At 68.1% G+C, this 56,906-nt stretch carries 57 protein-coding genes and 1 pseudogene (1 of these 58 cut by a window edge); 32 read left to right on the forward strand and 26 right to left on the reverse strand.

Translation table 11 applies throughout. The features are described from left to right. Window positions 1-84: 84 nt before the first annotated feature. Window positions 85-1,038: an aminoglycoside phosphotransferase family protein gene (locus JK358_RS33085; protein WP_201955248.1), complete on the forward strand. Its 954-nt coding sequence runs from the start codon at window positions 85-87 to the stop codon at window positions 1,036-1,038. Between the two features lie 15 nt (window positions 1,039-1,053). Here JK358_RS33085 and JK358_RS33090 read toward each other — a convergent pair whose 3' ends face one another. Then, window positions 1,054-1,488 (reverse strand): DUF1707 domain-containing protein, encoded by a 435-nt coding sequence (locus tag JK358_RS33090; RefSeq protein WP_307817855.1) that lies wholly within the window; start codon window positions 1,486-1,488, stop codon window positions 1,054-1,056. Between the two features lie 57 nt (window positions 1,489-1,545). Next, complete coding sequence (locus tag JK358_RS33095; protein WP_201955250.1) at window positions 1,546-2,403, reverse strand: LysR family transcriptional regulator; 858 nt, start codon at window positions 2,401-2,403, stop codon at window positions 1,546-1,548. 113 nt (window positions 2,404-2,516) lie between these two features. On the opposite strand from JK358_RS33095, the gene JK358_RS33100 reads away from it, so the two are divergent. From JK358_RS33100 to JK358_RS33135, 8 genes are all read left to right on the forward strand, one after another. Then, window positions 2,517-3,809: an NAD(P)/FAD-dependent oxidoreductase gene (locus JK358_RS33100; RefSeq protein ID WP_201955252.1), complete on the forward strand. Its 1,293-nt coding sequence runs from the start codon at window positions 2,517-2,519 to the stop codon at window positions 3,807-3,809. A gap of 66 nt (window positions 3,810-3,875) precedes the next feature. After that, window positions 3,876-4,505: a PadR family transcriptional regulator gene (locus tag JK358_RS33105; RefSeq protein WP_201955254.1), complete on the forward strand. Its 630-nt coding sequence runs from the start codon at window positions 3,876-3,878 to the stop codon at window positions 4,503-4,505. 70 nt (window positions 4,506-4,575) lie between these two features. After that, complete coding sequence (locus JK358_RS33110) at window positions 4,576-5,598, forward strand: ABC transporter ATP-binding protein (protein WP_201955256.1); 1,023 nt, start codon at window positions 4,576-4,578, stop codon at window positions 5,596-5,598. Beyond that, a complete protein-coding gene (locus JK358_RS33115) occupies window positions 5,595-6,356 on the forward strand; it encodes an ABC transporter permease (RefSeq protein WP_201955257.1) in 762 nt (253 codons plus the stop codon). The genes JK358_RS33110 and JK358_RS33115 overlap by 4 nt, the downstream gene beginning before the upstream one ends. 122 nt (window positions 6,357-6,478) lie before the next feature. Further along, window positions 6,479-7,165, forward strand: a complete 687-nt coding sequence (locus JK358_RS33120; RefSeq protein WP_201955260.1) for an SDR family NAD(P)-dependent oxidoreductase — start codon at window positions 6,479-6,481, stop codon at window positions 7,163-7,165. After that, the gene (locus JK358_RS33125; RefSeq protein WP_201955268.1) at window positions 7,162-8,298 is read left to right on the forward strand and encodes an S-adenosylmethionine:tRNA ribosyltransferase-isomerase; all 1,137 of its coding nucleotides are present in this window, start codon (window positions 7,162-7,164) and stop codon (window positions 8,296-8,298) included. The genes JK358_RS33120 and JK358_RS33125 overlap by 4 nt, the downstream gene beginning before the upstream one ends. Window positions 8,299-8,572: 274 nt before the next feature. Then, window positions 8,573-9,436 (forward strand): GNAT family N-acetyltransferase, encoded by an 864-nt coding sequence (locus JK358_RS33130; RefSeq protein ID WP_201955530.1) that lies wholly within the window; start codon window positions 8,573-8,575, stop codon window positions 9,434-9,436. 6 nt (window positions 9,437-9,442) lie between these two features. Next, window positions 9,443-10,405 (forward strand): lysophospholipid acyltransferase family protein, encoded by a 963-nt coding sequence (locus JK358_RS33135; RefSeq protein WP_232852333.1) that lies wholly within the window; start codon window positions 9,443-9,445, stop codon window positions 10,403-10,405. Between the two features lie 20 nt (window positions 10,406-10,425). Here the strand turns inward: JK358_RS33135 and JK358_RS33140 are convergent, their stop codons facing one another. Then, window positions 10,426-11,295 carry an SDR family NAD(P)-dependent oxidoreductase gene (locus tag JK358_RS33140; RefSeq protein ID WP_201955276.1) on the reverse strand — a complete coding sequence of 290 codons (870 nt, stop codon included), beginning with the start codon at window positions 11,293-11,295 and terminating at the stop codon, window positions 10,426-10,428. A 44-nt stretch (window positions 11,296-11,339) separates the two neighbouring features. Here JK358_RS33140 and JK358_RS33145 point away from each other — a divergent pair, with 44 nt between their 5' ends. Next, on the forward strand, window positions 11,340-11,789 hold the full coding sequence (locus tag JK358_RS33145) for a MarR family transcriptional regulator (RefSeq protein WP_201955278.1): 450 nt from the start codon (window positions 11,340-11,342) through the stop codon (window positions 11,787-11,789). Window positions 11,790-12,016: 227 nt separating this feature from the next. Continuing rightward, a complete protein-coding gene (locus JK358_RS33150) occupies window positions 12,017-15,457 on the forward strand; it encodes an ATP-binding protein (protein WP_201955280.1) in 3,441 nt (1,146 codons plus the stop codon). Window positions 15,458-15,492: 35 nt separating this feature from the next. Here JK358_RS33150 and JK358_RS33155 read toward each other — a convergent pair whose 3' ends face one another. From JK358_RS33155 to JK358_RS33190, 8 genes are all read right to left on the reverse strand, one after another. Then, window positions 15,493-16,440: a catalase gene (locus JK358_RS33155; protein WP_201955282.1), complete on the reverse strand. Its 948-nt coding sequence runs from the start codon at window positions 16,438-16,440 to the stop codon at window positions 15,493-15,495. Beyond that, window positions 16,437-16,697 carry a putative antibiotic biosynthesis monooxygenase gene (locus tag JK358_RS33160; protein WP_201955284.1) on the reverse strand — a complete coding sequence of 87 codons (261 nt, stop codon included), beginning with the start codon at window positions 16,695-16,697 and terminating at the stop codon, window positions 16,437-16,439. Before JK358_RS33160 ends, JK358_RS33155 begins: the two co-directional genes overlap by 4 nt. Beyond that, a complete protein-coding gene (locus JK358_RS33165; protein ID WP_201955286.1) occupies window positions 16,694-18,172 on the reverse strand; it encodes an aldehyde dehydrogenase family protein in 1,479 nt (492 codons plus the stop codon). The genes JK358_RS33160 and JK358_RS33165 overlap by 4 nt, the downstream gene beginning before the upstream one ends. A gap of 34 nt (window positions 18,173-18,206) precedes the next feature. Next, on the reverse strand, window positions 18,207-19,712 hold the full coding sequence (locus JK358_RS33170; RefSeq protein WP_201955288.1) for a GMC family oxidoreductase: 1,506 nt from the start codon (window positions 19,710-19,712) through the stop codon (window positions 18,207-18,209). 33 nt (window positions 19,713-19,745) lie between these two features. After that, window positions 19,746-20,591: an alpha/beta fold hydrolase gene (locus JK358_RS33175; RefSeq protein WP_201955290.1), complete on the reverse strand. Its 846-nt coding sequence runs from the start codon at window positions 20,589-20,591 to the stop codon at window positions 19,746-19,748. 195 nt (window positions 20,592-20,786) lie between these two features. Next, window positions 20,787-22,130, reverse strand: a complete 1,344-nt coding sequence (locus JK358_RS33180; protein ID WP_201955300.1) for a glycosyltransferase 87 family protein — start codon at window positions 22,128-22,130, stop codon at window positions 20,787-20,789. Between the two features lie 42 nt (window positions 22,131-22,172). Beyond that, entirely contained in the window at window positions 22,173-24,083 is a 1,911-nt protein-coding gene (locus JK358_RS33185; protein ID WP_307817856.1) for an arabinofuranosyltransferase AftB family protein, read from the reverse strand. A 326-nt stretch (window positions 24,084-24,409) separates the two neighbouring features. Further along, the gene (locus JK358_RS33190) at window positions 24,410-25,114 is read right to left on the reverse strand and encodes a TetR/AcrR family transcriptional regulator (protein ID WP_201955302.1); all 705 of its coding nucleotides are present in this window, start codon (window positions 25,112-25,114) and stop codon (window positions 24,410-24,412) included. A 128-nt stretch (window positions 25,115-25,242) separates the two neighbouring features. On the opposite strand from JK358_RS33190, the gene JK358_RS33195 reads away from it, so the two are divergent. Further along, a complete protein-coding gene (locus JK358_RS33195; RefSeq protein ID WP_201955539.1) occupies window positions 25,243-25,836 on the forward strand; it encodes a maleylpyruvate isomerase family mycothiol-dependent enzyme in 594 nt (197 codons plus the stop codon). A gap of 102 nt (window positions 25,837-25,938) precedes the next feature. After that, window positions 25,939-26,937 carry an AraC family transcriptional regulator ligand-binding domain-containing protein gene (locus JK358_RS33200; RefSeq protein ID WP_201955309.1) on the forward strand — a complete coding sequence of 333 codons (999 nt, stop codon included), beginning with the start codon at window positions 25,939-25,941 and terminating at the stop codon, window positions 26,935-26,937. Between the two features lie 12 nt (window positions 26,938-26,949). On the opposite strand, the gene JK358_RS33205 is transcribed toward JK358_RS33200, so the two are convergent. Both JK358_RS33205 and JK358_RS33210 read right to left on the reverse strand, forming a co-directional pair. Then, window positions 26,950-27,141 (reverse strand): hypothetical protein, encoded by a 192-nt coding sequence (locus tag JK358_RS33205; protein WP_201955311.1) that lies wholly within the window; start codon window positions 27,139-27,141, stop codon window positions 26,950-26,952. A gap of 124 nt (window positions 27,142-27,265) precedes the next feature. Further along, window positions 27,266-28,162, reverse strand: a complete 897-nt coding sequence (locus JK358_RS33210) for a M23 family metallopeptidase (protein ID WP_307817857.1) — start codon at window positions 28,160-28,162, stop codon at window positions 27,266-27,268. Window positions 28,163-28,507: 345 nt separating this feature from the next. On the opposite strand from JK358_RS33210, the gene JK358_RS33215 reads away from it, so the two are divergent. Continuing rightward, window positions 28,508-28,897, forward strand: a complete 390-nt coding sequence (locus JK358_RS33215) for a hypothetical protein (RefSeq protein WP_201955316.1) — start codon at window positions 28,508-28,510, stop codon at window positions 28,895-28,897. 9 nt (window positions 28,898-28,906) lie between these two features. Here the strand turns inward: JK358_RS33215 and JK358_RS33220 are convergent, their stop codons facing one another. Both JK358_RS33220 and JK358_RS33225 read right to left on the reverse strand, forming a co-directional pair. After that, window positions 28,907-29,428, reverse strand: coding sequence for a DoxX family membrane protein (locus JK358_RS33220; protein WP_201955327.1), 522 nt, complete (start codon window positions 29,426-29,428; stop codon window positions 28,907-28,909). A gap of 29 nt (window positions 29,429-29,457) precedes the next feature. Beyond that, window positions 29,458-30,240, reverse strand: coding sequence for a dioxygenase family protein (locus tag JK358_RS33225; protein WP_232852334.1), 783 nt, complete (start codon window positions 30,238-30,240; stop codon window positions 29,458-29,460). An 83-nt stretch (window positions 30,241-30,323) separates the two neighbouring features. On the opposite strand from JK358_RS33225, the gene JK358_RS33230 reads away from it, so the two are divergent. The 4 genes from JK358_RS33230 to JK358_RS33245 all read left to right on the forward strand — a co-directional run bounded on the left by JK358_RS33230 (window position 30,324) and on the right by JK358_RS33245 (window position 34,917). Beyond that, window positions 30,324-30,788: a MarR family winged helix-turn-helix transcriptional regulator gene (locus JK358_RS33230; RefSeq protein ID WP_307817858.1), complete on the forward strand. Its 465-nt coding sequence runs from the start codon at window positions 30,324-30,326 to the stop codon at window positions 30,786-30,788. A gap of 156 nt (window positions 30,789-30,944) precedes the next feature. Next, window positions 30,945-32,708: a glycosyl transferase gene (locus tag JK358_RS33235; protein WP_307817859.1), complete on the forward strand. Its 1,764-nt coding sequence runs from the start codon at window positions 30,945-30,947 to the stop codon at window positions 32,706-32,708. Between the two features lie 108 nt (window positions 32,709-32,816). Next, complete coding sequence (locus tag JK358_RS33240) at window positions 32,817-34,553, forward strand: glycosyl transferase (protein WP_372440778.1); 1,737 nt, start codon at window positions 32,817-32,819, stop codon at window positions 34,551-34,553. Between the two features lie 109 nt (window positions 34,554-34,662). Beyond that, a complete protein-coding gene (locus JK358_RS33245) occupies window positions 34,663-34,917 on the forward strand; it encodes a hypothetical protein (RefSeq protein WP_201955333.1) in 255 nt (84 codons plus the stop codon). Between the two features lie 136 nt (window positions 34,918-35,053). On the opposite strand, the gene JK358_RS33250 is transcribed toward JK358_RS33245, so the two are convergent. The 4 genes and pseudogenes from JK358_RS33250 to JK358_RS33265 all read right to left on the reverse strand — a co-directional run bounded on the left by JK358_RS33250 (window position 35,054) and on the right by JK358_RS33265 (window position 37,285). Further along, complete coding sequence (locus JK358_RS33250) at window positions 35,054-35,254, reverse strand: hypothetical protein (protein ID WP_201955336.1); 201 nt, start codon at window positions 35,252-35,254, stop codon at window positions 35,054-35,056. Between the two features lie 174 nt (window positions 35,255-35,428). Then, a pseudogene (locus tag JK358_RS33255) lies at window positions 35,429-35,779 on the reverse strand (flavodoxin); the annotation flags it as partial. Window positions 35,780-36,332: 553 nt separating this feature from the next. After that, on the reverse strand, window positions 36,333-36,776 hold the full coding sequence (locus JK358_RS33260) for an NUDIX hydrolase (RefSeq protein WP_201955339.1): 444 nt from the start codon (window positions 36,774-36,776) through the stop codon (window positions 36,333-36,335). 86 nt (window positions 36,777-36,862) lie between these two features. Further along, window positions 36,863-37,285, reverse strand: a complete 423-nt coding sequence (locus JK358_RS33265; protein ID WP_201955342.1) for a YbaB/EbfC family nucleoid-associated protein — start codon at window positions 37,283-37,285, stop codon at window positions 36,863-36,865. A gap of 602 nt (window positions 37,286-37,887) precedes the next feature. Here JK358_RS33265 and JK358_RS33270 point away from each other — a divergent pair. From JK358_RS33270 to JK358_RS33295, 6 genes are all read left to right on the forward strand, one after another. Further along, complete coding sequence (locus tag JK358_RS33270; RefSeq protein ID WP_201955345.1) at window positions 37,888-39,777, forward strand: MotE family protein; 1,890 nt, start codon at window positions 37,888-37,890, stop codon at window positions 39,775-39,777. Further along, complete coding sequence (locus tag JK358_RS33275; protein ID WP_201955347.1) at window positions 39,774-40,298, forward strand: hypothetical protein; 525 nt, start codon at window positions 39,774-39,776, stop codon at window positions 40,296-40,298. Before JK358_RS33270 ends, JK358_RS33275 begins: the two co-directional genes overlap by 4 nt. Window positions 40,299-41,279: 981 nt before the next feature. Continuing rightward, window positions 41,280-42,500, forward strand: a complete 1,221-nt coding sequence (locus JK358_RS33280; protein ID WP_201955351.1) for a cysteine desulfurase family protein — start codon at window positions 41,280-41,282, stop codon at window positions 42,498-42,500. Beyond that, complete coding sequence (gene mnmA / locus JK358_RS33285; RefSeq protein ID WP_201955354.1) at window positions 42,500-43,621, forward strand: tRNA 2-thiouridine(34) synthase MnmA; 1,122 nt, start codon at window positions 42,500-42,502, stop codon at window positions 43,619-43,621. The genes JK358_RS33280 and mnmA overlap by 1 nt, the downstream gene beginning before the upstream one ends. Beyond that, window positions 43,618-44,661, forward strand: coding sequence for a methionine synthase (locus JK358_RS33290; protein WP_307817861.1), 1,044 nt, complete (start codon window positions 43,618-43,620; stop codon window positions 44,659-44,661). Before mnmA ends, JK358_RS33290 begins: the two co-directional genes overlap by 4 nt. 53 nt (window positions 44,662-44,714) lie before the next feature. Next, a complete protein-coding gene (locus tag JK358_RS33295) occupies window positions 44,715-44,960 on the forward strand; it encodes a hypothetical protein (RefSeq protein ID WP_201955356.1) in 246 nt (81 codons plus the stop codon). 19 nt (window positions 44,961-44,979) lie between these two features. On the opposite strand, the gene JK358_RS33300 is transcribed toward JK358_RS33295, so the two are convergent. Further along, window positions 44,980-45,372, reverse strand: a complete 393-nt coding sequence (locus JK358_RS33300; protein WP_232852335.1) for a hypothetical protein — start codon at window positions 45,370-45,372, stop codon at window positions 44,980-44,982. A gap of 31 nt (window positions 45,373-45,403) precedes the next feature. Next, the gene (locus JK358_RS33305) at window positions 45,404-46,630 is read right to left on the reverse strand and encodes an AAA family ATPase (RefSeq protein WP_307817862.1); all 1,227 of its coding nucleotides are present in this window, start codon (window positions 46,628-46,630) and stop codon (window positions 45,404-45,406) included. Between the two features lie 202 nt (window positions 46,631-46,832). Here JK358_RS33305 and JK358_RS33310 point away from each other — a divergent pair, with 202 nt between their 5' ends. Together JK358_RS33310 and JK358_RS33315 are read left to right on the forward strand one after the other, a co-directional pair. After that, the gene (locus tag JK358_RS33310; RefSeq protein ID WP_201955564.1) at window positions 46,833-47,627 is read left to right on the forward strand and encodes an ArsR/SmtB family transcription factor; all 795 of its coding nucleotides are present in this window, start codon (window positions 46,833-46,835) and stop codon (window positions 47,625-47,627) included. 113 nt (window positions 47,628-47,740) lie between these two features. Continuing rightward, entirely contained in the window at window positions 47,741-49,618 is a 1,878-nt protein-coding gene (locus tag JK358_RS33315; protein WP_201955371.1) for a serine/threonine-protein kinase, read from the forward strand. Window positions 49,619-49,628: 10 nt separating this feature from the next. On the opposite strand, the gene JK358_RS33320 is transcribed toward JK358_RS33315, so the two are convergent. Beyond that, the gene (locus tag JK358_RS33320) at window positions 49,629-50,048 is read right to left on the reverse strand and encodes a PPOX class F420-dependent oxidoreductase (RefSeq protein WP_201955372.1); all 420 of its coding nucleotides are present in this window, start codon (window positions 50,046-50,048) and stop codon (window positions 49,629-49,631) included. A 113-nt stretch (window positions 50,049-50,161) separates the two neighbouring features. Between JK358_RS33320 and JK358_RS40515 the strand changes: the two genes are divergently transcribed. Further along, window positions 50,162-50,710, forward strand: coding sequence for a YdeI/OmpD-associated family protein (locus JK358_RS40515; RefSeq protein WP_201955375.1), 549 nt, complete (start codon window positions 50,162-50,164; stop codon window positions 50,708-50,710). 33 nt (window positions 50,711-50,743) lie between these two features. On the opposite strand, the gene JK358_RS39615 is transcribed toward JK358_RS40515, so the two are convergent. After that, on the reverse strand, window positions 50,744-51,010 hold the full coding sequence (locus JK358_RS39615; protein WP_232852361.1) for a cytochrome P450: 267 nt from the start codon (window positions 51,008-51,010) through the stop codon (window positions 50,744-50,746). Window positions 51,011-51,022: 12 nt separating this feature from the next. On the opposite strand from JK358_RS39615, the gene JK358_RS39620 reads away from it, so the two are divergent. The 3 genes from JK358_RS39620 (at window position 51,023) to JK358_RS33340 (ending at window position 54,040) form a co-directional block, all read left to right on the forward strand. Continuing rightward, the gene (locus tag JK358_RS39620; RefSeq protein ID WP_232852374.1) at window positions 51,023-51,172 is read left to right on the forward strand and encodes a hypothetical protein; all 150 of its coding nucleotides are present in this window, start codon (window positions 51,023-51,025) and stop codon (window positions 51,170-51,172) included. Window positions 51,173-51,361: 189 nt separating this feature from the next. Continuing rightward, entirely contained in the window at window positions 51,362-53,440 is a 2,079-nt protein-coding gene (ligA, locus tag JK358_RS33335) for an NAD-dependent DNA ligase LigA (RefSeq protein WP_201955381.1), read from the forward strand. Window positions 53,441-53,500: 60 nt separating this feature from the next. Beyond that, window positions 53,501-54,040 carry a GNAT family N-acetyltransferase gene (locus tag JK358_RS33340; RefSeq protein ID WP_201955396.1) on the forward strand — a complete coding sequence of 180 codons (540 nt, stop codon included), beginning with the start codon at window positions 53,501-53,503 and terminating at the stop codon, window positions 54,038-54,040. 13 nt (window positions 54,041-54,053) lie between these two features. Here the strand turns inward: JK358_RS33340 and JK358_RS33345 are convergent, their stop codons facing one another. From JK358_RS33345 to JK358_RS33355, 3 genes are all read right to left on the reverse strand, one after another. Continuing rightward, window positions 54,054-54,665: a hypothetical protein gene (locus tag JK358_RS33345; protein ID WP_201955399.1), complete on the reverse strand. Its 612-nt coding sequence runs from the start codon at window positions 54,663-54,665 to the stop codon at window positions 54,054-54,056. Between the two features lie 26 nt (window positions 54,666-54,691). Continuing rightward, entirely contained in the window at window positions 54,692-55,171 is a 480-nt protein-coding gene (locus tag JK358_RS33350; protein WP_201955402.1) for a hypothetical protein, read from the reverse strand. Between the two features lie 153 nt (window positions 55,172-55,324). Then, window positions 55,325-55,978, reverse strand: coding sequence for an ACT domain-containing protein (locus JK358_RS33355; RefSeq protein WP_201955406.1), 654 nt, complete (start codon window positions 55,976-55,978; stop codon window positions 55,325-55,327). 301 nt (window positions 55,979-56,279) lie between these two features. On the opposite strand from JK358_RS33355, the gene gatC reads away from it, so the two are divergent. Next, window positions 56,280-56,579 (forward strand): Asp-tRNA(Asn)/Glu-tRNA(Gln) amidotransferase subunit GatC, encoded by a 300-nt coding sequence (gene gatC, locus JK358_RS33360; protein WP_201955409.1) that lies wholly within the window; start codon window positions 56,280-56,282, stop codon window positions 56,577-56,579. Next, window positions 56,576-56,906 carry the 5' end (the start) of an Asp-tRNA(Asn)/Glu-tRNA(Gln) amidotransferase subunit GatA gene (gene gatA, locus JK358_RS33365; protein WP_201955412.1) on the forward strand. The gene runs 1,139 nt beyond the window's last position, so the window shows 331 of its 1,470 coding nt (coding positions 1-331); it begins with the start codon at window positions 56,576-56,578; the stop codon falls past the right edge of the window. The genes gatC and gatA overlap by 4 nt, the downstream gene beginning before the upstream one ends.

The raw sequence follows: 56,906 nt of genomic DNA on the forward strand, positions 1-56,906 counted from the left end.
GGGCCGACACGCGGTGGATTTCGGTCGGGCGTGTTTCGAATACCGGGTTGCCGGTCCGGTTTGCTGTGAGGCACGCTGGGACGCGTGACCATCTCACTGCCGCAGGATGTCGCCGACACCATCGTTGCGATCTTCGAGGAGCGGGGCAAGCGCTGGCTGGACGATCTGCCCGCCCTCGTGCAGGAGCGTTGCGACGCTTGGGGTTTGACCATCGCCGGCGCGGGATTCAGCGGCGGGACGCACTCCTATGCCGCGCCGGTACATCGAACCGACGGGTCGGTTGCGGTATTGAAGATTCCGGTGGTGGACCCGGAGAACATCGGCGAAGCCGCCGGACTGCACTGCTATCAGGGCGACGGCGCGGTCCAGCTCTACGAATTCGATTCCGCCAGTAACTCGATGCTGCTCGAATGGGCGCGCCCCGGCACCGAACTCGTGACGCAGCCGGGCTTTCCGAGCCTCGAGGGCGAGTCCCGCAATATCGAGAAGGTCGAGTTCGCGTGCGCGCTGTACAAGCGACTACGCCGCGAGCCCGTCGACATCCCCGCGGAATTCCCGGCCCTGCCCCTGGCCTCCGGCATGGTCGAGGAGTGGACCCAGATGTTCCTGGAGCCGGATCCCGAAGTCGCCGAGGTGATTCCGTCCCGGCTGCTGGACAAGGCAGCGCTGTGGACGGCCCGCCTCGCGGTGCCGGACGGCCCGCTGCTGGTGGTCAACCGCGACACCCATCTGGGCAATATCGTTGCCGCGGAACGGGAACCATGGCTGCTCATCGACCCCAAGGCCTACCTGGGCGAAGCGGCGTTCGACGCGGGCTTCCTGGGCATGATCCAGGTGCAGAGCTGGCCCACTCCCGAGCACGCGAAGGCGGTGATCGAGCGCACCGCAACGGGTCTGGAGATCGATCCCGACCGGGCGCGCGGCTGGGCCTTCATGCGCGCCATGGAGGAGATCGTCTGGGCGATCGAGGACGAGGAGCCGGAGGACATGCGCCTGCACCTGGCGGTGGCGACGGCGCTGTCCGAACCGCTCACCTAGACCCTGCCGGAATGGCTAGGGCTGGTTGGGGTCTCGTGGCGGTCGCTTGCGCTGCTTGTCGCGTTCGGTGATGACGCCGATGGTGGTGGGGATGAGCAGTGCCAGCCCCCACGGCACCGCCACCCAGAACGGCCAGAAGTACCCCTTGCCGGTGGCCAGCCAGATGACCACCATGAGGGCGTTCACGAAAACCCAGGGCGTCCACATGATCTTGACCCAGGTGGGCACGCTGCCGCCCTTGTCCAGGCTCACCTTCGGCATGGCCGAGCGCTGGGCGGGCAGATCGGTCAGCACCGGCGTCAGTTCGCCGTAGGTCCTGGCCGCGTAGACCCGCTGTAGTCGTTCGTCGAACTCGTGCAGGCTGATCCGGCCCTCGTCCATCGCCGTCTTCAGTCGCGCGACGATGTGCTCGCGGTCGGCGTCCGACGCCCGCATATTCTCCTGGCTCACGATGTCAGCGTAAGTCGGCCGCCGCCCATCCGCCGCAGCGAATTTCGCGATGCCGGATCACGCGGAGTGCAGGGCCGCCAGCAGGGTGGTGAGAATGGGGGATTGGCGGATATCGCTGCGCACGACCGCCGACACCGGGATGCGCAGCGGGTGCCCGGCCAGGTGCAGGGTGGCGATGCCCTCGGTCTGGCTGTCGGCGTAGAGGATGGTCCAGGCGTCGGGCCGGTTCACCAGTTCCATGGTGGCGGTGTGGTCGGGCGGGATCGGGGGACCGTAGGCGGGGCCGGTGGGCAGATCGGCGAAGGCCGCGCGCACCACATTGTGCAGCAGCACCTGATCGGATTCCGGCGGCAGCAGCAGCGGGTAGGCGGCGAGGTCGGTGAGCGTCACCTCCTCGCGGGCAGCCAGGGGGTGCGAGGTGGAAGTGGCGAGCACCAGATCCTCGACCCAGAGCTTCTGTACCTCCAGGCCGGGCTGGTCCACGCTGCCCCGGATGAGAGCAAGATCACAGTCACCGTCCGCGACCGCCTGAATGCGCTGGCGGAAGGGCTTGATGACGAATTCGATCTCGGCCCCGGGATGCGCTTCGCGTGCTCCGGCGATGGCCGAGAGCGATCTTGTTGCGAAAGACATATTGGCTGCGAGGCGAATCCGCGGCCCGGAGGCCCGTACAGCTGCGCGAATGGCGGATTCCAGGCTCAGCATTTGCTTCGCAAGGGGAAGTAGCCGAGTGGTCGCGTCGGTGGGTACGACCGATCTTGTCGAGCGTTCGAAGAGGGGTACGCCAAGATCTTTCTCCAGGCGCGCGATCTGATGACTGATCGCCGATTGCGAGATGAAGCTTCGGGTGGCGGCCCGGCTGAAGCTGAGCTCCTCGCAGACGGCCACGAAGTAGGCCAGTTGTCGCAGCTCCACGGCACCTCTCCAATTCATGATCAATGTAGATAAGAGTCATCTTAATTATGCGCCCTGACCCCTGGAACATTCTCACTTCGAATCACGGTTAGTCATGACAGAAGGGAGCTGTCATGCAGTACTTGGATTCGGGGATCGAAGCCACTGATGTCGTCATCGTCGGATCGGGCTTCGGTGGTCTCGCCGCCGCCAAGCAGTTGAACAAGTCCGGTGTCCGTTATGTCCTGATCTCGAGCACGCCCGAGCACCTGTTCCAGCCGCTGCTGTATCAGGTAGCGACGGGTGTGCTGGCCTCGGAGGAGATCGCTCCGCCGATCAAGAACATCATCCGCCACCACAAGCACGGTGAGGCGCGCGAGGGCAAGGTCGTCGCCATCGACGCCGACAATGCCGTACTCACCTACGAGAATGCCCAGGGGCAGCACCGGATTCGGTACGGCAAGCTCATCGCCGCCACCGGCGCCAGCCAGTCCTATTTCGGCCGTGACGATTTCGCGGACAAGACCTACTCGCTCAAGACCATCGACGATGCCAAGCGCCTGCGCGCGCAGATCGAGCGCGTCTTCGAGAAGGCGCGCACGGCCGATCTCGAAACCCGGTATCGCCTGCTGAGTTTCGTCGTGGTGGGCGCGGGCGCGACCGGTGTCGAGGTGGCCGGTCAGCTCAAGGAGCTGTCCAAGCGCTTCTACCACCAGGAGATCTCGGTGACCCTGGTCGAGGGTGCGGGCGCGGTGCTGCCGCCCTTCGGCGGATCGCTGTCGGAATACGCGAAGGACTCGCTCAGCCGCAGCGGCGTCGAGGTGCTGCTGGACACCTTCGTCACCGATATCCAGGTCGGCAAGGTCACCGTCAAGAGCAAGGACGGCGTCGAGCGCGGTATCGCCGCCGAGACCGTGGTGTGGTCGGCGGGCGTGCAGGCGGGCGGCTTCGCCCAGATCCTGGCCGAGGCCACCGGCTGCGAAACCGACCGCGCCGGTCGACTGTTGATCAATCAGGACTGCACCGTCGGCGGCCACGCCGACATCTTCGCCATCGGTGACATGACCTCGCTCAACGGCTACCCCGGCCAGTCGCCGGTCGCCATGCAGGAGGGCCGCTTCGTCGCCGACATCATTCGCGGCAAGCGCCCGGCCGGCAGCGCGTTCGAGTACTGGGACAAGGGCAGCATGGCGGTGATCAGCCGCTTCAGCGCCGTCACCCGGGTCAACGACAGCATCAAGTTCACCGGCACCATCGCCTGGTTCGCCTGGCTGGCCGTCCACCTGTTCTACCTGGTGGGCTTCCGCAACCGCTTCGCCGCGGTGTTCTCCTGGCTGGTGGCCTTCATCGGCCACGGCCGCCCCGGCTTCGACGAGGTCGAGAAGACCAGCGCGCCAACCTCTTACGAGCAGCCGCGCGCGGCCTGAGGTCGCCGTCACGAAGGGCCGTCCGGCAGCTGCCGGACGGCCCTTCGTCATTGCTAACCTGCGACTATGGCTGTTCCCACCACCCGATTGCTGGTACTGGCGATAGTGCGCATGCTGCAACCCGTGCACGGCTACGACGTCCGGCGCGAGCTGCTGTCCTGGCATGCGGAGGACTGGGCGAATGTGAAACCCGGATCGGTGTACGGCGCGTTGAAGACGCTGCACCGGGACGGGCTCATCTCGGTCGACGGGGTGGGGGCGGACGGAGCGCGGCCGGAGCGCACCACCTACCGGCTGACCGCGGAGGGGGAGAAGGAATTCGGCGAGATGATGCGCGATGCGCTGTTCGCCGCCGACCAGCCCAAGTATCCGTATTTCACGACGGTGGCGCTGTTTCCGTCCATGCCGCGCGACGATGTGATGGCCGGGCTGCGCAGTCGCATCCTGAAGTTCGAGGCCGAGCTGCTGCGGATCGAGCGGGAGGTGGCGCGGATCCTCGCGGGCAGTGGGGATCCGACCGAGATCGAGCCGCATCATGTGGCCGATGCGATGGAGCTGGCCGCCGACCATGTGCGGGCGGACCTGAACTGGTCGCGGAAAACCTTGCGGCGCATCGAATCCGGGGAGCTCGATGTGTGGAGCGCGCATGCGAGCGGGTTGTGGCCGCGGGCGGTGCGGCCGGGTGGGTCCATATGATCCAGCCTGATTGATCAAATCTAAATATTCAAGCTTGATTATCTGGTCGATGGTTCCTACCGTGTGAGGGGTGGAAACCACTGCTCCTGTTCGTGGCGACTCCACCGACCCGGTCATCCGAGTTCGTGGACTGGCCCGCACCTTCACCACCAGAACCGGTGCCGTACAAGCGGTTACCGGAATCGACTTCGACGTCCACCACGGGGAGATCATCGGACTCCTCGGCCCCAACGGCGCGGGGAAGACCACCACCCTGCGCATGATCGCCACCCTGCTCCAGCCCAGCGCCGGGGAGGCCACCATCGTGGGCGCGGACCTGCGCGGTGAATCTCGCACCGTGCGCGCCCGCATCGGATACGTCCCGCAGGGTGGCTCCACCAACGAGACCGAGTTGGTGGAAGACGAATTGATCCTGCAGGCAAGGCTTTTCGGCGTTACCAAAGCCGAGGCGAAACAGGCCGTCGCCGAACTGGCCAAGGCCCTCGAGTTCGACGGGCTGGAGCGTCGCAAGTGCGGGGAACTGTCCGGCGGGCAGCGTCGCCGCGTGGATATCGCGCTCGGGCTCATCCATCGGCCGACGCTCGTCTACCTGGACGAACCCACCACCGGATTGGATCCGCAGAGCCGGGCCAACCTGTGGGAGCACATCCGCCGGCTGCGGGATGGGGGCACGACGGTCGTGCTCACCACCCACTACCTGGAGGAGGCCGACGCGCTCTGCGACCGGATCCTGGTCATGGATCACGGCGGTATCGTGGCCCAGGGGACACCGGACGACCTCAAGCGGCGTATCTCCGGTGACGTGATCAGCCTCGAACTCGACAGCGCCCAAGCCGATCTCGCGTTGGAGGTGGCGGCGCGGACCGTGCCGGTACGCAGCGGGCTGCACGCCGACGGGCACGAGAACGGCCATGCCGGAAAGGCTCTCGTGCACCTGACCGTGGATCACGGTGACGCGGCGGTGGTTCCGCTGCTGCGCGCCCTCGGCGACCACGGGGTGACCCCGGGCGCGCTCACCGTCAAACGGCCCAGCCTCGACGACGTCTTCCTCACGCTCACCGGCCGCTCACTCCGGGAAGGAGACCGCTCATGACATTCCTGCGCGACACCGGACTGATCTTCTGGTCGCAACTGCGCGCCAACCTGCGCAACCCCACCTGGGTGATCATCGGGCTGGCCCAGCCCATCCTGTACCTGGTGCTGTTCGGGCCGCTGGTGAAGGGCATCGCTCCTTCGCTGGGCGCGGACGCCGATCCCTGGAAGATCCTCACCCCGGCCCTGGTCATCCAAATCGCCCTGTTCGGTTCGGCTTTCGCCGGATTCGGCATCGTCTTCGAACTCCGGGCCGGGGTGATCGAACGGCAGCGGGTGACGCCCGCCTCGCGCGGGGCACTGCTGCTGGGCCGAGTACTCAAGGACATGGCCGTGCTGATCGCACAGGCGCTGCTCCTGATCGCCGTGGCCGCCGCCGCATTCGGACTGCGACCGAACCTGGCGGGCACCCTGCTGTCGATAGTGCTCATCGCGGTCATGGCCGCCGGGCTGGCCTCGGCGTCCTATGCCCTGGGCCTGTGGGCGAAACAGGAATCCGTGCTGGCCTCGGTGCTCAACTCGGTGACCGTGCCGGTGATGCTGCTGTCGGGCATCCTGCTGCCCATGACCCTGGGTCCGGCCTGGCTACAGCACATCGCCGAGGCGAACCCCTTCTCGCACACCGTGGATGCCGCCCGCGCTCTGTTCCGCGGCGACCTCACCACCTCCGACGTCTACGTGGGCAGCGCGGTCACCCTGGCCGTGGCGCTGGCCCTCATGGTGATCGGCGCCCGCAGCTTCGCCCGCGAGAACGCCTAGGGCCGCACACGAGTGTGCTCGAGGTGACTTGCCGACCGCTGGGTGATCCGGCGCGGCTGTACTTCCACCTCTGGGCGAAAAGTCCTTGACCTCGAGTTCTGTTGAGGTTGGACGCTGGCGGTATGGCAGAGAACAAGAGAGCCCTCGTCACCGGAGCGTCGGCGGGGTTCGGTCGTGCGGTCACCCGTGAGCTGGCGGCCCGGGGCTGGGAGTTGATCATCACCGCGCGTGGGGTGGATCGGCTCGCGAAGGTGCAGGCCGAGACCGGGACGTACGCGGTGGCCGGGGATATCGCGGACCCGGCCCACCGCGCCGTTCTGCGTGATGTGGTCGGCGACGAGCGGTTGGACCTGGTGATCAACAATGCCGGCGCTCTCGGGCCCAGTCCGCTCCCCGCCCTGGACCGATACCCGCTCGCCGAGTTGACCGCGGTGCTGGAGACGAATGTGGTTGCCCCACTGGCGATTCTGCAATCGACGTTGCCCGCCCTGCGCGCGTCCGCGGGCATCGTCGTGAATATCAGTTCCGACGCCGCCGTAGGCGCGTACGAAGGCTGGGGCGGCTACGGTGCATCCAAGGCGGCGCTGGATCAGCTCACCGCCGTCCTCGCGGCCGAGAACCCGGACCTGCGCGTCTACAGCTTCGACCCCGGCGATATGCGCACCGACATGCACCAGGCCGCGTTCCCCGGCGAGGACATCTCCGACCGCCCCGAGCCGGAAACCGTTGTCCCCGTGCTCCTCCGACTCCTGGAAACCCGGCCGTCCAGCGGCAGATACACGGCGGCGGACCTCGCGGTGGCGCGATGACGATCGAACTCGAGCGCTACGACTTCACGGTCCCGGCCGAACTGACCGCCACGAGCCCCCCGGAAACCCGCGGCCTGAGCCGGGACGGCGTCCGGCTGCTGGTCTCCGACGGCGGCGTGATCACCCACGCCCGCTTTCACGAGCTGCCCGCCTTCCTGCGGCCCGGAGACCTTGTGGTCGTGAACAATTCGGAGATGATCCCCGCCGCGGTGGATGCACGGCTCGGGGACGCCTCAGCGGTGGTGCACTTTGCCGCCCGTCTCGATGACGGCCGCTGGGCACTGGAGATTCGCGACCCGCGCGGAACTCGATGGGACGGACAGACGCGGCGTGCTTCTGGCCGGAATCTCGCCGGGTCCGCGAGATCTCGGTCGAAACCACCGCGGGATGAGGACGGGCGGGTGGTGGCGGAATCCGCCGGCCGCGAGGTGAAAGCCGGTGTGCGGGTGCGGCTCTCAGGAGGCCATACCGCGCTGCTGAGTGCGCCGTGGCTGCCCGGTGCGGATCGGCTGTGGATCGCGGAGGTCGACACGGATGTGCCCGAGCTGTTGGCGCGGTACGGGCGGCCGATCACATATTCGTATGTGACCGAACGCTGGTCGGTTTCGTATTATCGGACCGTTTTCGGGCGGGAGCCCGGCAGTGCTGAGATGCCCAGTGCCGGGCGGCCTTTCACTGAGGCGCTGGTGACGGAGCTGGTGGTGGGCGGGGTGGGCCTCGCGCCGATCACGCTGCATACGGGGGTTTCGTCGCCGGAGGCGGGGGAGTCGCCTGCTCCGGAGCGGTTCAGGGTTCCGGAGACCACCGCGCGGCTGGTCAACGCGACGCATGCGGCCGGTGGGCGGGTTGTGGCGGTGGGGACGACGGTGACGCGGGCGCTGGAATCCGCCACGGACGCCGAGGGTTTCGTGTGGGCGTCAGCGGGGTGGACCGATCTCGTGCTCGACGGCAGCCGTTCCACGCGGGCCGTCGACGGGCTGATCACCGGATGGCACGAGGTCGGCGCGTCGCATCTGCGCCTGCTGGAATCGGTGGCCGGCTCCGGCGTCGTACACGCCGCGTATCGGGCCGCCCTCGACACCGGTTACCTGTGGCACGAATTCGGTGACACCGCTTTGCTGCTGCGGAGCTGACCCGCTGTGGCACGCCTCCGGGAGGCGGCGTAGGCTGCGGTCTTCCACCGTCGCAAGGCTTGTTGCCGAGCGCTCGCGATAACCCTTCGGAGGGTCTTCCGCGCCTCCGGTACCCACCCGGGTTTCGAGCGTTTGTCCTGGTAGAGAACGTTCGAAGGCCCTCGGATGAACGTGCGGTGCGGTCTTTGCCCCGTTCACCGGACTGGCATCGCAAGGCAATCTCGCGGTCGCTCCGATGCCGTCTGGGACTGGCTTGATCATCGCTATGACCACCATGGCAGCGTCGAATTCCAGCCTGCTCGCAGCTGGGTCGAATCCCGCTCTGCTCCCACAGTCATATGCCACCCCCGCGCCGGTGCACACCTCCGGCCGGTCCCAGTACTCGCTGGTCGTCTCCTCCGACGCCGAGCATCGTGAGGCCGCGCAGCGCCTGCGCTACCAGGTCTTCGCCAACGAGCCCGGTTTCGACATCCCGGTCAACGAGAACGGTGTGGACGCCGACCGTTTCGACGACCACTGCGACCATCTGCTGGTTCGCGACGATCTCACCGATCAGTTCGTCGGCTGCTACCGCATGCTGCCGCCGGACAAGGTGAACGCCGCGGGCGGCTACTACACCGCCACCGAATTCGACCTCACCGCACTGGATCCCGCCGGTCACCGCATCGTCGAGATGGGCCGCGCGTGTGTGGTGCCCGAGCACCGCAACGGCTCCACCCTGACCCTGATGTGGGCGGGCATCCTGCACTACATCCAGCTCACCGGCTACGAATGGGTCATGGGCTGCTGCTCGGTGCCCATGCGGCTGACCCCGCAGGACGAGCCCGGCGTGAACGTGCGCGGCGTCCGCGATCTGCTGCTCGGCAAGCACGCGCTGGACGCCGACCGGCATGTGCGCCCTTACCGTCCGGTTCAGGTCGACGGCCGCACCCTCGACGATATGGTGCCCCCGGCCCGGCCCAAGCTGCCGCCGCTGCTGAACGGCTACCTGCGCCTGGGTGCGCAGATTGCCGGTGAGCCCGCCCACGACCCCGATTTCGGTGTCGCCGACTTCGTGGCCCTGCTGGGCCTCGAGACCATCAACACCCGCTACCTGGAGCGCCTGCAGGGCGCTGCCGCGACATTCGATGCACGGTGATGAATCATGTTGCCCGCCTTCCTTTCTCCGGGCTCCGCCGCCCTGGAGTGCCCGCCCGCACCGGTGACCGCCCACGCCTGGATGCCCAGTAGCCCGTGTGACCCCTCCTGCGTCGACTCGCCTCGGGAGGCGGGCACGCTGCGGGTGGTGGCGCGCCTGCTCGGTGTCGCGGGCGTGCTCGCCAGCTTCCCCCTCGCCTATATGGCGACCCCGCGCAGCCGCCGTCCCGCGGTGCAGCGCCGATACGCCCGAGCCCTGCTGTCCAGCTGTGGAATTCGCGTGCGGGTCGTCGACAATCGCGGTGACACAGCCGAATACGAGGGCGGTGTGCTGGTGACCGCCCACCACATCGGCTGGACCGATATCGTCGCGCTGTCCGCCATCGGCCCCATGAGTTTCGTGGCCCGCGCCGACCTGGTGAACTGGCCGATGCTCGGCGATGTCGCGCGCAAGGTGCGCGTCATCCCCATCGAACGCGAGAACCTGCGCGCCCTGCCCGCCGTCATCGACACCATGTCGCGGCGACTGGCCGACGGGGAGACCATCGGATTCTTCCCCGAGGGCACCACCTGGTGCGGCCGCGCCCACGGCGCACTGCGCCCCGCCCTGTTCCAGGCGGCCGTGGACACCGCCACCCCCGTGCAACCCATCCGCCTGCGCTACCTGGACCGCCACGGCGCGGTGTCCACGGTCCCCGGATTCGTCGGCATCGACTCCCTGGGTGACTCCATCCGCCGCGTCCTGCGCTCCAAAGACGTTGTCGCGGAACTGACCCTGCAGCCCCTGCAACAGCCCGGCACCGACCGGCACGAACTGGCCCGCCGCTGCCGCCAGGCCCTCGAGGGCGACCGCATGGACCGCGCGTTCACCGACGTCGTCGATCGCGCCGACGAGATCGAAGCCATCGGCACCGGCGCGCACCGACAGGCCACCGCGGTCGTCCACCCGGGTCAGGCGGTGAGCAGGTAGGCCGCCGCCGCGCGCGTGGATCACATTGCGCCCTGCTGGAACCGGTCATTGCGCATCGCGTCGAAGCGCTCGGTGGCGAAGCGGTCCATCAGGACGGCGAGGCGTCCCATCACCGGGCCGATGCGGCGTGGGCGATCGATGACGGCGTCGCATACCGCTTCCGCGCCCTGCTCCGGCGTCAGCGCGGCGGCATTACGGTACAGCGGATTCGGCGCGATCATCGGTGTGCGCACCAGGGGCATGTAGATCGACGTGAATCGCACATTGTCCGTGAGGGTTTCGATGTGCATATTCGACGTCAGCGAATCCAGCGCCGCCTTGGACGCCACATACGCGCCGTACCCCGGCCCCCCGTACTGATTGGCCAGCGACAGCACCGTCACGATCTGCCCGTAGCCCCGCTCCCGCATTCCCGGAAGGACCGCGAGCATCAATCGCGTGGGCGCGAAGTAGTTGAGCCGCATGGTCCGCTCGTAATCGTGGAACCGCGCATAGGATTCGTCGACCCGGCGGCGAATCGAGCGGCCCGCATTGTTCACCAGAACATCGACCCCGCCGTGATCGGCGAGCACCTGCGCGATCATCGCATCCAGCGCTTCGAAATCGCCCAGATCGCACGGGTATACGGCAGCCTTCCCGCCGCGCCCCTCGATTTCGGCTGCCACTTCCCGCAATTCGTCCTCGCGCCGCGCAACCAGCGCCACCGTCGCACCGGCCGCTCCCACCCGCAGCGCCGCAGCCCGCCCGATCCCCGAGGACGCCCCCGTGATCAGCACGGTCCGCCCCGCCACCCGCTCCTCGAGCGTATGCCGACGCCGCAGCCGCGCCACACTGACCTGCGTATCCAAACCATGCCTGACCAGGTGCGCGAGCTTCCGAATTCCATACATAGTGATGAATCTAAGTGATCCGCCCAGTGATGTACATTGCCCGAATGGACGCCGCCAGCCTGCACCTCCTAGCCCGCCGCCTGCGCAGCATCGCCCACACCGCCACCGGCACCACCGGCCGCCGAAAATTCGCCCCCAGCGACTACGCCGTCATAGAAGACGTTGCCCTGCACCCGAACTCGTCGATCCGCCAGATAACCGACCGCACCGCCGTAGTCCAGAGCCTGGTCTCCCGCATAGTCGCCCGCTACCGAGACGAAGGCATCCTCATCACCACCCCCGACCCCGCCGACGCCCGCCGAGTCCTGGTAACCGTCAACCCCGACACCCTCGACCACGTCTTCCGCCCCCGAGGCCGCACCCCCATAGCCCCAGCCCTCACCACCGAATTCCCCCACCTGACCCCCGCCCAACACCGCCGAGCCCTCAAACTCCTCGACGACCTCTCCACCCTCCTCGGCACAACCCCCCGAAATCGGACGGGCGACAACTAACCCGCCGCCAACGGGTTTACCGCCCGTTCGCCGCGCAGCGCTATCCCCCGAAAATCTGCTCCGCGGATTCCACATGGGGTGTGGCTCTGTTGTATCTGGTTCGGCCGGGGGTCGGGGGAGTCGATAGGATGCGGGGGCTAATTGTCAGCGACCTGCCTGGTTCGGGTGGGTGCATCCAGCGGGCGCCGAGCTGAGCCGACGGCGAGTGTGTGGCCGAAAGGACGGGTTTGCTACAGCTGAGGCTGCTCGATGGGGTGGAGTTGATTCTCGACGGGCGAGTGCGGGTGTTGGGGCCGCCGCAGCGGCGGGGGGTGCTGGCGGTGCTGGCTGTGCGGCGGGGGCAGTGGGTTTCGGGGGCGGCGCTGGTGGATGCGCTGTATGAGGGGGCTCGGGTTCCGTCGAGTGGGACCGGGGTGGTGCAGACGCATATTTCGGCGTTGCGGCGGGTGTTGGAGCCTGATCGGGCGCCTCGGGCGACGCCGACCGTGCTGTTGTCGGGGCACGGGGGGTATCAGCTGCGTGTCACGGATGAGCAGGTGGATGTGGGGGTCTTCGACAGGTTGGTCGCGGCGGCCGGTGACGCCGGTGCGGCGGGGGATTGGGGGCGGGCCGAGCTGCTGTATGCCGAGGCGCTCGCGTTGTATTCGGGGGAACCGCTGGCGGGGATTCCAGGGCCGTGGGCGGAGCAGCAGCGGATGGTGCTGGCGGAGCGACGGCTCGCGGTGGTGGAGGACAGTCTCGAGATCGCGGTGCGGCACGGGCGGGCGGCGCAGACGATCGACACGCTGCGCATGCTCACCGCGGAACATCCACTGCGGGAACGACTTCGGGCCTTGCTGATGCGGGCGCTGGCGGATCGGGGACGACGATCGGAGGCGCTCGCGGTATATCGCGATACGCGTCGGCTGCTGGTCGACGAGCTCGGTGTCGAGCCGGGGGCGGAATTGCGCCGTGTGCACGAGCGGATTCTCGAAGGCTGGGAGCCTGCTCCCGTGTCGCCGGCGGATGAGCCCGCACCGGAGTGGGATTCGGAACCGATTCGCCTGCTCGATCGCGAGCGGGAACTCTCCGATCTGGATACCTGGGTGCGGCGGGCGGGGAGCGGGCGCGGTGGACTGATCCTGATCACCGGTCGCTCGGGATACGGAAAGACCTGTCTGCTGGACGAATTCGCGCGCCGGTATCCCCGATCGGTGCGGATCGATCTGCTGCCGGGTGACGACCTCGCGGCCGAAATGCTGCGGCAACTCGGTGGGGCTTCGGAAGTGGAAGGGGACGAGCGCGCCGACGATCATGCGATGGCGGCGCGGCTGCGCACCGCTATCGCACAGCGCACGGCCGCCCCGGCACGCGGCGCGGACGCCACTGCCGACGCACAGGGCTCGGCCGACCAGCCGTTGCTGGTGCTGATCGACAATGCCGCCGAGATGGACGACCGGTCGGCGAAGGTGCTGGCCGCCATTACGCCGGGGCTGCGGCGCAGCCGTGCGCTGGTTGTCATGACCCTCGATGAAAGGTCGTGGGATCAGCGGGTTCTCGATCTGCACGCCAGTTTGGAGCCGCTTGCCGTGGAGATCCTGCGGCCGCGGCGGTTGAGCCCGGCGGGGATTGCCGAGCTGTTCCGGGAGCGCACCGGCGTGGCATGTCCGGCGGAGCTGGCCACCCGGATTCAGTGGGCCGCGGGTGAGATTCCGATGCTGGTGGATGCGCTGATCTCGGATCTGGCGGATCGGGAGGATCCCACACGGATACCGGACCGCATGCTGGATGGCCGGTACTCGCGCGCCATCACGCGACTGCTGCAATGGTTTTCGGCGGATGGGGCCGTGATGATGCGGGCGCTGTCCGTATTGCAGGAGTTCGAACCCGGCATCGCGACCCTTGCGGCGGCGGCGGACGAGGCGCCGGGGGTGACTCGGCAGCGCTGTGAATTACTCGCTGACGCAGGGATACTCGCCTCGGCGGATCCGCCTGCCGTGCGGCATCCCCTGATCGCCAACACGATTCATCGGCTGAGCGGCCGGGAGGAATCGGCGCGGTTCTGCACGGCGGCCGCCGAACACGAGCGCCGCGTGGGCTTTCCGGCCCGCCGTGTCGCACGCTACCTGCGTGAGCTGTGCGGGCCGCGATACGCCCGCTGGACCGTGGTGCTCGTCGACGCCGCCGAGGAAGCCCTGCGGGACTGCGTGATCGTCGAGGCCGTGCGCTGGCTCGAACTGGCATTGCATATCTGTGGCCCCGAGGAACGTGACGATCTGCTCGTCCGGCTCGGCCAACTGGAGTTGTGGACCAACCCGGCGGCGGCCCGCGCACGCCTGGACGAGGCCCTGCGCGGTCAGCGGGCGCGCGGCGTGAATCCGACCGCGGCGGTGCCGCTGGCCTGGACCATGGCCATGCGTCGCGAAGCCACTGCCGCCATACCCCTGCTGCACACCGTCATCGCCGAAACCGAAGCGCGCGACCGCAGATCGGCCGACAACGTGCGCGCCTCGCTGTGGATGGTCGCCGCCCTCACCGCCCAGACCTGGAACGACCTCATCGCGGACCTGTCAGCCGGGATCAGCCGCGAACTCGATACGCGTCCGCCCGACGGTGCCGGGGGTGAGCTCGACACGGGCATGCCCGACGGTGCCGGGAGTGAGCGCGACACGGGCATGCCCGACGGTGACGGGAGCGAGCTCGTCTCGGATCCGCGTGCTCGGGCCGCGCGTGACGACATCACCGCGGCCATGCTCACCTGGGCCGATGCGTTCGGCGTGCGCATCGATGCGCGTACCGCGCTGGAGCGGCTGACGCCCGGCGCCGGTGCGCCCGCCCTGCCGCGGCCGCTGATCGGGATGCAGGCGCATCTGGCCATGTGGGGCGGTGATCTCGGTACGGCGTTGCGGCTCACGGAATTACGCGCGGATCAGCATTTCGGCGCGATCGACACCTATCGCGCCATTCTGCGGTCGGAGGTCATGCTGCGCAGTGGCGCCTATCGGGATGTGCTGGCGGAGCTGGGGCCGGTGCTGGGCGATATCGACGACGCGTTGATCGTGCCGCCCGCGACCGTGGCCGCGCAGTACGCCCACGCCCTGCTGTGCCTCGGCCGGGTCGCCGAAGCCGAGCAGTGGCTGGACCGCCGCACCGCCGATGCCAATCCCGAGACCTGGGAATGGACTGTGGCGCTGCATATTCGAGCGCTGGTGTGCGCCGAGCGGGGCGATGTGCGCAAAGCCCTCGGTCATTTCCTGGAGGTGGGGCGGCGGGTCGGCGCGGTCGGAATCGCCAACCCCGCGCATATTCCGTGGCGCTCCTCCGCGGCGATCCAACTGCTGTGCATCGGTGAGCGTGCCCGTGCCCATGAACTCGTGTCGGAGGAGTTGGCGCTGGCCCACCGCTGGAACACGCCTGCCACCATCGGCCGCGCCATGCGGGTGCTGGCGGCGGCCGCACCCGGCGGACCCGATGCGGCGCTGCTGGAACGTGCTGTCGCGCTTCTCCATACGCAGGACAGTCCGGTCGAACTGATTCCGGCGCTGCTGGACCTGGCGCGACTGCACAGTCGCGCCGGAAACCCGGACCGGGCCCGCCCACTCCTCGACGAGGCGCGCACCCTCGCCGAACCCATCGGCGCCGCACGCCATCTCGCCGAGATCGACGCGCTGCTAGCGGGCACCTCGTAGCGCGGCCTCGGTGATCACCTCGGCGATCGCGATGGTCATGGTTTCTCCTGGCTCGGGGAGTTCGAGGGAATGGGTGGGTGCTCCTGTGCCGCAGGGGGATCTACTCCCGCGGCAGCGCGGCGCCGGGTACGGGCCGCCCGATACGCCGTCGACCGATCGGCGGCGAGCTGATCCCGTGGTGCGGTGATGCCCGCTGCCAAGCGGAGCGGATCGAAGTCCAGATCCTCATCCCCGGTACAGGTTTCGAGCATCAATGTGCCGAGCGCCACCAGGTGTGGCGGATCGGCCCACCGCGCGGTGGGATCGTGCAGCGCGTCCCCGATTCGGGGCAGCCGTGCGTGGAGTGTCAGCCTGGCCGGGAGCCGGTCCGCCAGGCCGGCGGTCAGATAGTCCGGTGGCAGGAGCGCCGCATCGCCGGGATCCAGCCGTTCTTCGAGCACGTCGGGATGCCATTCGAATCGGACCCATGTTGTTACGCCGTCGGGTGCGGTCATACCGAAGGCGTGCACCGCGTGGTACCGCTGGCCGAGATAGCCGGCCGGTGGTCCTTCCGCCGAAGCATCCAGCGCCGCAGCAGATTCCGGATGGCGTCGCCGGAAGGCAGCCAGCGCCTCCGGATGCTCGGCGCCGGACGCGGGCGTGACCGCGGTCAGGAACTCGAGCATGTGCGCCCCGGTCCGCACGAAGAACACCGGCAGCGTGAAGGCGATCAAATCGGTGGGCTCCGCGCCCGCGGGCCGGAATCGCACCGACAGGCCCTGATCCCCGGTGCCGGCATCGTGGGTATGCCCCCGGGTGCCGGAAAAGCGCGCGGTGACAGGAATACTCGCGCCGGAGAACACCGCCGCCGTGCTGAACGACGCCGCGCTCTCGCTCCCGCGAAAGGTCCCCGTCAGCGTGGCACCGCGATGATGCAGCAGACGCTGCCCCGGTGGTGCGGGCACGATCGCCGCGAGCCGGTCGCCGATATCGACAGGTGTCACGGCGTGCGCTCACCTACTCGCGTAGCCGGATGCAGCCAGCGGAACAGAATCCTGTTCCACACCGGAATGGCGACGAAAGTCATTGCCGCACTGAACAGCACGGTGAACACCAGGGTGCGCACCAGCAGCGGCGCGGACAGCAGCAGCGGCCCGAGCACACCATTGCCCGCCAGCGAGATGGGGAAGATCGCGAGCCCGGACACCACCGCCTGCTTCCACAGCGGTGGCGCCGGCTCCCGCGCTGCGCCGATCCTCATGCACCACGGGGTGACGCGTGGACCATATGCTTGATCTCCTGGAACTCGCCCAGTCCGCGCAGTCCGTTCAACCGTCCCAGGCCGCTCTGTTTGAACCCGCCCTCCTCGAACTGGTCGACCACCACCGCCCAGGTGTTGGTCCACACGGTGCCCGCCTGGAGTTCCCGGCCGACTCGCAGCGGGCGGTCCACGTCACGGGTCCAGATGCTCGCCGCCAGACCGTATTCGGTGGCATTGGCGCGCTCGATCGCGTCGGCTTCGGTGGTGAACACCTCGAAGGTCGCGACCGGACCGAACACCTCCCGCTGCACGATCGGCGACGCGAGGTCGGTGACCTCCACGAGGCTGGGCCGGTAGTAGGCGTCGACGGCCCCGGCCTCCGGATTGACGAGACCGCCGCGTTCGACGATGGTGGCGTACGCCCCGGCGTCGGCGACCATCCGATCCACCCGTTCCGCATTGGCGCGATCGATCATCGGCCCCATCTCGCTGGCGGGATCGTCACCGGGCCCGACCTGTACGGCGGCAAGGGATTTCGCCATCCGCTCGCGCAGTTCGTCCGCGATACCGCGTTGCGCGAGAATCCGGCTGCCGGTCATGCAGAACTGGCCGGTGAAGGTGGTGATCGCCTTGGTCAGCACCGGCACGACCGCGTCCAGATCGGCATCGTCGAAGACGATCATCGGGCTCTTGCCGCCCAGTTCCAGCGACAGCGGCTTCAGCGTCGGCGCGGCGTTCGCCATGATGACGCGGCCCACCGCGGTGCTGCCGGTATAGCTGACCACATCCACCTCCGGCGACGAAACCAGCAGTGGCGCACCGCTGTTGCCGGATTCGGTGAAGCAGTTCATCACTCCGGCGGGCAGGCTCGTGGTGGCGGCGATGATCTCGTACAGCAGCCCGTTGACCAGCCCGGTCTGTCCGGGCAGTTTCAAGACCACGGTGCAGCCCGCGGCCAGCGCCGGGGCGAAGGACCGCACCGCCAGCACCACCGGCGAATTCCACGGCGCGATGACCGCGGCGACCCCGGCGGGTTCGGTGAGGGTGGTGGAGTACAGGCCCGGCTTCACCTCGGCGGCCCGCCCGGTCTCGGTGAGGGCGAGCGCACCGTAGTAGCGCAGCTTCGGAATCGTCAGGTCGATCTCGAATGCCGCTTCGGCCAGGATCTTTCCGTTCTCCCGGGCCAGCAGGGTGACGAGTTCGTCGCGGCGTTCGGCCATACGATCGGCCATCTCGAACAGGGCGCGGGCCCGCAACTCTCGGTCCCGGGACCACGCGGTGGCGGCGAACGCCCGGCGCGCGGCCGAAATGGCCGCGGCGGCTTCGGTTTCCCCGCCGTCGGCGAAGGTGCCCAGAGCGGTGCCGGTGGCCGGACTGTAGGAGGTGCGCACCGGGCCGCCGTCGGTCCACAGACCGTCGATGTAGTTGCGGGCGTGCGGTTGCGTCGATCCGGGCGACGCGGAGGAGTGAATCATCGAGAATGCCTTAGCTGCTCAGTATTTCGGATCGTCAGAGTTCGGCCGCGATATGTTCGGCGGCCATGATGACGGTGGCGTTGGTGGCCGCGCACACCGCGTCCGGCAGGATCGACGCGTCCACCACCCGCAGGCCGGTCAGCCCGCGCACCGCGCCGAGCCGGTCCACGACCGCGGCCGGATCGTCGTCCGCGCCCATGGGGACGGTCGAGGTCGGGTGATGGTAGGTGTCGAGCGTGGCCCGCACGGAGGCGTCGATGTCGCCGGGCAGGTCGCTGCCCGGCGACATTTCGTGGGCGACGAATTCGCCCAGCGGACCGTGGCTTCCGATCCTGCGGCTCAGGGTCACGCCCTCGACCAGCCGCCGCCGGTCGGCGGGATCGGCCAGGAAGTTCGGGTCGATGCGCGGCGCGGTGTGCGGGTCCCGGTCGGTGAGGGTCAGCGACCCGCACGACAGTGGCCGGGTGAGGGCCACCGCGAGCACGTACGCCGCGCCGGTCGGGCTCAGGTGCTGGTCGATCAGGTGCGTGGCGGTGATGTGCAGATCCAGTTCGCCGGGCGCGGCCTCGGAGCTCGCGGTCCACACCTTGGCCCCGATCACCGGCTCACCCGCGCCGAGGCGATCGGCGTGCGCGGCATAGGCGTTGTAGTAGAAGGGATGGTCGTAGAGGGTGCGCCCGACGGGCAGGTCGGCCACCACCGGAATCCCCAGTGCCCGTGTCCGATCCGCCGGACCGACACCGGAGCGCAGCAGGATCGCGGCACTGCCGAAAGTGCCCGCGCACAGCACGATCTCCCCGGCGGTGATCAGTTCCCCGTCGGCGGTGCGCACTCCGATCGCGCGGGTTCCGTTGTCGCCGAACTCGACTCGATCCACCAGTACGTTACCGCGCAGGCTCAGATTCGCGCGCTCGCGCACATCGGCGGTCAGATACGCCAAACCGGTGTTGACCCGGACCCCGTCGACCACGTTCATCGGATACGGTCCGACGCCGTAGGGCTGCGGCCCGTTGAAATCCTCGGTCGCCGGAATCCCGCATGCCACAGCGGAATCCACGAACGCCCGCTGCATCGGGCTGAGCTCGTCCCGGGTGAGCTGCCGCACTGGCAGCGGTCCGCCGCGCCCGTGCCATTCGTCGGCGCCCGCACTCGTGTTCTCGAGTTTCCGGAAGCTGGGCAGCACCTCGGGAAAGGACCAGCCCTTCAGCCCGCGTGCGGTCCACCGGTCGAAATCCGCGGGCAAGGCGCGTACCAGCACCGAGCCGTTGACGGCGGAACTGCCGCCCAGCACCTTGCCTCGATACAGCGCGATGGGATGGCCGACGAAGCCGGGTTCGGAGGCGTACCCCCAGTCGTGCCCGGTGTATCCGCCCAGCACGCTGCTGGACGCCACCGCGGCGGGATAGCCGTCCACGGGGTAGACGGGCCCGGCCTCCAGCAGCAGTACGCGCCGGTCCGGGTTCTCGCTCGAGCGCGCGGCCAGCACCGCGCCGGCCGAGCCGCCGCCGACGATCAGCACGTCGGCGATGGGTTCGGTCATGGTCGGATCATTTCCTTCCGAGTCGACGGCGGGTCAGCGCAGTGTGCCCGCGGCCTGATCGATGACCGTGACGACCGTCTCGGGATGGGAGACGGCGATGGCGTGGCTGCCCGCGTGCTCGGTGACGGTGGCCTTCGCGCGCGCGGCCATCTCCCGCTGTCCGGCCGGCGGGATCATCCGGTCATCGGCGGCCACCAGGTACCAGGACGGCAGGGTGCGCCAGGCGGGTGCGCCGGTCGTCTCGGTGAACGCCGCCACCGAGATGGGCCGCTGACCCGCCGCGAGCACGGCCGCCCGCACCGGCGGCACATCCTGGGCGAAGTACTCCGGGAACTTGGCGGTATCGATGACGAGCTCTGGTGCCGGGCTGCCCGGAACCGTCTGCGGGAGAGTGATTTTCGTGGCCGGTCCGCCGAAACGGCCGTCCAGTTCGCCCAGCGACTCACCCTGGTCCGGGGCGAAGGCGGCCACGTACACCAGACCCGCCGCCTTGGGCGATCCCGCCGCCGCATTGGTGATGACCGCGCCGCCGTAGGAGTGGCCGACCAGCAGCGTCTTGCCGGGCATGGCATCGAGAATGCCGCGAATGTAGGCGCTGTCGTACTCCAGCCCGCGCAGCGGCACCGCCGCCGTGGTGACCCGGAATCCCTTGCGCTGCAACTGCTCCACGACGCCGCCCCAGCTGCTGCCGTCGGCGAACGCACCGTGCACCAGCAGCACCGCGGGCTTGTCCGGATCGGGCTGCGGCACCGTGGTGGGCTGCGCGGCAGGCGATTCGGAGGACCCCGACGAGCAGGCCGCCGCGGCCAGGCTCAGGGTGAGCGCGCTCAGCAGCGCCAGCGTGCGGGTGGAACGCCGGAATCCGTTGGTGAAACCCATTATTGGTGTACCTCTCTGGCTCTCGGGAATGAGAACGGTCTCGACCGTGCCGCCCGCGGCGACATCGGCGGTGACCTCGAGGCTCACAGCGCGGCCCGCCCGAGCGCGAGGCCCACGATGATGAAGTCCTGTGTCACGGACGCAACTGTGGGCGAGCCGACTCAAAACGGACTCAACGTTTTCCCAATCCGCAGGTCAGGTGCGGTTGATCCGGCTCGGGAATCGACGGAGCACGAAGATCGCGGTGGCCAGGAACAGCAGTAGGTAGCAGCCGGAGTAGAAGGGCACCGCGAACTGTGCCCACCAGGTGGGCAGGTCGTCGCGGGGGAGCATGAACAGGCCGATGCCGATGGGGTGCGGGGCGTCTTCGAGTGGCGGACGGTCGGGGTAGTTCCACCACCAGCAGAAGCTGATCAGGAAAACGAGGGCCGCGGGGAGCCACCGGTTGGGGGTGCGGGTGGTGAACGCGTGGTGCAGGGCCAGGACGAACAGCGGGACGAACCACACCCAGTGATGGCCCCAGGAGAACGGTGAGGCGCACGCCGCGGACATGCCTGCGACGGTGACCGACAACAGGATTCGATCGGCGCGGTAGGCGAGCAGCGACGCGTAGAGGCCGAACAGCACCAGGGGGACCGCCACCAGCAGCCACATCCAGGCGGGGGCGACGTAGACCGTGGAGGTGGGGCCGTGCACCGCGAAACGCTCCACGTCGTAGAACCGCAACAGCTGAGCCAGGAATCCGTTGACCGATTGGTTGGCCGGGGAATCCACCGGGCCGACGCGCGCCGGCGTCCCGAACTGGCGACTCCAGTAGGTGAACGAGTCGGTGGGATGGATCAGGAAGCCGATGCCGATGGTGGCCACGAAAGCGGCTGTCGCCGTGCAGAATGCGCGCCACTGCCGGGTGCAGGCCAGGTAGACGAGAAAGAACGCGGGCGTGAGTTTGATGCCCGCCGCGATGCCGACGCCCACCCCGCGCAGTCCGGCCGATCGGGGTCGCGTCAGATCCCAGACCACCAGCAGTACCAGCATGATGTTGATCTGCCCGAGCCAGATGGTGGAGCGGACCGGTTCGAACGCCGTGCACACCACCGCCAGCGCGAGCGCGAAAGACCAGGTGCGCCAGGTGTTCCGGTAGTTCAGCGAGCGCAGGCACACCGCGACCAGCGCGATCAGGGCCGCCATGATCGCCACCCACCACAGCGTCTTGGCCACCACCGGCACGGCATAGGTGAACGCCACGAACAGCACCGCGGCGAACGGCGTATAGGTGAATTCCATATCGAAGAAGACCGGCGCGTCGTACAGGCTGGCCCCGTACCGGATGGCCTCACCGCCCGCGGTGTAGACGTACTGGTCCACGTCATTGCTGAACAGCCCGTAGTACGGGTTCCCGATCGGAATCGCGTACACGTGCCAGGCCAGCACCCCCACCGCCGCGAGCACCGTGACCCACAGCGCGGTGGGGGAGATGTCGTGCTGCCGTTGCTCTTTCGCGATCGAGGTGGTTCGTCTGCCGCGTGCCGTGATCGTCATCGTCGGTGTGGATCCTCGCGTCGGGTCGGATGGGTGGTCGGGTCAGTTCGGCGGCAGCAACCGGCAGCGCTCGATCTCGTAGGCGGGAATGCGGTCGATCCGGGTGCCCGCGAAGGTGAGGGCCTGCACCAGATTGCGCCGGAACCGGGTGAGGTCCAGCGGTGCGCGCGAGGAGGCCAGCAGATCCTGAGTCTCCTGGCAGGACATGGCCGTTCGCGCCCGCCGGATCCACTGCTCGTCGATATGGGCGGCCAGCCACGGATGCCTGTCCACCACGCCGGTATCGGCCACCACCCAGCTGACGTTCAGATTCTTGTCGTGCCCGATCCGCCCGTCGGTCAGCCGATCAGAGTGTGCCGCAAGGGGATACGCCAGTCCGACGGGATCGATGACGCGCACGTCCAGGGGCAGGTTCATACTCGTCATCCCGAGGTTGAGGAAGTACACCGTATGCCCCGCGCCGCCCTCGGGGAGGGGTTGCGGTGGCGGCACCACGTACCAGTACGTCTGATCGGGCAGGTTGACCAGCAGTCCACCGTTCGGGGTCTCCGCGATATCGCGGAGCATGGGCCGCATCCGGGGATAGTCCAGATAGTCCTCGGCGCGAATGGGATGGTCGCGACCGGTGCCGAGGACGTAGTAGATGCGTTCGTCCACAATGCCGTTCGCGCGGATATCGGTGCCCTCGGTGATGGCCGTCGTCCGCGACGCCGCCACCGCCCACCCGGCCACGCCCAGCAGTGCCGCCACGACGACGAGGAAAGCCCGTGGAGCACTGCGCATATCGGTGATGCGAAGCGGCAGCACCATGACCGGCAGCAGCAGGCAGAACAACTGCGGCAGCAGCATCCGGCCGTGCATGAAATCCCCGCCGACCCGCAGCTCGTACACGGTGAGCACCACACCGCCTCCGACCATCACGGCGACGACGGCGCCGGGCGATCGCATCCGCGCGCCCCACCCGCTCGACACGCGTTCCCGCACACCGTGTTCCCGCCGGGCGAGCAGCACCGCGGCCACGGCCAGCAATATCAGCGGCAGCCACAGCAGATACGGCCCCGCCAGATCCCACAGGTAGATGCCGCCCTGCCGCCACTTCGCGCCCCCGGCGTCCTTGGCGACAGCGGTATTCGGATAGGGCAGTCCGTAGTAGCCCATCCGCCAGATCTGATAGCCCACCGGCACCAGCCCGGCGGCGGCGATCGCCGAGGCCCGGAAGGCCCACGGCCGCAGCCGCGTCGGCGGCACCGGCGCGCAGACCAGCAGTAGCAGGGCGAGTCCGCCGACCACGGTCAGCTCCGGGCGCACCAGCGGCGCGAGCCCGGCCCAGCCCATCAGCGCGAGGAACGCGCCGGGACGCACCCGCTCGGCCCGCGACCACCGGACGAGCGACCACCACAGCACCGCCAGCCAGCAGATGACCAGGCCGTTCTCCAACCCGGAGGTCGCGTAGTCGGCCGCGGGCGGCAATGCGATGTACACCAGTGCCCCGGCCGGAACCAGCAGTGCCGACCCCGCCCCGCCCCACAGCCGCGCCGCCCCCAGCATCGCGACGACGATCGCCGCTACCGACAGACTCAGCGCCGCCCCGAGTGCCACGTACTCCAGTCGCGCCTGCGTGAGCCAGCCGAAGAACCACACCACATAGGTCCACGCCGCACTGGTGTTGGTCTCCACCCGCTCGTCGAGGTTGAAGACCGGGCCGTTGCCCGCCAGCAGGTTCCGCACGGTGCGCAGCACGATCAACCCGTCGTCGGAGATCCAGCGCCGCTGCCATCCGCTCGCCGCGAACACCGCCGCGGTCAGTGCGATCCCGCTCAGGAGGACAGCCCGCGACAGCCGTTCTCCCCGATGCGAGGTATCCGCGGGCGGCCGCTCGAACGGTGTGGTCGGCGGCGCGAGGTCGGTGTCGTCCCGGTCGTGCTGCCCCGTCTCCACAGGTAAGACCGACACCGACACCTGAACCCTCCGATCCGCACGAGCGTGAGACGACACCCCCACCGTCTCGATGAGGGGGTTGCGCTGGGTGGTAGAGCGTTTCGCCGGTCACGCCCGGTGGGGCGGTGGGCGGAGTTCGAAGCCGAAGCGGCCGAAATTCAACATAGCGGTTGGAATGCTCTCGGGCGTGCACCGCACCGTGCGTTTTCGGATGGATCGCACGAATATCGCGCCGTCAACGGGACATTCCCCCGATTCCGGTCAGCGGGTAACCGCCAGCGCAGGCGATAGCGGAACCCAGTGGCCCCAGCCCGCGCCGCCGCGCCTCCTCCCGTCTCGGGTCAATCCTGGAAGCCCATGCCGCGCATGACAGTTCGAATATGGGCCTGGTACAGCTCGGCGGGGTCGGCGGTGAGTTGAGCGATACTGCCGAAGGTTTCGCCGGTGATGAAGCCCTGGATCGAGGCCCAGGCGGTGATCAGAATTCCGGGCACCGGGGAGGCGGGCCACGCGTCGCCGCCCAGTAGTGGACCCGCCGCGAGTTCGGGTATCAGCGTGGCGGTGGGATCGGCGGTGCCGTCGGCGACCGCGTCGAAGTAGGGCTGCGCGATGGCCTGCATCAGGCGGCCCGCCGCCGGACCGGTCTCCTCCGGTCGCGCGTGATAGCCGGGGATCGGCGTGCCCGCGATCAGCGCGAATTCCGACGGGTTGGCCAGCGCCCAGCGCCGGGCGGCCTCGCAGCCGGCGCGCCAGCGGGCGGCGGGGTCGGCGCCCGCGGCGTGCTGTGCCTCGGTCATCGCCGCGGCGTACGCGTCATAGGAATCGATGCACAGTGCGGTGATCAGGGCGGATTGATTGTCGAAGTAGCGGAACAGCGCGGCCGGGGTGATCCGCATCTCGCGGGCGATGCCACGCAGCGACAACCCGCCGGTGCCCTCGGTCGCGAGCTGACGCCGGGCGAGCGTCTTGATCTCGGCGATGGTCTGGGCGCGGCGTTCGGCGCGCCGGGTGGGCGGCTGGTCGGGCTCCTGATCCGTGGCGGCCACGCGGGTCCTTTCGACGACATTCGCAAAAAGTAATCGACGATCACATAGTAATCAGTGTTTACTGTTTGGGAAAGGCAGTCGAGGGTGAGGAGCCGACAGTGGGGACTACGAGATCGGAACTGCGCACGATGATCGCGCGCGAGCGGCGTGAGCTGGTGGAGCTGCTGCGGACGCTCACCCCGGAGCAGTGGCAGACCGAGTCACTGTGCGCCGGTTGGCGAATCAGCGACGTCGTGGCGCACCTGCTCTACGAGGCGACCCCGCCCGCGCGGTACGTCGGGGAGCTGATCCGGGCCCGGGGATCGGTCGACCGGCACAACGAGCACTACATCGCACGCGGCCGGACCATGACGACCGAGGAACTCCTGGCCGCCTACGAAGCCACCGTCGACTCCGGTCTCGCCGCCCGCTGGGCCCCGCGAATCGGCCTCGCCGACACCATGATCCACCAGCAGGACATCCGCAGGCCGCTGGGCGCGACCCGGCGGATACCGGCTCCGCACCTGCTCACGCTGCTGAAACACCCCGACCCCACGCTGCACCCGCGACCGCGCATGCGCGGCCTGCGCTTCCACGCCACCGACGTGGACTGGCAGCACGGCACCGGCCCGCTCGTCCAGGGTCCGGGCGAGGCGATCTTCATGGCCGTCGCGGGCCGCACCATCGTCCTCGACGAGCTCACCGGCGGCGGCGTCGACATCCTGCGCGGCCGATTGCGCTGAGTTTCTGAGGTATGGCCCACAAGGTTCGCCGAACCCGTGGACGGGTGCGCCGCGCGGTATAGCCTTTCGCTATTCGGGCGGGCGCAAGACGCAGGAGGGGCGTTGGGCACTGATCAGACTCTGCTGCACAGGTTCGTGATCTCGCAGTTGACGAGCATGGGCCTGGATCGAGCGCGGCTGATCCACGAGTGCGGTGTGCCCGAGTGGACCCTCACCGGCAATGGCGTACACGTACCCAGCGAAACCTTCTCCCGGCTGTGGGAGGTCGGAGCGCGCGCACTGGACGATCCCGATGTGGCGCTGCGGGTCGCGAGCCGCTATCAACTCAAGGCGACCGGGCTCTACGACTACCTCTTCACCAGTGCGCCCACCCTCGGCGCGGGCCTGGCGACCTGTGGTCCGTACGTCAGCGCGGTCACCACCAACCATCGCTTCGACCTGGTCGATCTCGGCGACGGTCCGGCGCTGCGGCTCGATATGGTCGACGGCGGCGACATCACCCGCGATTTCACCCAGCTGTGGGGGTTGACCGCCGTGCTGACCCGGGCCCGGCGCGTGATCGACGCCCCGCTGAACCCGGTGCGCGTGCTGCTGCGCCGGTCCGCGCCGCGCCGGCTGGACGCCTACCGTGAGGTCTTCGGCGACGCCGTCCTCGAGTTCGGCGCGGACCTCGACGCCATGACCTTCCGCCCGGCCGACCTCGAAATGCCGCTCACCACCGCCGATCCGGTCCTCGCCACGGTGCTGCGGCCCCTGGCCGACGCGCTGCCACCACCCCCGCCGCTGGTGACAGCCTGGCCCGAGCGCGTCGCGGTCGCCGTGGCCGAGGCTCTCGACGAGGGTGACATCTCCCTGGAACGGGTGGCGCGGCGGTTGGCCACCAGCCCGCGCACCCTGCAGCGCCGCCTGACCGAAGCGGGCACGACCTGGCGCCGCGAACTCGACCGGGCGCGTTCGGCCCGCCTGGCCGCGGCCTCCTCCGCCGGGCCGGTGAGTCGCGGGCGGCAGGCCCAGCTGCTCGGATACGCCGACACGGCCTCCATGCGCCGGGCCGCGCTGCGCTGGGCCGTTGTCACGCGGGCGCAGACGCCGCCCGCGTAACGCGGTGACCGCTCAACTCTTCAAGTAGCTGGCGGCAATGCCCCAGAACAGATTTCGCTCCATCACCTCGAAATCCCAGCCCTCGGTGATGGCGTGCGAGACGTCGACGATGCCGGGCACGTCGAAATCCTCACGGGTTGCCGTGCCCTTGGCTTCCAACGCTGCGATCACGTAGGCCTCGGCGCATTCTCGGGAATGTGGCACGGTGTCTCCTCACAGGCAACTCGGTACGGTTTTCCAGTGTTGCTCCGTAGTCGCTGCTCGGCCAGTGCGAAACGTGCCAGCATGGGGCAAACGCGCCAACCCGCCGCTGGGACAGGGGATCAGGTCAGGCCGCGCCCCAGTGCTGTTCCATGAGAACGCCTTTCGTGGCCAGCCAGGCCACCGGATCGATCTTCACGTGATTCTGATCCCAGATCTCCAGGTGCAGATGGGGTCCCGTGGACTGGCCCCGGTTGCCGACCGTCGCGATCACGTCACCGGCGTTCACCCGATCGCCGGCCTGGACGAAGTACTCGTTGACGTGGCCGTACACCGCGATGGTGCCGTCGTCCTGCTGCACCCGCACCCACTGGCCGAACCCGGACGCCTGCCCGGCCTCGATCACGGTGCCGCCCAGCACCGAATGAATCGGCGTCCCCAGCGCGTCGGCGATATCCACCCCGTAATGGAATGAACCCCAACGGCTTCCGAAGTTGGAGCTGATCTCCCCGCCCACCGGCAGCACGGCCGGGGCGGCGGAGAACTGCGGCGCGGCCTCCGGCACGATCTGCTGAATCTGCGGTGCGATCTGCTGCTGCAGGCCATTGATGACCTGCTCGGCCTGCGCCAGCGGACCCGAGATCTCCGGTGGCAGACCGGCGATGCCGAAGGGCGCGACCGCCGGCGCGGCGGGCGCGGGCTCCTGCGCCACCTCCTCCGGCGCCTCGGCGACCTGCGGCGCGGCCGGGATGGCCCCGGGCACGGCCTCATTGAGGAATTGCACGGCCGCCGGACCGAAGACGTCTTCGATGACACCCTCGAGGCCCTGATCGGCCGGTGGCGGAACCGGTGCGGCGACGGCGGCGGCGGGTGTCAGCTGCGCGGCCGTGCTGAGCAGTGCGCCGGTGGTCACCGCGGCGCCCGCCACGATCCGGAATCGACCTGTCACATCGGCGCGATGGGTGGGGACCTCGGTGCCAACCTCACCGAGTAGATCCTTGACGGAAACGGAACCGGGTGTCACTCGGTGATGCGGCACAGCTCGTCCTAGCGTCGATCGGCAATACCGTTGCAGCGCACGGCGTTACCGGATGGTTAGGCAAACCCGACGCGCAACGTGACAGAAAGAGTACCCATTCGTGACCATCCGCAGGTCATTTCTTCGGAATACGATCCTCACTATGCTTCCACGGTGGCCGACGGTGATCGACCACGCTCGTTCGAGATGCGCGATCGTGTCCGGCAGGCGCCGCAGCCATTCGGTGGCCCCGACCGAGCGGGCTTTCGCCTCGACCAGGGCAGGAACGTTGATCACACCCCGTATCCTGGCGGAACCACGACCCGTGGCGCCAACTGGAAGGGATCGGCCATGAGGGGTATGCGCAGTGGTGTTGCCGGGGCGGCGTCGGCCGCCGTGCTCATGGGGGTCGTGCTGGGTGCGCCGCCGGCGCTCGCGGATCCGCCGCCGGTCGTGCAGTTCGGATTCCACAACGGCTACTGCTCGACATTCGACCTGAACGTGCCGGCGAATACGCCGTTCTTCATCGATGTCGACACCAGCTTCCAGTTCACCGATATGTCGGAGTTCCGGATTCCCGCGCTGAAGATCCGGGTGATCCTGCCGAGCGCCTACTTCAATCCGCATGCGCGGGTGGAGGTTCCCGCACAGCCGCCCGGGCCGATCCCCTTCGAGGCCATGACGCCCACCACGACGGGCAGCGCGGGCAAGGGCTGCTGGGGGACCATCCACGTCTGGTGAGGTGCGACCTCAGCTGCGGATGAGCAGGGTGACGCCGCCGGCGATCACGGCCACGGCGATGGCGGCGAGACCGTAGACGAGCCGGTGGTTGCGCAGGGCGGGCAGGTAGTTGTCCACGGCGATGCGGCCCGGACCGGTGAGGGCCAGGGCGGCCGCGCCGATGGCGAGGACGAGTTCGTACTCGAAACCCTTGGGGGCGAAGAACGCGTCGGTGCCGTGCACGGCGATGGCATTGATCATGGTGCCGAGGATGGCGGCGGCGGCCAGCGGGGTGAGCAGGCCGAGTGCCAGGGCCAGGCCGCCGAAGGTTTCGCTCAGACCGGCGATCAACGCCATGGCCTCGCCCGCGGGATAGCCCTTGGCGCTGAAGAATTGGCCGGTGCCGGAGATGCCGCCGCCACCGAACCAGCCGAACAGCTTCTGTGAGCCGTGGGCGGCCATGGTGAGACCGATGGCCAGGCGGAGCAGGAGCAGGCCGAGGTCGGTGCCGGTCCGGTCGGTGGTGGCCGCGGGGGCGGTTGTGGTGGTCATCGGAACTCCTTGTGTCCGTGGGTGATCGGTCAGCCGAGCTGGATGGAGCGTTTGGCGAGGCCGCGCCAGAAGCCGTCGATGACGGGCCGCTGGGTGGCGAGATCGGTTTCGCCCGCGCCGAGTGCGACGAACAGCGGCGCGAAGTGTTCGGTGCGCGGATGCGCCAGCTGTGCGGCGGGCGCCTTGTGCGCGAAGTCGAGCAGGGCGTCGACATCGGCGGTTGCCAGTGCCTCGCGCCCCCATGCGTCGAAGTCGGCCATCACCGGATGCACCGATCCGTCGTCGCTCAGTGCCCGCAGATTGTGGGTGAAGAAGCCGCTGCCGATGATGAGCACGCCGTCGTCCCGCAGTGGCGCGAGTTTGCGGCCCAGGGCCATGAGCGCGCGCGGGTCCAGGGTGGGCAGTGACATCTGCAGTACCGGCACATCCGCGTCCGGGTACATCTCCACCAGCGGCACATAGGCCCCGTGATCGAGGCCGCGATCGGGTGCGTCCTGCACCGGAATGCCCGGCCCGCGCAACAGCTTCCGCACCTTCCCGGCCAGTTCGGGCGCACCCGGCGCGGGGTAGCGAACGTTGTAGTAGTGCTGCGGGAATCCCCAGAAGTCGTACACCAGCGGGATCGTCTCGGTCGCGCCGAGCGCCACCGGTGCGTCTTCCCAGTGCGCCGAAATCATCAGCACCGCTGTCGGTTTCGGCAATCCGGCGGACCAGGCCGCGAGTTGTCCGGGCCACAGCGGATCGTCGGCCAGCGGTGGCGCACCGTGCGACAGGTAGAGCACGGGCATCCGGTTCGCCTGTTCGACGGCCATCACACCTCCTCTTGTTCAAATTTGAACCAGAACCGCAGCCTAGCTGATTGTTCAAATCTGAACAAGATGCGTAGGCTGGCCCCGTGCCCGAACCCCAATGGCTCGACAACGAGGAAATGCGCACCTGGACGGCCCTGCTGTCCGGCTGGGCGCTGCTCGAACGGGAAGTCGAGCAGCAGCTCAAACGTGATGCGGGCCTCTCGCACACCCAGTACGAAGTCCTCGTCCGCCTGGCCGACGCCCCCGACGGCACCATCCGCATGACCGAACTGGCCGCCTCCCTCATCAACTCCAAGAGCAGGCTCAGCTACCAGATCGACCAACTCGAGAAGGCCGGCCTGGTCCGCCGCGGCACCGTCCCCGGCGACAGCCGCGGCGTCACCGCCGAACTCACCACCAAAGGCCGCCGCGCCCTCGAGGAAGCCGCCCCCGGCCACGTCACCCTGGTCCGCGACCTGCTCATCGACGTCCTCACCCCGGCCCAGCGAACCGCCATCGCCGACGGCCTCGCTGAGGTCGCCGACCGGATTCGCGCTCGACTATTGTGAGCGGGCTGATTGAGGCTGTGCAGATCGAGGGAATAACGCGTGACACTGGGGTGGGTAACCGATCGGTCCGATGCGGACCGATCGGGAGTATCAGTTGCCGAAAAAGCCGCACCGGAAACGGTTGACCCGCGCCGTATTCGGCGGTGGGTGCGGCGAGTGCGCGCGGCGCGCACCGATCTCATTGTCGCCGGTGGCTATGTGTCGCTCGCGGTATTCGTCCTCGCCGGGCTGTGGCGGAACCCCGATACCGCCTACCTGAGCAACAGTGATCAGGACCAGACGCTCTACGAGTGGTTCTACGGGATCACGGCGTGGAATATCACCAATCTGGAAAGTCCGTTCAGCACGCAGTTGCAGGGATATCCCGACGGCGTGAACATGATGGCAAATACCCTCATGTACGGGTGGGGCGTCCCGTTCACGCCTGTCACGCTGCTGTTCGGGCCTACCGTCACCTTCGTCGCGGCGCTCACTTTCGGTCTGTCCGGCACGGCATTCGCCTGGTACTGGGTGTTCTCCCGGGAGCTGGTGGAGTCGAAATTCGCTGCGGCCGTTGGTGGTTTGTTCTGTGGATTCGCGCCCGCGATGATTTCGCACACCAATGGGCACCCGAATTTCGTTGTGCTGGTGTTGCTTCCGTTCATCGCGCTGCAGGTCATCACGATGGCGCGGCGGGCGGACAGCGCTCCGCAGACGCGTCCGGTGTGGCAGCCGCGGGCCGCCATTGTGCTGGGTGTGCTGGTTGCCCTGCAGCTCACGCTGGGTGAGGAGCCGCTGCTGATCTTCGCGCTGGGTTTCGCGGTGTTCGCGCTGGCCTATCTGCGTAACCGGCGGACCATCGCGCTCACGGTGCGGGCGGTCGCGCCGTCCATTCTGCTCGGCGCGCTGGTTACCTTGGCGCTCACCGGGTTCGGGCTGTGGTGGCAGTTCGCCGGACCGCAGTCGTATCGGTTCATCGGTCACGGCCGCGTGGGCAACGATCTGCTGTCGCTGTTCCAGTTCTCGTCGGCCTCGGCCGGCAGCGCGGTGTCATTCGGCCCGGATGTGGCCATCAATCCGACCGAGCACAATTCCTATTTCGGGTGGCCGCTGCTGCTGCTCGTCTTCGTGACCGCGTATTTCCTGCGGCGTGAACGCATTGTGCGGGCCGCGGTGTTCGTCGGAGTGCTGTTCACGGTGCTGTCGCTGGGCATTGTGCTGTCCGTCGACGGCGTACTGACGTTCAGTGAAGGCAAATACGCCATGGTGCCCATGCCGTGGCTGGTATTCGGCTGGGCGCCGCCGCTGAACGGAATCATCGAAGCCCGATTCGCCATGATCGCCATTCCGGCCATCGCGATCGTGCTGACCCTGGGCGTCCAGCGGGCGCTGGATCAGCTGCGCGACTCCACGGTGGACAGGTGGCGGCCCGTGGCCTGGTTCGGCGCGCTGGCCTGCGCCCTGCTGCCCCTCGCGCCGACCATGCTGCCCGTCGAGGACCGCACTCCGACGCCCGCGTTTTTCGCCGAAGGCACCGTCCGGCAGTACATCTCGGACGGTTCGGTGCTGATCGTGCCCCCGCCCACCGCCACCGACGCCATCGCCCTGCGCTGGCAGGTCGACTCCGACTTCGCCTTCCCGCTGGTGGGCGGCTACTTCTGTGGTCCGAGCGGCGAGGACAAGCGGTCCGGCTACGGTTCCGACCCTCGGCCCACCGGCAATCTGCTCACCCTGGTCCGGGCGTTCGACACGCTTCCGGTCGTGGACCAGGCGCTGCGCGATCAGGCTCTCGTGGACCTGCGCTACTGGGAGGCCGACGTGGTGGTGCTGCCGCCCACCGACAACGCGGATGCCTTGCGCCGCACCGTCGATCAGCTACTGGGCTTCCCCGCCCAGCAGGTGGACGGTGTGTGGGTGTGGGACGTGCGAGAGCTGATCTGAGTGACCGACCGGACCGAAACGGGCCGATCGGCAGTAGCGGTTGCGGACCGGATCGCACCGGGAACGGCGGACTCCGGCCGCGCTCGGCCCGAACAGTCGGCGCGGCGAGTGCCTTCGGTGCGCACCGACCTCCTCGTCGCCGGTGGCTATCTGTCGCTCGCGGTGTTCGTGCTCGCCGGGCTGTGGCTGAACCCTCGGAATGGCTACCTGGTCAAGAGCGATCAGGACCAGGCCATGTTCGAGTGGTTCTTCTCGGTCACGGCGTGGAAGCTCACCCATCCCGAGAATCCGCTCGGCTCGCAGCTGCAGAACTATCCCGACGGCGTCAACATGATGGCCAATACCTCCATGTTCGGGTGGGGTGTGCCGCTCACGCCCGTCACGCTGCTGTTCGGACCCACCGTGACCTTCGTGCTGGCGCTCACCCTGGGCCTGTCGGGTACGGCCTTCGCCTGGTACCGGCTGTTCGCGCGAGAGCTGGTGGAGTCCGAATTCGCTGCGGCGGTAGGCGGTTTGTTCTGCGGCTTCGCGCCCGCGATGATCTCGCACGCCACAGCGCATCCGAATTTCGTTGTGCTGGCGTTGCTTCCGCTCATCGCCTCGCGGGTCATCACCATGGCGCGGCGCGCCAACTACCTCGAAGCGCGCCGGCGCTGGCAGCCGCGCCCGGCCCTGGCGCTGGGTCTGCTGGTGGCGCTGCAGATCGCGCTGGGTGAGGAGCCGCTGCTGCTCTTCGCGCTGGGTTTCGCGGTCTTCGGCCTGGCCTACCTGCGGACCCCGCGCGCCATCCTGCGCACGCTGCGCGCGCTCGCGCCGCCGGTGCTGCTCGCGGCACTGATCACGGTGGCGCTCACCGCGATTCCGCTGTGGTGGCAGTTCTTCGGGCCGCAGTCGTATCGATTCATCGGCTACGGGCGCGGGGGCAACGACCTGCTGGCGCTGTTCCAGTTCGCGCCGGAATCGGCGGGCAGTGTGCTCTCGTTCGGCCCGGACGTGAGCATCAACCCGACCGAGCACAACTCCTATTTCGGCTGGCCGCTGCTGCTGCTCCTCGCCGTGAGCGCGGTCCTGCTGCGGCGTGAGCGCGTCGTGCAGGCCGCCCTGGCCGTCATCGTGGCGTTCACGGCGCTGTCGATGGGCGTCATGCTGTCCATCGACGGTGAGTTCACCATCGTGCCCATGCCGTGGCTGATCGCCGGACAGCTCCCGCTGCTGAACGGAATCGTCGAATCCCGGTTCGCCATGGTGGCCATTCCGGCCATCGCGATCGTCCTGGCCCTGGGCACCCAGCGTGCTCTCGACCACCGGCGTTCCCCCGCGAGCGGGTGGCGGCCCGCGCCCTGGTTCGGCGCGCTGGCCTGCGCCCTGCTGCCCCTCGCGCCGACCATGCTGCCGGTCGTGGACCGCACCCCGACGCCCGCCTTCTTCGCCGAAGGCACTGTCCGCCGGTATGTTTCGGACGGGTCGGTGCTGATCGTGCCGCCGCCCACTGCGGCCGACGCCGTCGCGTTGCGCTGGCAGATCGACTCCGACTTCACCTATCCGCTGGTGGGCGGCTACTTCGTCGGCCCCAGCGGCCCCGACAAGAAGGCCCGCTACGGCCCCGAAGCCCGGCCCACCGCGAATCTGCTCACGCTCGTCCGGGCATTCGACACGGTGCCGGTCGTCGACGCGACTCTGCGAGCACAGACTCGCGCGGATCTGCGCTACTGGGAGGCCGACGTGGTGGTGCTGCCGCCCACGGACAGCGGTGACGCCTTGCGCCGCACCATGGATCAGTTGCTGGGCTTCCCCGCCCGGCAGGTGGACGGTGTGTGGGTGTGGGACGTGCGCGCCCTGGTGTGAACCGGAGGATCCGGCGTGGAACCGGTGCTCTGCGGTCCGGACGGTTTGGTCCGGTCGTTCCCGGGTAGGGCGTGGACGTCGGAAACCGTTGACTATCAGGAGCATAACGATGACGAAGGCTGAAGAGACCGGTCAGTTCACCGGCACGATCGACAAGGATTACAACCTCATCTGGTTCACCGAATCGTGCTTGAGCAATGCGCTGCGCATGGAGAACTATGCGCGTGATGCCGAACGGGACGGGGACGGTGAGTTGGCGGAGTTCTTCCGCCGTGCGCAGCGGGAGAGCCGCAAGGGTGCCGAGCAGGGGAAGTCGTTGCTGCGCAGTCGTTTGACTGCGGAAATGGGCAATGTCCGGCCCTGACGGGCACGGACGCGTCGCCCGGATTGCGACTGGCAGGCGTATCCGGAGCCTCGTCGCCGGCGACGAGTCCGCCTTCAACGCAAGCTGCGGGCCGAGTGATTTCACTCGGCCCGCAGCCTATTGCTGATCGGCTGGCTCACTGGCCGCCGTGGCTGTGCTGGCCGCCCTTGACCTTCGCCTCGTGCGGTTGCGCCTCGGCGCCCTTGCGACCGGCCTCGTGCGGATCCGCGGCGTTGGCTTCCCCGAAGCTGCCGCTGCTGGCCTTGCCGCCCTTGGCGGCCTGCTTCTCGGTGTCGTCGCGGTTGCCGAACTGTCCGGGATTGTTCGGATCAGGCATCTGTCGAACCTCCTGTGTCGAACCTGGTTTCGTGGATACGAGTCCGTGATCCACCTTCACGCACTACCCGATCCCGGCCGAGTAACCCGCGGCAGACCTTTCCCGAACCGATCGGCATACCTGTGGCTACGTCAGTGTTGTTGCGCCTCAGCACTTCTGATCCGGGTGCTTCGCTCACGCGCTCGGGTATCGGTGCTCGGTCAGCAGCCGGGCCAGGTGTGCGGTGTTGCGGGCCAGGGTGGCCGTTGTGGTGGCGACCTCTTCGGGTGGTTCGTCGAGATCGAGGTAGTCGGTGCTGCCCATGGCGTGGTCGTTCCAATAGGTGCAGCCCTGGGCGGGGATGCTGAATCCGATGTCGTTGAGCCCCTGGAACAGGTCGGCGACGATCTTGTGCGCGCCGTCCTCGTTGCCGACCACGGCGGCCACGGCGACCTTGCCGGTCATGGCGGGGCGGCCCGCGTCGTCGGTGCGGGAGAGCTCGGCGTCCAGTCGTTCCAGGACGCGCTGTGCGATCGAGGACATATGTCTTGAGCGGCAGATCGGGCGCAGTCGGCGGCGCGAGTATCACGATCCATCCGGATAGTAGCGCTACCCTTGCGGATGCGAGCGTTGTGTTGGTTTACAACTATGAAGAGTGGGACGCCTTCATAAAGGGTGTTGCTAGCGGCGAGTTCGTCCGACTCCCATAGCGGGCACCAATGCCTGTGCGGGGCATCAGAACTCGTGTTCTCCGCCGTTCCTAGGCTCTCATGAGTCGGCGTATTCGGGGCTTTCGTTCTCCAAGTAGAGGATGGTGTTGTCGGCGCGAGCCTGGACGCGTCTGAGCATGTGCGCCGGGAGGCGGTCTGGTCGTAGTATCGCAGCGTCCGTGCCGTTATCCCGGACACTCGGGCTACCTGTTGTATCGACCAACTCATCGTCGACCCCTCCGTTCGCGTGGCCTTCAAAACGGTAGAAGCTGCCGCCACGGCAAGGTCAACACTTGGTTGCGAGGTGCCCAGCCATGCCGTCGGGTGCAGCATGAACTCCGGCGAGCCGGTCGGCGAGTGAGCTCCCAATCATTCGGCTGGACCACGGTCTACCTGCTCGCGCGGCCCAGAGCTGGTCTGGTTCGCCACAGCTCAATTCCAATGTTGACGAGTTCGACTCGGTTGAGGTCGATGACGGCGTCGAGCGGATGCCAGGCGGCGAGGTCGGTCGAGCCGTTGGTCTCGTTGCGGAGTTCACCAGCGGTGATCTGGTCCTCGTAAATGATTCGAATCCCGTGAAAGTCGGTGGATTCACCTCGTGGGCGCGGGTACCGGCGATTGATCGAGTCGATGCCGATGAGGCCGATTAGCTCGATGGTGTACCCGGTCTCCTCGCCTACCTCACGGACAGCTGTTGCGATCGGGTCCTCGCCGTGGTGCATTCCGCCGCCCGGTAGCGTCCACTGCTTGCCGCCGTCGGGGGCTATCCACCGGGTCAGCAGGATCTCGGTCGCGCCGGCGGCTTCGCGTACGCATGCAGCGTAGGCGGCCACTCACAACTCTTTCTGCACTCTGCGAGGCTACTCTGAGTGAACGGCTATACCAGGCAACGCAATTCGCGACTGGTTGCTGAGCTTCGTTACCAGTCCGGAGCTGTAATGCGGGATCCGCGCTCGTCTTGGTGCCAGTCCTCGTAGCTCAGAGTGCCTTTGAATGCGTCCTCCTGGTTCAAGGCGACCGTGGCGGGATCGGTTGCGTGCGTCGGTGTCTCCTGCATAGGTTCATCACGAAGGTTGTGTCCTGCAGCCTCGTAAGCTGTACGGCGGGCTTGCTCGACCAAGTCGAGAACGGTGGCTACCAGCTCGTTGGGATCAGTCGGATGCGCGGGATCGGTGCGTTCCCAGCGGTGAATAGTTCCGTCTGCGCTCGCAGCGACCGATACCGATCCGTCGCGCGACGTTGCGACCGCAACCTGCTTCCTGAGAACGGCTTGTACCGCCGAAATATCCTCGGCGGACAACGCCGCCGCGCGATTTGCGGGTCGGTCATCCTGGTTTCCCATGTCACCCCTGCTCGGACTGCCCCGACACACAGGGTTCATCTGGATGCGTGGCCTGTCAACCCATGCGGTCCATTGGTGGTGGGAACGGACGTGCGGGTCGTACTGTGCTGATCTACCCGCTGTGCTGGGTCATCGACGGTCCACCGCGGGTCTCGAGGCCGACTGGGTGCTCCGCCGCATCCTTTGACCAGGTGAGATCTACAACGTAAAGTGCGGACAACTGTCCAGTCGGCGTTGTGGTGTGGCAGCGCCGACATTCCAAGGGGGATCAGACCATGGCTCCTGAACCGATTCCGTTTCCTGCCTCTGGTGCGTCGGGATTGGGTGTGGATTTCGAACAGCTGAAGAGAATCCACACCACCTGGATCCAGGGAGGCCGGTGATCTGCGCAAGCTCGTGTGGTCGGATTTCTCGGCGGCATCGGGTGAGGGCAGCGACGTCTTGTGCGCGGTCCGGGACTGCGCCGAGCCCGCCACGGCGGCTGGCGAGTCGATGGCTACCCGTTTCTCTTCGATGGCCGATGTGCTGGCGTACTTCGCCACCAGCATCGAGGCCCTCGACGCCGCTTCCGCCGAGGAGCTACGCAAACTGGTGCCGCGCTGATGAGACCCACCGTTCCGCAAGTGCGGAGTTGGCGGGTAGGCGGCGAGATTTTGCCGAGCCTGAAAACCGCTGCCGAGAAGGCACTGGCCAACGCCACCGAAATCTACAACTCGCTGACCGACAGTTCGCGGATGGTGGACCAGGCCACCGGCTGGTTCGGGCAGACCCGCGATGCCGCTTTCGAGCGCACCGGCCAAGAGGTCGATCATGGCCATGAGGTCCGCAACCTGTTGCTGCAGTTGCACGATGATGCCCTCGACGCGCACCGCGAGTTCGGCACCGCAGCCGAGTACATGATCAAACAGGTGGAGGCGGCCGAAGGTGACGGGTGCACCGTGATGCCGTCGGGGTGCGTCATCCACCCCGATACCGACGACCAGACCAAGCAGGACAAGGCCGGTCTTTACCAGCTGAACATCATCGCCGGGCTGGACGAGATCGAACGCATCGACAACCAATACGGACCCACGCTGCGCGAAACACAGCAGATGCTCGCTGCCATCGTCAATGGCCAGCCCGACGTCACCACGCCGGACGGCACCCGCATGGACCCCGACGAGGTCGTCTCCAAGCTGGCTGGCATGACACCGGATGAGCGGGCCGCGTATCTGGCGTCGATGAGCCCGGAGGATGTGCGGCAGTTGGTGATCGCCAACCCGGGACAGCTGGGCAATATGAACGGTGTCCCGTTCGACACCCGCATCGCCGCCAACGAGATCAACATCCAGAATGCGCTCTACGAAGAGCAGCACAAACCGAACCCGGACCAGAGCCGCGTATCGCAGCTCCAGGCGATGCTCTCGCCCGTCCCGAACCCCACCACGACCAACGAACGCGAGCAGAAGCCGGACTCGTCGGTCTCGCCGGTTGACGACATGGTCGACCGCAAGTTCGTGATGTTCGACCCGAACGGCAACGGCCGCATGATCGAGATGATCGGCGAGATGACACCGGGTGTTTCCGGGGTCGGGGTGTATGTCCCGGGTACGACGACCAATCTCAACGGGTCCGGCACCAACCACAACGCGGCATGGAATATTGCGTCTCAGACCGGCGGGCCGATGTTCCTCTACATGGAAGGCGACTTCCCGCAGAGCCTTACCAGCATCAGCGATGGCGCGCCCAGCCCGATCTGGGCCGCGGAGATGGCACCGAAGCTGGTCGATTTCGGTCAGGAGGTCGATCGGGAGGTCGCGCTGCACGCGCCGGGCACGCCTGTTTCCTATGTGGGGCACTCCTATGGTGGGTCGATCGTGGGCACGGCCGAGCAACTCGGGTTGCGTGCCGATCGCGTGCTGTATTCCTCGTCGGCGGGCACCGGTATTTATGAGATGCCCTGGAACAACGCCAATCCCGACGTGCAGCGGTTCTCTCAGACCGCACCCGCCGACCTGATTGGTATCAGCCAGTCCTACCCTCGTGAGGGGCTCAACCTGCCCGGTATCGGCAACAGCATTCCCGGCAACCCCCACGCGGGCATGCCGCTCGGCGGCGATCCCGACGAAATCCCCGGCGTCACCCGCCTCGATACCGGCTACTACGGCCGCGAGGCAGCCGACGCTGGTCTCACCCCAGGTGAGGTGGTGTTCGGCACGGACGGGCACGGCAAGTACTGGGACGACCCCTCCTCAACCGCCTTCGGGAACATCGTGGGCGTCATCGCTGGTACCGAGGTCACCGGGTACGTTGAACGCGGCATCGAATCCGACTACGTCGACGTCGGCCTCGGTGATGACGGTGACGGCGCGAAGGAAACATTCGACGCGACGAAAGGTGGCGCGACAGCGGCCGGGCTCAACTCGCTGCCGGGCATCGACAACGTCGACCCGTATGCCGATCCGAAAGTCACCGACAACCCTCAACTTGGCCCGAAGATCGAGGTCCGATGAGAACAGCACTCACCCTCGCCACCCTCTCCGCGGTCTCACTGGTCGCCGCCTGCAGCGGATCGCCGTCCGAAACCAACCCCGCATCCACGACTACTTCCGCCCGTCCGGCCATCTATCTCGACGAGGCATCCCGAATCGTGGCGGAGAACTTCACCATGATCTGGCCAGAACCGATCAGCCTCGACGTCGACCGGATCAAACAAAACCGCACCGCCTGCCACACCAACCCAGCGACGTTGATGCCCGAAGGACCGCCCTGGATCCCCAGTACCAGCGCGACGGTCTTCAATCCCTCGCAGGAATTCGTCGACAAGGCCCTGGCCAACCTCGAAGCGATGACCACCAAAGGCTTTGTCCTGCAACCGTATCAGGTCCCCGGCGAGGACCCGATCAATCGCACCTACAAGGACGAACGAGGCTTCACCATCGGAGCGCACCGCGACACTGGCACCTCCCCTCGGGGAGTCATGTTCACGATGAGTTCCGCCGCACCGTGCGTCGATGAACAAGCCCAGGAGTAGGACCGTCCCGGTCCGGATGAATTCTGAATTCTGACAGCTGCGGTTGTCATGGTCGAACGATCATCGTGCTCGGGAAAGATAACCAGGCCGCCGTAGTAGGCGGCTGTCATTCCGATGCCGCAGACCAGCGGCCACGGAAACAGCGGCCGTCCCTTTCTACTGGCGACTACGTCTCCAGCGACGCCGATGACGACCGCCAGGATGGTTCCGCCGATCAGCACGGTGAAGCCCTCGCCAATATGCTGGGGCGGCAAGGCGCGCAGGGCCGGAATCGGTCGCTGTGTATTCACCTGCGCCTCTTTTGATTTGCCGACAAATGGCAATGGAATATGGATCGGTGTCGGGAATTATTTCTGGTCGTTTCGAGCAGCAGTGTGGTTATCGGTAATTTGAATGTGGGTGCCGCCGCCCCGGGCCAGCATTGCCTGCTCCCACGCCATCAGGTCGTCCATGTGGTAGCGCCTGTATCTCCCGATCCTGGCGAAGCCGGGGGCCTTTGCCGGCTGAAGCCCAGTTGGCAAGAGATTTGGGTGGGATCTTGAGCCGGGCGTAGACCTCGTCGGTGCTCAGCCAGCAGTCCAGATGTCCGTCCATCGGATCTACTCCCGCTCGATCGTGTGAACCTGGGCACCCTGTCACTGGCATGGCGGCCCCGGCTTTCCCCGCGAGCAGGAGGATTCTCAGGTTTATAGACCGAGGGTGAGCGGGAGCGAGTGACTAGGCGCTCACTGCGCTGGACGTGCGTGGTGAGCCAGGGCATCGCCGAGCGATGTGACTAGCCGTTGTCAGGGGCGACGGCTGGTGGCCGTGCCCGCTGCACCCGCCCGGCCTTGCGGGAAGCGTGCCGGGGCCGGGCCCGGGGAATACCCGACGGCGGTCGATGGGTTGCGCACATCGTGTGCAGAATCGTAGAGATTTCGTAGACGCCCGGGGGATACCCCAAGGTTGCGCAGGTCAACGATGGGATAGGCTTTATCGGTCATGAAGTCGGCTTTCCCGGGTCCGGTCGGTGCCCAGACGGTCTACCTCGATCACGCGGCCACGACACCCATGTTCCCGGTCGCTGTCGAGGCGATGTGCGCTGCGCTGGGGACGACGGGGAACGCGTCCTCGCTGCACGGGTCCGGGCGGGCTGCCCGGCGGCTGCTGGAGGAGGCGCGGGAGTCGATCGCGGCGGGACTGGGGGCGCGGCCCTCGGAGGTGATCTTCACCTCGGGCGGGACCGAGAGCGACAATCTCGCCGTCAAGGGGATCTACTGGGCGCGCCGCGACGCCGATCCCCAGCGCACCCGGATTCTGGTGAGCGCTGTCGAGCATCACGCCGTGCTGGATACGGTCGAATGGCTGGAGCAGCACGAGGGCGCGGTCGTGACGTGGCTGGAGGTGGACTCCGAGGGGGTCGTCTCGCCGCGGACGCTGCGTGAGGCGCTGGCGGCGCATGCCGAGGACACCGCGCTGGTGAGTGTCATGTGGGCCAACAACGAGGTCGGGACCATTCAGCCGATCGCCGAATTGGCGGCGGTGGCACAGGAATTCGATGTGCCCATGCACAGTGACGCGGTGCAGGCCGCGGCGCAGCTGCCGGTGGATTTCGGCAAGAGTGGCCTGGCCGCCGCGAGTTTCGCGGGGCACAAGGTCGGCGGGCCGCACGGGGTCGGGGTGCTGCTGCTCGGCCGGCAGGTGGCGGCGGTGCCGATGCTGCACGGCGGCGGGCACGAGCGCGATCTGCGCTCCGGCACCTCCGATGTGCCGGGCGCGGTGGGGCTGGCCGCCGCGGTTCGCGAGACGGTGCGTGGAATGACTACGCGCACAGTCGAATTGGAGCGGCTGCGGGATCGGCTGATCGACGGCGTGCGGGCGGTGGTGCCGGACGCGGTGCTCAACGGCGCGACGGGGGAGCGGCGGCTCGCGGGCAACGTCCACTTCACCTTCCCGGGCTGCGAGGGCGATTCGCTGCTCATGCTGCTCGATGCCGCCGGCATCGAATGCTCGACCGGATCGGCCTGCAATGCCGGTGTCGCCGGACCTTCCCATGTGCTGCTGGCCATGGGCGTGGAACCGGCGCTGGCGCGTGGGTCGCTGCGATTTTCTCTGGGACACAACTCGACCGACGCCGATATCGACGCCGTGCTGGCCGTGCTGCCGCAGGTGGTCGAGCGGGCGAAGGCGGCCGGACTGGCCGGAGCGAAGGGAGGCTTCTAGTGCGTGTACTTGCCGCGATGAGTGGTGGCGTGGATTCCGCGGTGGCGGCAGCCCGCGCCGTGGACGCCGGACACGAGGTGGTCGGCGTGCATCTGGCGCTGTCGGCGTCACCGGGCACGCTGCGCACCGGGTCGCGCGGCTGCTGCTCGAAGGAGGACGCGGGCGATGCCCGTCGCGCCGCCGATGTGCTCGGAATCCCGTTCTACGTCTGGGATTTCGCGGACCGCTTCAAGGAAGACGTGATCGACGACTTCGTCGCCGCCTACGCCGCGGGGGAGACCCCGAACCCGTGCCTGCGCTGCAACGAGAAGATCAAGTTCTCGGCGCTGGCCGATCGTGCGGTCGCGCTGGGCTTCGACGCCGTGGTCACCGGGCACTACGCCCGGCTCGAGGACGGCGTGCTGCGCCGGGCCGTCGACGCCGACAAGGACCAGTCCTACGTGCTCGCGGTGCTGACCTCCGATCAGCTCGCACGCGCCATGTTCCCGGTCGGCGACACCCCCAAGCCGCGGATCCGCGAGGAGGCGGCCGAGCGCGGCCTGGCCGTGGCCAACAAGCCCGACAGCCACGACATCTGCTTCATCCCCTCCGGGGACACCCGCGCCTTCCTCGGCGCGAAGATCGGCGTCCGCCCCGGCGCGGTCCTCGATGCCGACGGCACCAAGCTCGCCGATCACGACGGCGTGCACGGCTTCACCATCGGCCAGCGCAAGGGCCTCGGCCTGCCCGGCCCCGCTGCCGACGGCAAGCCCCGCTACGTCACCGAGATCGACCCCGAATCCGGCACCGTCCGTGTCGGTTCCGCCGCCGACCTCGAGGTCTGGACGGTCCTGGCCGACCGCGCCATCTGGACGTCCGGCGAAACCCCTTCCGGCCCTGTGGAATGCGTGGCCCAGGTCCGCGCCCACGGCGGCACCGCCCCCGCGGTGGCCGAGGCGGTGGACGGCGGCCTGGTGGTCCGCCTGCGTGAACCCCTCACCGGTGTGGCCAAGGGCCAGGCCGTGGTCCTCTACCGTCCCGACGCGGACGGCGACGAAGTGCTCGGCAGCGGCACCATTTCCGGCACCGAGCGCGAACCTCACACGTACGCAAGCGAACTGGTCTCGGACAACGCCCGGTGACCAGCGGCGAAGACCGATTCCGGCTGCGCGGCGGAATCGCGACCGGGGTCGGTTCGTGGCCCGGGGCCGATCCGCGGGAGGCCGCCGCCACCATCGTGGGCGAGCTGGGTGAACTGCCGCATCTGGTGGAGCTGCCCGCGCGCGGCGTGGGATCCGACATGATCGGGCGGTCCTCGGCGCTGCTGGTGGAGATGCGGTTCGACAGCACCACCAGGGGATACCGGCTGGCCGCGCGGCCCGGTGCGGTGGCGCGGCGGGCGCACGATCTGCTGCGGTCCGATCTGGATGCGCTCGAAGAGGCTTGGGAGACAGCGGGTTTCGCTGGTTCCGGACGGCCGGTGAAGGTGCAGGCGGTGGGACCGCTGTCGCTGGCCGCGCAGGTGGAACTGCCGGGCGGTCATCGGGTGCTGACCGATTCCGGTGCGCTGCGCGATCTTTCGGAGTCGCTGGCGGAGGGGCTGCGCAATCACGCGGCCGAGGTCGGCAAGCGGCTGGGCGCGGATGTGCTCGTGCAGCTGGACGAGCCGCTGCTGACCGACGTGCTGGACGGCACCCTGCGCGGCGTCAGCGTCTTGAACACGGTGCGCGCCATGCCCGAACCGGAAGCGCTGCACACCCTCGACGCGGTGATCGGCGCGCAGTCCGGTCCGGTGCTGGTGCACACCTGCGCGGCGGCCCCGGCCCTCGGGTTCCTGCGTAGGAGCGCCGCAGCCGCCGTCGGTTTCGACATGGCCGCCATCGGTACCCGCGATCTCGACCGGATCGGCGAAATCCTCGATGCCGGAAAGTATCTGGCGCTCGGCCTGATCCCGACCACCGCTCCGGCCGTCCCGCAGACCTGGCGGGAAATCGCCGAACCCGGTGTGCGCCTGATCGATCGGCTCGGTTTCCGTCGCCGACTGCTCGCCGAACAAATCCTGGTCACCCCGGCCTGCGGGCTGGCGGGCGCACCGCTGTCCTGGGCGCGCCAGGCCCTGACACTGGCCGCGGAGACCGCGCACGCCTACGCCGACGAGCCGGAAGCGCTCACCTTCGACTGACCCTGACACCTGTCAGGTATTGCAAACCCCGGGCCCTCCATAGATTTCCCCGCATGGAGACACTGATTTTCTTCGGCATCATCGCCGCGATCGCCCTGGTGGTGTTCCTCGTCGTCCGTTCCTCCGGCGGCAGCCGCCGCACCGGTCGTAGCTCGCGAGGAGGTTGGGCCGCAGGCGGCTCAGGCGGCTCGGACGGCGGCAGTTGGGGCGGCTGGGGTGGCTCGGACGGCGGTGGCGGCGGCGGAGGTTGCGGCGGCGGCGGAGGCGGAGGAGACGGCGGTGGCGGTGGCGGCTGTTGAGCGGCGGGCACCTGTCCGGCTAGAGCTGTTTGCCCTCCTGGGGGCCGTTGCCCGGCTGGTCGCGGCGGCTGCTGCCGAGGTAGGGGCGCGCGCCCGGATGACCGATCTGCCAGTGGTCGGGTTTGCCCGCCGGGTATACGACCGGGATCTGGTCGCCGGGGGAGGGCCACTGGTTGACGTCCCAGGCGAAGCGGCCGTAGACCTCGTGGGCCACCAGCGTCGGGCTGGAGATGTGCCCGGCGAGGGTGACGTACTGTTCGCCGGTCGCGTCGGGGCGCGGGCTCACACCGGTGACGTACAGCGTGCCGGATTCCGGGCTCGCCATGGACCCCTCGCTCCTGCGCCGGAAGTACATGAACAGGGCGACGAGCGAGCCGATCATCAGCAGGAGGAACGTCAGCTGTAGGAGCATGTCTTCCATGCTAGGCGGGAGCGCCGCGCCCTCAGTGCGCGGCGAGTTCCGAGGTGCCTTCGGGCGTGCGGCGTAGCTGCCAGACCGTGGTGCGCTTGGTTTGCGAGCGCCCGTTGCCGCGGTCGATGAGCGGGCGGTTGGCGGTGGTGAAGAGGAGTTGCGCGCCTTCGGTATTGGTCTCCGGGTTCTGGAACAGCTGGATGAGCCGATCGGCCGCTTCGGGGGTGAGGTGGGCGTCGATATCGTCCACGGCGAGCACGCCGCCGGCGTCGAGGGCGTCGAGCATGGGTGGCAGCAGGCGCAGCATGGCCAGGGTGCTGGTGGATTCGTCGGTGATGTCGAAGGCGGTGTCGATGCCCTCGTGGACCAGTCCGAGGCCGACGCCCCGGCGGGCCACCATCCGCGAGTAGAGCGCGTCGCGGGCCGCGTAGAGGTTGGTCAGTTCGCGTTGCAGCAGGGTGACGGTGATGCCGTGTTCGAGGAAGAGCTCCTCGGCGTAGCTGGGGGAGCTGGTGCAGGCCTCGATCTCCTTGGTGGTGCCCGCGATGTCGTTGTCCAGGTCGCGCAGATAGTCGGCGTACATGGGATCGTCGGTGGGCAGCAGCAGATCGGTGATGCCGACGTCGGCCGCGCGCAGCAGGGTGAGCAGGCGTACGGCGTGGTCGGTGGAGCGGGAGATGTGGCTGCCGACGCGGTGGGCGAGTTCCTGTGGATCCGGTTGCCCGCATTGGACTTCCAGCAGGGACTGGAACCAGCGGTAGGCGGGTACCAGCGGCTCGGCGTAGAGCTGCCCGGACAGGCTGAGCAGCAGCGCGTTCGGGCGCACCAGGGGGACGACCGCGCCCAATCCGTAACGGGCGGCCTCGAATTGGGGGCCGATGCGGATGTCCTCGCCGTCGCGTTCGTAGACGACGCGTTTGCGGTTGTGCGGATGCGACCACAGCCATTCGGCGGTGACGTCGGCGTTGTCGAGCCGGAACCCGTAGGTGTAGGGGCAGCCCTCGGCGACGAAGTGCGCCACGAATTCCGAAGGGCGGTCCGCGAATCCGAGGTGCGGGGTGCGCACCGGGCCGGAGTAGGGGTCCCATCCGGTGACGGAGTTGAGGACGGCGTCGCGCATCCGCTCGAGCGCATCCACCAATCCGGACTTGCCGGTGGCGGCCGCGCCGTAGACGGCGGTCACGGGGGTGGCAACCGGCCCGTTGCCACGGGTGAGCCGCAACTCCTGCGGCTCGGCGAGGGATCGGTGATTAGTCACCTGAAAACTGCGCAACACCCTCGATATCCTGCCGGTCGCGACGCGGAAAGGCGACTCTCTCGTTTCGGACACGCGAGTAGCTTCCGGTAGCCGGGACCGTGAGGGCCTTGACGTGCAACCAAAAGGTTGCCTATTCTGGCTCATGCAACCAAAAGGTTGCGTAAAGCGAGGGCAGGAGGGGTGAGGCACCCTGGTGGATGACATGTTCGAGGCCGTCTTCAAGGCCCTGGCCGATGCGAGTCGCCGCAGACTGCTCGACAGCCTGAACGACCGCAACGGCCAGACCCTGCGCGAACTCTGCGCCGGGCTGGACATGACCCGCCAGGCCGTCAGCAAACATCTGGCCGTGCTGGAGGCCGCCAACCTGGTCACCACGCTGCGGCGCGGGCGCGAGAAACTGCACTACCTCAACCCCGAACCCGTCAACGCCATCGCCGACCGCTGGATCAACCGCTACGACCGCGGGCGCCTGCACGCACTCGCGGACCTCAAATCCGCATTGGAGAGCGACATCATGAGCGACGAATTCGTCTACACCAGCTACATCCGCACCACCCCCGAGAAGCTGTGGCAGGCCCTGACCGATCCGGCCTTCACCAAGCGCTACTGGGGCGCCACCTTCGACACCGACTGGCGCACCGGCTCGGCCATGACCTGGGAGCAATCCGGTTGGGTGAGCAAGGATCCCGAACAGGTGATCCTTGAATCCAGCCCGTACACCCGGCTCGCCTACACCTGGCATTCGGTGGACACCGCCTTCGGCGAGCAGTTCGGCTTCAGCCCCGAGGACACCGCGAAGCTGATGGCCGAGCGGCGGTCCAAGGTCGCCTTCGAGATCGAACCCGTGGGCGAGATGGTGAAACTCACGGTGGTGCACGACGGCTTCGAGTCGGGCAGCACCATGCTCGCCGGGATCACCGAGGGGTGGCCCGCCATCCTGTCCAACCTCAAGACGCTGCTGGAAACCGGTGAGACCCTGCCGGATCCGGAGGCGTAGCCCGGGGCGCGGCCGCCGCGCCGCCACCGGTTCCGCGTGGCCTCGGCCACCATCCGGACCGGACGGTGTACCAGCATCTCGCGTTGCCGAGGCGATACCAATAGGCTTGCGCCGTGATTTCCGGGCGGACAGTGGTCGACGGGCGCTTCGAATTGCTCGAGCCGCTCGGTAGCGGCGGTATGGGAACGGTGTGGCGGGCCTACGACCTCATGCTGCATCGCGAAGTGGCATTGAAGGAGGTGCGCGCCGCCGACGCGGACGGCGCACCGGGTTCGGCCGCGGTGCAACGGGAGCGCGTGCTGCGCGAGGCGCGCGCCCTGGCACGGATCGGCCACCCGAATGTGGTGGCCATCCACCACATCGTGGATTCGCCCGATCTCGAACACCCGTGGATCGTCATGGAGCTGGTGCGCGGCCGCAGTCTCGCCGACCTGCTCGCCCAGGGCCCGCTCGCCCCCGCGCACGCCGCCTTCCTGGGCCGTGGCCTGCTCGCCGCCCTGCGCGCCGCGCACGCCACCGGCGTCCTGCACCGCGACATCAAACCCGCCAATGTGCTGCTGCGCGAGGACGGTTCGCCCGTCCTCACCGACTTCGGCATCGCCGCCATCGACGGCATGAACGGCCTCACCTCCACCGGCAGCGTGGTCGGCTCCCTCGACTACGTGGCCCCCGAACGCCTCCAGGGCGAGGAGGGCCACCCCGCCTCCGATCTGTGGTCGCTGGCGCTGGTCCTCTACGTGGCGGTCGAGGGCTACCACCCCATGCGCCGCGACACCACCGTCGCCACCCTGGCCGCAGTCCTCAAGGGCGAAGTCCCGCACCCGGAACGCGCCGGCGCCCTGACCACCGCCCTGCGCGCCCTCCTCGTCCCCGACCCCAATCAACGCCCCACCCTCGACCAGACCGACTGGCTGCTCGCCGAAGTCATGGGCACACCCGGGGCGACGGTCGCCCCTCGCTTCGACCTCGCGCCGGGAGGCCCGGCCTCGACATCGGCGCCGGGCTCCGGCTCGGGTCCCATCGTGCCGCAGGCGGGTGCGCCGAGCGTGCCGCAGGCGGGTGCGGTGGGATCGAGACCGCCTCTGCCGCAAGGCAACTGGGGTGCAACCAGCCCTGGTGTGCCGCAGGGTGCCGTGGGTGGATCGACATCCGGTGCCACACCGGGGGGTTGGCCCGGTACGAACCCGGCGACGCCGCAGGCGGGTTGGGCGGGTTCCGGGCCGGGTGGATCGCATCCGGGCGCGATGGGTTCCGGGCACCTCGGCCCGCCTGCGGGGCCGATGGGTTCCGCGCCGCTTCCCGCGCCGCCGGGTCGCCGTGAGCGTGGGCTGAATCGCTGGTGGGTGATCACGGGTCTGGCCACGGCCGCGGTGCTTGTCGCGGTGGTGTCGGTGATGTCTGAATCCGGTGACTCGCAGTCGAATACGGGTGAGACCACGGGGCTTGCGCTGCCGTCGGGCATCGTCATCCCGTCGGACCTGCCCACGGGTGGCGTGGTGGTAGGGCCCACGTCCACGGTGAACACCACGCAGGGCGACGGGGTGGGGTTGCTGACGCCCGACGGGGTGCGCGGGGTGATCGCCGCCCTGGAGAAGGCCACCGGTGGGAAGCAGTTCACCGAGACGGTTTTCTATCCGACCTACGCGAATTCCGGTGCGCCCCTGGCTGATAGGCCCAAATACTACGACGAGTACGTCTATCGCGACGGTACGGCCTCCCGTAAGGGGCCCGGTGGCACGCTCTCCAGTGGCGAGACCACCGTGGACCTGAGCTCGATCAATTGGGATGCGCTGCCTGGTCTTTGGAAGACCGCCGAGGAGAAGCTCAATGTCCCGAACCCGAACCTGCGCTACGTGATCGTCAATCCCGCATGGACTTTCAACGACGACAAGCCGACAGTGCTGATCTACCTGACCAATGAATACAGCGGCGCGGGCTACCTGGCCGCCGACATCGACGGCACGGTGATCAAGGTCTACGCCCAGGAGTGATCCGGGGGTGTCATCCGGCCGTGCCATAGGCCCGCGTCGGCGTGACGCGGACGACGGCGCGGCGGTCGGTGACCATCGCGCGGCGGTAGTCGTCCCAGTTCTCGTGTTCGCCGCTGAGCGCGCGGTAGTAGGCGACCAGTTCATCCACCGTCGGATCGTCGACTTCCGTTGCTACGGGAGAGATTTCGGCGTCGCCCTCCAGGACGGCGTAGGCCCAGAAGTCGTCTCGGAGCACGTGCACGGCGGCCCAGGGCGCGCGCTGGATGTTGCGGTACTTGGCCCGGTCGGCGGTGACGGAGATGCGAATGATGCCGTCGTCGCCCACCCAGTGCAGCACATTGGACAGCTGCGGCCGCCCGTCGCGGCGCATGGTGGCGAGCACCGATTTGTGGTTGGTGCGAGCGAACGCGGTTGCTGTCGCGAGGTCCATATGTGGTGGAACCGGCGTCGCACCGCCGGTGTTCCCCCACGCGGGTACGAGCCCCGCCGCGGCCCGTACCCGCGACGCGGATCTGTGTCGGTGCCCTCTGGCAGGCTTGCCCTGTGGATGCGGTGACCTTCTCCGATGCGGCGGCCTTCGACGCCTGGCTCGAAGCCAATCACGGCGCCCCTGAGGGGGTGTGGATCCGCGTGGCCAAGCAGGGCTCGGGCATCCCCTCGATCACCAGTGACGAGATGGTCGACGTGGGCCTGTGCTGGGGCTGGATCTCGGGTCAGCGCAAGGGGCTGGACGCCCAGTACTACCTGCAGAAGTATGTCCCGCGCCGTCCGCGCAGCCACTGGTCCCAGGTGAACGTCGACAAGGTCGAACAGCTCACCGCCGCGGGCCGCATGCGCGCACCCGGCCTGGCCGAGGTCGCCGCCGCGCGGGCCGACGGCCGCTGGCAGGCCGCCTACCCCTCCCAGGCGACCTTCACCGTCCCGCCCGATCTGGCCGATGAGCTACGCCGCCACCCGGCCGCGGCCACCGCCTACGAGTCCCTGGATCGCACTCGTCAATACGCGATCGTCCTGGAACTCCTGCGCGCCCGAACCGACCGGGCCCGTGCCACCCGCCTCGCGAAAGCCCTCTCAGCCCTCGAAACTCGCTGAGCCGCGAGGGCTGCGACGCGATGTCGGCCGCCCTCAGCCCAGCCGCACAGGCAGCGAGCGGAGCCCGCGCAGGACAGGGCTTTGGATGCGGGCCGGTACTCCCGCGCGGGTGAGCCCGGGGGCCTGCGCGGCCAGGGCCTCGAGGGCGATGCGGGCTTCCAGCCGGGCCAGGGCATTGGCGATGCAGTAGTGGATGCCTGTGCCGAAGGCCAAGTGGCCGTTGGTTTTCCGGCCGGGCAGGAATTCGTCCGGGCTTTCCCAGTGGCCCGGGTCGCGGTGCGCCGAATCAGATTGCGCCAGCTGGTGAGCAGGATGAGCGACCCGCGTGCGATGAGCGTGAGCTCGGCCTCCAGATTCCCCAGCGACAGCATCGGCGCGAGCGCGAATCCGGCTTCGGCGGTGGTGATGGCGCGTTCCACGGCCGCCGACAGCACCTGCTCCTTGGACCCGAAGTGCGCGTAGAGCGCCCCGGAGTGCGGCGACAGCCCGGCCGCCGCCTCGATGGCCGCCGTGTCGCGCAGCAGGTTCCAGTGGCGGCCGCGAACTCGTCCGAAACCCGCTTCCCGGCATGCCGGAAAATCGCTCGCTTATGCGCGCGACGTGCGGGAATGTCGCGCGGGAGTGTCGGTGGCCTCGGCTACTGTGCTTGGTGTGAGCGAATCGGGCATCGAGATCACCCCGGCGAGTGGGGACGAGCGCGTCGAGTGGCAGCAGCTGGCCGAGGAGGTGCGCGACCACCAGTTCCGGTACTACGTGCGGGACGCGCCGATCATCACCGACGGCGAATTCGACGAGCTGTTCCAGAAGCTGGTCGGCCTGGAGGAGGCGCATCCGGATCTACGCACCCCCGATTCGCCGACCCAGGTCGTCGGCGGCGGTTTCACCACCGAGTTCGCGCCGGTGGATCATCTCGAGCGGATGTACTCGCTCGACAATGTCTTCAGCGAGGACGAGATGCGGCAGTGGATCAGCCGCGTCGAGGCCGACACCGGCACCGATATCCACTACGTGTGCGAGGTGAAGATCGACGGTGTCGCCCTCAACCTCGTCTACCAGGACGGCAAACTGGTGCGTGGCGCCACCCGCGGCGACGGCCGCACGGGTGAGGACGTCACGCTCAACGCCCGCACCATCGAGGACATCCCGCATGTGCTGAAGCCCAGCGGCGAGTTCCCGATCCCGAAGCTGCTGGAGGTGCGCGGCGAAGCCTTCATGACGCTGGAGGATTTCGAGGCGCTCAATGCCTCGATCGTCGCGGAAGGCAAACCGCCGTACGCGAATCCGCGCAATACGGCGGCGGGCTCGCTGCGGCAGAAGGACCCCGCGGTCACCGCGCGCCGCAAGCTGAAGATGATCTGCCACGGTTTCGGGCGGATCGAGGGCTGGGCTCCCGAATCGCAGTACGAGGCGTATCGGGCGCTGGCGGCGTGGGGTCTGCCGGTGTCGGCGCACACCATTCGGGTGCAGGGCGCGGACGCGGTGGTCGAGCGCATCGCCTACTGGGGTCAGCACCGCCACGATATCGAGCACGAGATCGACGGCCAGGTCATCAAGGTCGACGAGTTCTCGCTGCAGCGCCGGCTCGGCGCGACCTCGCGGGCCCCGCGCTGGGCCATCGCGTACAAGTACCCGCCGGAGGAGGCCACCACCAAACTCCTCGATATTCAGGTGAATGTCGGTCGTACCGGCCGGGTTACGCCGTTCGCGGTCATGGCGCCCGTGACGGTCGCGGGCTCCACGGTGGCCATGGCCACCCTGCACAATGCCGCCGAGGTGAAGCGCAAGGGCGTGCTCATCGGCGATACCGTCACCATCCGCAAGGCCGGTGACGTGATCCCGGAGGTGCTCGGCCCGGTGGTGGATGCCCGCACCGGCGCGGAACGCGAATTCGTCATGCCCACCCACTGCCCCGAGTGCGGCACCGAACTCGCCCCGGAGAAGGAGGGCGACGCCGATATCCGCTGCCCGAACCAGCAGTTCTGTCCGGCGCAGTTGCGTGAGCGCGTCTTCCACGTGGCGGGCCGCGGCGCGTTCGATATCGAGGCGCTCGGCTACGAGGCTGCCATCGATCTGCTCAAGTCCAATGCCATCGGCGACGAGGGTGACCTGTTCTCTCTCGACGAGCAAACCCTGCTCACCACAACGCTGTTCACCAACAAGAGCGGCACCCTCTCGCAGAACGGCAAGCGCCTGCTCGCCAATCTCGAAGCGGCCAGGGACCGTCCGCTGTGGCGGGTCCTGGTGGCCCTGTCGATTCGGCACGTGGGCCCCACGGCCGCAAGGGCTTTGGCCTCGGCCTTCGGCAGTATGGACCGTATTCGCGCGGCCTCCGCCGAGGAACTCGCCGCCACCGACGGCGTCGGCCCGACCATCGCCGCCGCCGTGGCCGAATGGTTCACCGTCGCATGGCATCTCGATATCGTCGACAAGTGGACGGCCGCGGGCGTGCGCATGGAGGACGAGCGCGACGAATCCATCGAACGCAATCTCGAGGGCCTGTCCATCGTGGTGACGGGCTCCCTGGTCGACTTCACTCGCGACGGCGCGAAGGAGGCCATCCTCGTTCGCGGCGGCAAGGCCGCGAGTTCGGTCTCGAAGAAGACGGCGTTCGTGGTCATCGGCGAGGCCCCGGGTTCCAAGGCCGCCAAGGCCGAGGAGCTGGGCGTCCCGATTCTCGACGAGGCCGGATTCAAGAAGCTCCTGGACGAAGGTCCGGAGGCGATGCGGTAGCCCGGCACGGTGCGCCGAGGTGGGAATGGCCTGCCCCGGCGCACCGTTGGCGGGTATCGAATGGTGTTGGGGGACAGGGATGGAGCTGTGGTGACTGTTGGTGAGAACACACGCGTCGAGATCCGGGACGCGACCCCGGCGGACTATGCCGCCATCGGCGAGCTGACCGTCGAGGTCTATGTGGGAGAGGGGCATGTGGACCCGCAGAGCCTGTACGTCGCCGAGCTCGCCGACACGGCCGCCCGTGCGGAATCCGCGCAGATTCTGGTGGCCGTCCACAATGGTTCGATCATCGGCTCGCTCACGGTGGCCCGCCCCGGCACTCCTTTCGCCGATATCGCCCACCCCGGCGAACTCGAATTCCGCATGCTCGCGGTCTCGAAGCAGGCGCGCGGCCTCGGGGTGGGTTCCGCGCTGATCCGCCGGGTCATCGACACGGCCCGCGCCGAATCCTTCGACGCCGTGGTCCTCACCACCATGCCCACCATGCAGGACGCCCGTCGCCTCTACGACCGCCTGGGTTTCACCCACACCCCCCATCGCGACTGGAAAACGATGGCGGGCACCCCCCTCACCGTGATGCGCCTGGCAACCTCATGATCGAGCAGCTGGGTCAGGCGAGTGCGCCGCTGATGCAGGAGCTGTCGGCGCGGTAGGTGGGGGCGGGACGGGGGTCGGTGCCGAAGTTCCACTGGGAGATGGATTCGGTGGGCTTCCAGACCAGAGTGCCGTTCTTGGTCGCCACCACCTGCTGGATGTCGGCGGCGCCGTCGATGAGCTGCGTGCCCACGCACCGGTCGGTGTAGGTGGTGCCGGGCTGGCGGGCTCCGGCGCTGAACCTGCCGGCGGGGTCGCTGTCCGCACCGGGGTTGGCCACCGTGCTCGCGTTGGCGGTGGGGCCGGTGGGGAACCAATACGGTTGGCCCGCCTGGGTTCCGCAGCGGTAGTTGGTGCCGCCTGCCGAGATCGCCGCGTCCGGGGCGAAAGCCTGTCCCGCCCACAGGCATACGGACGGCTGGGCCGCGGCCGCGGTGCCCGTGCTGAGGGGAAGCCCGGCGACGATCAGGCCCGCTATCGCCACGGGCGCGAGCGCGGCGAGCCGACGGCGGCGTGTGCGCGCGGGGATGGAACCGGGAGCCTGCGGCGTCTGCGGGCGCGGAGCTGTGTGGTCGGCCGTCTGGAGCCGCGGGTGCGGGGTGATCGGGGTCTGGGGTGCGAGGTCCATGGGGAGGTGCTCCGTTACTCGGCGTTTCAGCACTGGGCGGCGTGGGGGCGGCAGACGGTCCAGCCGGAGCCGTCGTCGCGGGTTACGGGTTGCCAGGTGGCGGAGCTGTTGCCCTCGTCGGATATGCGCGGTGCGGATTGCGGTGGGGGAGTGCGGCTTTCGCGCAGGGCAGCGCGGTGCTCGTTCTGCCGCAGCGGGTTCGAGTCGGTGTGGCTGTAACCGTACGGGTCGATCTTGTGGATGCCGGTGGTGTCACCGCCGGTGTGGCCGTTGAGTTCCGGGGTGCCCAGCCGGTTGTTGCCGCCCGTCGAACTGGTGGTGGTCTCCCCGGCGCGGGAAAGTGATTCGGCCGCAGCGGGTCCGGCGGCGATGGTGGCTGCGGCGGTCATGCCCACCAGCGGCAGGACGGTGCGGAACAGGTGCCGGGTGCGGGGTGTCGGGTTCGATCGGGTGTGCGTCATGGCGTCGTTGCCTCTCCGCTCATCGGAGTGCTCTCGTGCACTCATCTACGTAGTTAGACCGTAGTCATCTACGTAGATGAATAGTAGAAGAATTCACTGAGAATGCTTGAAGAGTCGGCGAATCCGCAGCTGAAAGCGCTAGGGCCGGTGTGAAAGCTCACACCGGCCCTAGCGGAAACTGTGAAAAACGTGTGGGACTCAGCCCAGAACCGTGGCGATTATTCCGGCCAGATACCCCAGCCGCGCCACCTCCGACGGCCGGAACTCCGGCCCGCCCGGACGGCCCAGCAGCAGCACCTTGCCGGAGTTGCCCAGCGGCGCGGCGGCCAGCTTGGTGTCCATGTCCTTCCAGAGCTGCGGCACCCAATCGCCTTCGGCGTCAAGGACGGACGGCTTCTCCAGCGGCATCCACGGCGCGGACCCGGCCTGCGTGGACGGCGCGCTCTGACTGCCCACCACCCGGTAGGCCTCACCCGACGCGCCGATGTCGATCACGGTGCTCCAGCCGACCCGCAGCACCCGGGGCACGCCGTCGACGAGTACCTGCAGGCGATCGTCGCGCGCATTGGCCACCTGATCGATGAGCTCCAGCTCGCGGTGGGTGTCGAGCATGCCGGAGTACGGCCGCAGCGAATCCACCTGGACATCGTGCAGCGATTCGGCCGCCGTGATCAGGGTGTCGGGCAGGGCCCCGGAGGGTACCTCCACCACGATGTCGTCGATCGCGAATCCGTCCCCGCGTTCGACGACATCCAGCGAAAGGATGTCGGCGCCCACGGAACCCAGCGCGAGTGCGAGCGAACCGAGACTCCCTGGGCGATCAGGAAGTTGCACGCGAAGCAGGTAAGACACGTGCCTTCCTTCCTTTCCTTGTGCGACCGAAACTTCCGGACGATTACCCGAGTGAAGCAATACTTACACCCTCGGGAGACGGTTATCGAATCGAGCCGATCCGTGTGACGCAGGCCACTTCTCGCGCGTGCCCACTATCGATGATGCCAGGTGTGACCGACATCCGCCCCCGGCGGCCCGGCCCCTCCCGCCGGGCGCGGCGCCGGCCCTGCGCAGGGCTGCGGACGGTCGCGCCGACGCCGCCCACTAGGCTGTCGGGTGGCCGAATCTCCACGCTCGAACCATAGGAAGGGGTCCCGCGGTGCCCGCCATCTCCAGGGACGAGGTCGCACACCTCGCCCGGCTGTCCCGGCTCGCTCTGACCGACGAGGAACTGGATCTGTACGCCGGTCAGCTGGATTCCATCCTGACCCACGTCGCCCAGATCTCCGAGGTCGCCGCCGCCGACGTCGCTGCCACCGCCGCCCCGAATCCGGCGACCAATGTGACCCGCCCGGACGTGGTCGTGCCGGGCCTGACTCCGGACCAGGCGCTGGCGCAGGCGCCCGCCGTCGAGGAGCAGCGGTTCATGGTTCCGCAGATTCTGGGAGAGGGCGAATGACCGACCTGACCAAGCTCTCCGCGGCCGATCTCGCGGAGAAGATCCACGCGCGCGAGGTGTCCTCGGTCGAGGTCACCGAGGCGCACATCCAGCGCATCGCCGAGGTCGACGGGGAGATCAACGCCTTCCTGCACGTCGCCGGCGAACAGGCGCTCGTGACCGCCGCCGAGGTGGACCGCAAGATCGCCGCGGGCACCGTGGACTCCGCGCTCGCGGGTGTTCCGTTGGCGCTCAAGGATGTTTTCACCACCACGGATATGCCGACCACCTGCGGGTCGAAGATCCTCGAGGGCTGGGTCGCGCCCTACGACGCGACGCTCACCACCA

It is taken from the genome of Nocardia acididurans, assembly GCF_016741815.1.
Taxonomy (GTDB): Bacteria; Actinomycetota; Actinomycetes; order Mycobacteriales; family Mycobacteriaceae; genus Nocardia; species Nocardia acididurans.

Excerpts from the sequence above, each read along its gene's own strand:
- JK358_RS33100 (WP_201955252.1), top strand. The coding sequence starts at position 2,517 with ATGCAGTACTTGGATTCGGGGATCGAAGCCACTGATGTCGTCATCGTC.
- JK358_RS33105 (WP_201955254.1), top strand. The coding sequence starts at position 3,876 with ATGGCTGTTCCCACCACCCGATTGCTGGTACTGGCGATAGTGCGCATG.
- JK358_RS33115 (WP_201955257.1), top strand. The coding sequence starts at position 5,595 with ATGACATTCCTGCGCGACACCGGACTGATCTTCTGGTCGCAACTGCGC.
- JK358_RS33120 (WP_201955260.1), top strand. The coding sequence starts at position 6,479 with ATGGCAGAGAACAAGAGAGCCCTCGTCACCGGAGCGTCGGCGGGGTTC.
- JK358_RS33125 (WP_201955268.1), top strand. The coding sequence starts at position 7,162 with ATGACGATCGAACTCGAGCGCTACGACTTCACGGTCCCGGCCGAACTG.
- JK358_RS33130 (WP_201955530.1), top strand. The coding sequence starts at position 8,573 with ATGGCAGCGTCGAATTCCAGCCTGCTCGCAGCTGGGTCGAATCCCGCT.
- JK358_RS33135 (WP_232852333.1), top strand. The coding sequence starts at position 9,443 with ATGTTGCCCGCCTTCCTTTCTCCGGGCTCCGCCGCCCTGGAGTGCCCG.
- JK358_RS33140 (WP_201955276.1), bottom strand. The coding sequence starts at position 11,295 with ATGTATGGAATTCGGAAGCTCGCGCACCTGGTCAGGCATGGTTTGGAT.
- JK358_RS33145 (WP_201955278.1), top strand. The coding sequence starts at position 11,340 with ATGGACGCCGCCAGCCTGCACCTCCTAGCCCGCCGCCTGCGCAGCATC.
- JK358_RS33160 (WP_201955284.1), bottom strand. The coding sequence starts at position 16,697 with ATGAGGATCGGCGCAGCGCGGGAGCCGGCGCCACCGCTGTGGAAGCAG.
- JK358_RS33165 (WP_201955286.1), bottom strand. The coding sequence starts at position 18,172 with ATGATTCACTCCTCCGCGTCGCCCGGATCGACGCAACCGCACGCCCGC.
- JK358_RS33170 (WP_201955288.1), bottom strand. The coding sequence starts at position 19,712 with ATGACCGAACCCATCGCCGACGTGCTGATCGTCGGCGGCGGCTCGGCC.
- JK358_RS33175 (WP_201955290.1), bottom strand. The coding sequence starts at position 20,591 with ATGGGTTTCACCAACGGATTCCGGCGTTCCACCCGCACGCTGGCGCTG.
- JK358_RS33180 (WP_201955300.1), bottom strand. The coding sequence starts at position 22,130 with ATGACGATCACGGCACGCGGCAGACGAACCACCTCGATCGCGAAAGAG.
- JK358_RS33195 (WP_201955539.1), top strand. The coding sequence starts at position 25,243 with ATGATCGCGCGCGAGCGGCGTGAGCTGGTGGAGCTGCTGCGGACGCTC.
- JK358_RS33215 (WP_201955316.1), top strand. The coding sequence starts at position 28,508 with ATGAGGGGTATGCGCAGTGGTGTTGCCGGGGCGGCGTCGGCCGCCGTG.
- JK358_RS33220 (WP_201955327.1), bottom strand. The coding sequence starts at position 29,428 with ATGACCACCACAACCGCCCCCGCGGCCACCACCGACCGGACCGGCACC.
- JK358_RS33225 (WP_232852334.1), bottom strand. The coding sequence starts at position 30,240 with ATGGCCGTCGAACAGGCGAACCGGATGCCCGTGCTCTACCTGTCGCAC.
- JK358_RS33245 (WP_201955333.1), top strand. The coding sequence starts at position 34,663 with ATGACGAAGGCTGAAGAGACCGGTCAGTTCACCGGCACGATCGACAAG.
- JK358_RS33250 (WP_201955336.1), bottom strand. The coding sequence starts at position 35,254 with ATGCCTGATCCGAACAATCCCGGACAGTTCGGCAACCGCGACGACACC.
- JK358_RS33265 (WP_201955342.1), bottom strand. The coding sequence starts at position 37,285 with ATGGGAAACCAGGATGACCGACCCGCAAATCGCGCGGCGGCGTTGTCC.
- JK358_RS33270 (WP_201955345.1), top strand. The coding sequence starts at position 37,888 with ATGAGACCCACCGTTCCGCAAGTGCGGAGTTGGCGGGTAGGCGGCGAG.
- JK358_RS33275 (WP_201955347.1), top strand. The coding sequence starts at position 39,774 with ATGAGAACAGCACTCACCCTCGCCACCCTCTCCGCGGTCTCACTGGTC.
- JK358_RS33280 (WP_201955351.1), top strand. The coding sequence starts at position 41,280 with ATGAAGTCGGCTTTCCCGGGTCCGGTCGGTGCCCAGACGGTCTACCTC.
- JK358_RS33295 (WP_201955356.1), top strand. The coding sequence starts at position 44,715 with ATGGAGACACTGATTTTCTTCGGCATCATCGCCGCGATCGCCCTGGTG.
- JK358_RS33300 (WP_232852335.1), bottom strand. The coding sequence starts at position 45,372 with ATGCTCCTACAGCTGACGTTCCTCCTGCTGATGATCGGCTCGCTCGTC.
- JK358_RS33310 (WP_201955564.1), top strand. The coding sequence starts at position 46,833 with ATGTTCGAGGCCGTCTTCAAGGCCCTGGCCGATGCGAGTCGCCGCAGA.
- JK358_RS33320 (WP_201955372.1), bottom strand. The coding sequence starts at position 50,048 with ATGGACCTCGCGACAGCAACCGCGTTCGCTCGCACCAACCACAAATCG.
- JK358_RS39620 (WP_232852374.1), top strand. The coding sequence starts at position 51,023 with ATGAGCGACCCGCGTGCGATGAGCGTGAGCTCGGCCTCCAGATTCCCC.
- JK358_RS33340 (WP_201955396.1), top strand. The coding sequence starts at position 53,501 with ATGGTGTTGGGGGACAGGGATGGAGCTGTGGTGACTGTTGGTGAGAAC.
- JK358_RS33345 (WP_201955399.1), bottom strand. The coding sequence starts at position 54,665 with ATGGACCTCGCACCCCAGACCCCGATCACCCCGCACCCGCGGCTCCAG.
- JK358_RS33350 (WP_201955402.1), bottom strand. The coding sequence starts at position 55,171 with ATGAGTGCACGAGAGCACTCCGATGAGCGGAGAGGCAACGACGCCATG.